We start from the raw sequence: 45,047 nt of genomic DNA on the forward strand, positions 1-45,047 counted from the left end.
ACGCTGCGGCCGCAGGTCACGGTGCGCGACGGCGACGATCTGCAGCTGGCGCAACAGCTGCATGAGAAGGCGCATCACCTGTGCTTTATCGCCAACTCGGTGAATTTCCCGGTGACCTGCGAACCGCAGGCCGCGTACGCAACCCGCTGAATTTTCACTTAGCTTTGCCATTTTCGTTATTTTGAACGCCGCTACGGCTCGCGGATACTGAGAGAAAATCTCTCACCGCGAGCCGCAGCATGTCCCATGCCCACTATTTGCACCCCGAACAGCGCGAACGAATCAGGCAGCTTTATCGGCGCCGCTATTGGCGAATGGAATTGCCCACCTGGGGGATCATGGCGGCGGTGTACGGCGGCTGGTTCGGCGTGGCGCTGGGGTGGCAAACGCTGGGCCCGTGGCTTAGTGCGCCGCTGTTGATTCTCCTGACCACCTGGTACCTGTCGTTGCAACACGAGCTGATCCACGGCCATCCGACGCGCTGGCCGCGCGTCAATCAGCTGTTCGGCCTGTTGCCGCTGGCGGTGTGGTATCCCTATGGGCTGTATCGCGATTCGCATCTGCGCCACCACCGCAACGACCACCTGACCGATCCGCACGAAGATCCCGAAAGCTATTACTTCAGCGCCGCGCAGTGGCGGCGCTATCCCCGCCTGTTGCCGCTGCTGACCGCCGTGCGCAATACGCTGATCGGCCGGGTGCTCCTCGGCCCGGCGTTGGATATCGCCGCGACCCTGGCCGGGGCGGTGAAAGCGCTTGCCGCCGGGGAGTGGCGTACCTGGGTGATGTGGGGAGTGCACCTGTCGCTGTTGGCGATGTTGCTGAACTGGCTGCAGGCGCAGGGTATCGGTGCGGCGTTTTACCTGCTGGCCATCAGCTACCCGGCGCTGGCGCTGACCAAGGTAAGATCGTTTTTTGAGCATCGCGCCGTGGACGCACCGCAGGCACGTTCTATTATTAATGAGGCGGGCTGGCCGTGGCGGTTGCTGTTTCTCAATCTGAACTACCATTTAGTGCATCACGATCTGCCCGGCCTGCCTTGGTATGGTTTGCGCGAAGTCTATCTGGCGGAGCATGAGGCATATCAGCGGCGCAGCCAGGGATTTGTCGCGCAGGGCTACGGCGAGTGGCTGCGCGATTACGCCCTGACGCCGATCGACGTTGGCGTGCATCCGTTGCGCGCCGATGAACCGCAGGGAGAAGGCGATGCCCTGCCGACGGAAAAATTTATTGCGCGCTGGAAGCGCGTTTCTCAGGATTTTCCAACCTAACCGGCCCATGAGCCGGAAAACGTATAACCAGAGGAAAAGTATGGCAATCACGTTATCACGCGGACGTTCCTTTGCCGTCGCGCTGGCCCTGCTGGCCACCGGCGGTCTGGCGCAGGCGGCCGACTCGGTGCGCGTCGGCTCCAAGATCGATACCGAAGGTTCGCTGCTCGGCAACCTCATCGTGCAGGTGCTGGAAGCCAACGGCATCAAGACCACCAACAAGCTGCAGCTCGGCACCACCAAGGTGCTGCGCGGCGCCATCACCTCCGGCGAGATCGACATCTACCCGGAATACACCGGCAACGGCGCGTTTTTCTTCGCCGATGAGAAAGATCCGGCGTGGAAGAACGCCCAGGCCGGCTTCGAGAAGGTGAAGCAGCTCGACTACGACAAAAACAAAATCGTCTGGCTGGATGCGGCGCCGGCCAACAACACCTGGACCATCGCCATTCGTCAGGACGTGGCGCAGGCCAACCATCTGAAGACGTTGTCGGATCTCGGCAAGTGGATCAACGGCGGCGGCAAGTTCAAGCTGGCGGCCTCGGCGGAGTTTATCGAGCGGCCGGATGCGCTGCCGGCGTTCCAGAACGCCTACGGTTTCAAACTGAATCAGGATCAGCTGCTGTCCCTGGCCGGCGGTGACACGGCGGTGACCATCAAGGCGGCGGCGGAGCAGACCTCCGGCGTCAACGCGGCGATGGCCTACGGCACCGATGGCCCGGTGGCGGCGCTGGGGCTGCAGACGCTGGCGGACCCGAAAGGCGTACAGCCGATCTACGCGCCGGCGCCGATCGTGCGCGAAGCGGCGCTGAAGGCGCACGCCAATCTGCCTGAGCTGCTCAAGCCGGTGTTCGCCTCGCTGGACGGGCCGACGCTGCAAAAACTCAACGCGCAGATCGCCGTGGAAGGCCAGGACGCCAAACAGGTGGCGGCCGCTTACCTGAAAGAGAAAGGGTTTGTTAAGGGATAATGCCGAGGTGCCCCCTCTGCCGTCGGGAGAGGGGGTAAACCGAGGGAGCCGGAGCGTTTCTTTGACTATCGCCGTAAAACATCGCGTCTTGTTGACGCTGTTCATGCTGTTGCTGCTGGCCGCGTTTGGCCTGCCGTTCCTCAGTTATGCCCCCAATCGCCTGTTGTCGGGCAAAAGCCTCTCCTTGTTCTCCCTGCTGCACGGCCCGGCGCTGTGGCTGCTGTTGCCGCTGGCGGCGTTGGCGATCCTCAGCCTTTTGCCGCCGACGCGGGGGCGGGCGCTGCTGGCGGCGCTGGCCGCCTGCGGGGTGCTGACGCTGGCCTTCTGGATCAGCGGGCAGGCTGCTGAACGTTTGGCGCAAGAGGGATCGCGCCTGGCGCGCACCTCCTGGGGCAGCGGATGCTGGCTGACGATGGCGCTGAGCTTGCTGATCGCCGCCGACGCCATGGCGCGCCTCACCGCGTCGCACCTGTGGCGCATGCTGGGCAACGCGCTGGTGCTGGTGCCGCCGGCGCTGCTGCTGTTCGGGCATCAGCTCGATCAGCTGTCGCTGCTGAAGGAGTACCACAATCGCCAGGAGGTGTTTGACGCCGCGCTGTTGCAGCACCTGACGATTCTGCTGGCGACGATGGCGCCGGCGCTGGCGATCGGCGTGCCGCTCGGGGTGCTGTGCTTTCGCTCCGAACGCTGGCAGCGGCCGATTTTCTCCGCGCTGAACATTATCCAGACCGTGCCGTCCATCGCGCTGTTCGGCCTGCTGATCGCGCCATTGGCGGGGTTGGCGACGGCGGTGCCCTGGCTGGCGGAGCACGGCGTCAGCGGCATCGGCATGGCGCCGGCGATCGTGGCGCTGGTGCTGTACGCGCTGTTGCCGCTGGTGCGCAGCGTGGTGGCGGGGCTGCAAAGCGTGCCGGCCGGGGTGATCGAATCCGCCACCGGCATGGGGCTGACGCGCGGGCAGATCTTCCTGCGCGTGCAGCTGCCGTTGGCGCTGCCGCTGTTCCTGACCGGCGTGCGCATCCTGGCGGTGCAAACCGTCGGCATGGCGGTGGTGGCGGCGCTGATCGGCGCCGGCGGCTTTGGCGCCATCGTGTTCCAGGGGCTGCTCAGCAGCGCGCTGGATCTGGTTTTGCTGGGGGTGATCCCGGTGGTCATGATGGCGGTCATCGTCGATTCGCTGTTTAAATTTTGGGTTTCAATCCTGGACGTATCGCGCCGATGATTCACTTTGAGCAAGTCAGCAAAATTTTTCAGGGCAAGCCGGCGGTCGACGATCTCACGCTGCACATCGCCGAGGGCGAATTCACCGTGTTGATCGGCACCTCGGGTTCCGGCAAGTCCACGACGTTAAAAATGATCAATCGCCTGATCGAACACGATCGGGGCAAGATTCTCTTTGCCGGCGAAGAGATCCAGTCGTTCAAACCGCAGGATCTGCGGCGGCGCATGGGCTATGCGATCCAGTCGATCGGCCTGTTCCCGCACTGGACGGTGGAGGAGAACATCGCCACCGTGCCGCAGCTGCTGAAATGGCCGCGCGCGCGCATTCGCGATCGGGTGACCGAACTGCTGGAGCTGTTGCATCTGGAGCCGGATCTGTTTCGTCGCCGCTACCCGCATCAGCTGTCCGGCGGGCAGCAGCAGCGGGTGGGGGTAGCGCGCGCGCTGGCCGCCGATCCCGAGGTGTTGCTGATGGACGAACCGTTCGGCGCGCTGGATCCGGTCACCCGTGCGGCGCTGCAGGCGGAGATCGCGCGCATCCATCAGCTTTCCGGCCGCACCATCGTGCTGGTGACGCACGATATCGATGAAGCGCTGGGCTTGGCGGATCGCCTGGTGCTGCTCGATCAGGGGCGGGTGGTGCAACAGGGCACGCCGCTGGCGCTGCTGACCGCGCCGGCCAACGACTTCGTGCGGGATTTCTTCGGGCGCAGCGATCGCGGCATCAAGCTGCTGTCGCTGGGAACGGTGGCGGAGCGGGTGCGGCCCGGCGCCGCCGAGGGCGAACCGATCGCCGCCGCCATGAGCCTGCGCGAGGCGCTGTCGGTGTTTGTGGCGCGCGGCAGCGACTGCCTGCCGGTGGTGGATGAACGGGGCGAAGCGTTGGGGGTGTTGCACTTTAACGATCTGATCGCCGGGCAGGCGCTGTCATGAGCGGGCGCGTCTGGCGCCTGTTGCGCGATCCGCTGCCCTGGACGCTGGCGCTGCTGTTGGCGCTGGTGTTCGGCATGGATCATCTGCGCGGCCTGTTCTCCGCCTGGTTCCCCGATCTGGAGCGGCCCATTTATCAGCAGGACAGCTTTATCGCGCTGGTGGGGGCACACCTGTCGCTGGTGGCGATCTCCAGCCTGATCGCGGTGGCTCTCGGCGTGGCGGCCGGCGTGGCCGTCACCCGGCGCAGCGGTCGGGAGTTTCGTTCGCTGGTGGAAACGGTGGTGGCGGTGGGGCAGACCTTCCCGCCGGTGGCGGTGCTGGCGGTAGCGGTGCCGGTGATGGGCTTCAGCGAACAGCCGGCGATCATTGCGCTGGTGCTGTACGGCCTGCTGCCGATCCTGCAGGGCACGCTGGCGGGCATCGAATCGGTGCCGCCCGCCACGCGCGAGATTGCCCGCGGCGTGGGGATGAGCGCCTGGCAAATTCTGTGGCGGGTCGAATTGCCGCTGGCGGCGCCGGTGATCGTCGCCGGGATCCGCACGTCGGTGATCATCAACATCGGCACGGCGGCCATCGCTTCCACCGTCGGCACCAAAACCCTCGGCTCGCCGATCATCATCGGTCTGAGCGGGTTTAACACCGCCTATGTGATCCAGGGCGCGGCGGTGGTGGCGTTGTTGGCTATTATCACCGATATGCTGTTCGAACGTTGGGTGCGTTATCTCACCGCCTGGCGTCAGCAGACGCTGGCGTCCACTCCGGCGGGGTAAGGGGGAAATGATGCAGGTGTCTCTACCGATGTACGGCGTTGGCCGGGAGCAGGCCGAATCTTTCTGGCAGGTATTGCGCGACAAGCTGCTGCGGCTGGGGCTGCCGGCGGCGCCGGAGCGGCTCAGCTGGCCGGACGATCTGGCGCAGCACTGGCGGCGCGACGATCTGCTGCTCAGCCAAACCTGCGGTTATCCGTTGGTCAGCACCCTGTCGCAGGTGCAGCTGATCGGCACCTACCATTACCGGGTTGAAGGGTGCGACGGGCCGAATTACCGCAGTTGGCTGGTGGTGCGTGCGGGCGATCCCGGCGAACGGCTGGCGGATTTTCGCGGCCGGACGGTGGCTTATAACAGCACCGATTCCCAGTCCGGCTACAACGGCCTGCGCGCGCTGATCGCGCCGTTGGCGCAGGACGGGAAATTCTTCGGTGCGGCGATGGCCTCCGGCGCGCATTATCAGTCGCTGAAGCTGATCCGCAGCGGGCAGGCGGATATCGCCGCCATCGATTCGATCAGCATGGAACTGCTGCGTCGCGCGCAGCCGCAGGCACTGGAGGGGCTGAAAATCATCGGCCGCACGGCGGCGGTGCCCGGCCTGCCGCTGATCACCGCGGCGGGTACGCCGCCGGAACAGGTGGAAATCCTGCGCGCCGGCGCCCGGGCGATGCTGGATGAGGCGGTCAGCGACCGCCTGCTGATCGGCGATTTCAGCCTGGTGCCGCGTTCGGCCTACCAGATTATCACCGTGCTGGAACAGCAGGCCACCGCGCAGGGCGTGACGGCGCTCTAGCCGCCGTTACAACAGGCCGCCGCCGTCGATGTCGATCACGCTGCCGGTCACGAAGCCGTTCTCCATCGCCAGCAGGTAACCCGCCGCGACGTCGGCCGCCTGGCCGACCCTGCCGACAGGCAGGCTGCCGCCAACCCGTTCGAACAGCGCCTGACGCTGCGCGGCGCTCATGCCGTCGTAGGCTTCGGTGGCGGTGATGCCGGGGCTGACCACGTTCACCCGCCGCGGCGCCAGCTCCTTCGCCAGCTGCTTGCCGGCCGCTTCCAGCGCGGCGTTGATGGCGGTTTTGACCAGCTGACCGCCGAGGTATTTACGCGACAGCTGGCCGGAAGTCAGGGTGATGGAGCCCTGTGGCGCCAGCGTCGGCAGCGCCGCCTGCACCGCGCGCAAACTGCCCCAAAATTTGACGTTGAAGTCGGCCTGCGCCCGTTCCAGGGTGGTCTCCGCCAGCGGCTTGGCCTCCACCAGCGGCCCGGCGGTGATCACCAAATGGTCGAAAGCGCCGACGGCGGCAAACAGCGCGTGCAGCGACGCTTCATCGGTCAGATCGGCCTGCATCAGGCGCAGCGCGTCGTTCTTCTCCCTGGCGTGGGGCAGGCGGCGCGAAGCCAGCACCACTTCAGCGCCGCGCGCCGCCGCCGCGTAGGCCACCGCGGCGCCAATGCCGCTGGTGCCGCCCAGGATCACCAGTTTCTGTCGTTTCAGAGGGGAATCGGGAATCGTCATGTTAAGGCCTCTTTTAGGGTAAGTTTCAACGGGATCTATCTTTCCTGATTGAAAATGAGGAAAAAACCCCGCCTAATAGCAAAAACTTGTAAATTAATATTAATAATCGATGGCGCTAAAGGAGGGGAGCTGATGACCTCATTTGTCGATCTCGAGGTGTTTGTCCGCACGGTGGACGGCGGCAGTTTTTCCGCCGCGGCGCGCGCGCTGGATATAACGCCGGCGGCGGCCAGCATCGCGGTGAAAAGGCTGGAACAGCAGCTGGGCGCGCGGCTGCTGGTGCGTTCCACCCGCAGCCTGCGGTTGACGGAGGAGGGCGCCCGCTATCTCGACAGCGCGCGCCTGGCGCTGGGCGCGTTGGCTGAAGGGGAGCAGGCGATCCGCGAAAAGCATCAGGGGCTGTCTGGGGTGCTGCAGATTTCAGCGCCGTCGGATTTCGGCCGTAATCTGCTGTTAGGCTGGCTGGACGAGTTCCGGCAAGAGCATCCGCATATTCAGCTGCAGCTCCTGATCAACGATCGGCAGGCCGATCTGTTCCGCGAACCGGTGGACGTGGCGTTGCGTTTCGGGCCGCTGGCCGACTCTTCGCTGGTGGCGCTGCCTATTTTGCCGCAGCACCGGCGGTTGATCTGCGCCAGCCCGGATTATCTGCGGCGGCATGGCGTGCCGCAAACGCCGGCCGATCTGGCCCGGCACAGCATTCTGGTGTATCAGCCCAGCGGCAAACGGCAGGTGGAATGGCGGCTATGGCGCGGTGAGGAACTGGTCGAGGTGCCGCTGAACGGCAGCTATTTTACCGATGACGGTGAGATCGCGCGGCGCTGGGCGCTGGCCGGCCACGGGGTGGTGCGCAAGTCGGCGATCGACGTGGTGGCGGATATTCGCGCCGGGCGGCTGGTGCAACTGCTGCCGGAATGGCGCAGCGACGCGGTGCCGATCAATCTGGTCTGCCCGCATCGCTCGCAGGTGTCGGAACGCGTCAGGCAGCTGCAGCGCTTTTTACAGCAGCGCTGCCAGCGTTGGATGGACGATCACTTGGCCTGAAGGGTTTCGGTTTGCGCCGGCGTGGCGGCGGCATCCCCGGCAGGCGCGCTTTCTTCGTGCGGGGTAGTAGAACGGGTGTAGATGTTCAGCCCGGCGAGAAATACGCCGCCCAAAGAACCGAAGGCGCACAGGGCGATGACGATGACGAACGCTTTTTTCAGCATAGGAATAATTTCGCAGGTTGCTTGGAACAGCGGGAATTATAGCCCCTTCACCGGGTGAAACAAGAATCGTTTTTAACGGCGGCCCACAGACCGACTTTTGCGATCGCTACCGTTCGCTGTCGATGGCCTGCACGCGGGCCGGGCGGGCGAACAGGTATTTCCCCAGCGTCACCAGCACCACCGCCGCCACGATGATCGCCAGCGCCAGCCACTCGCGCGGCGCCAGCGATTCGCCGGCAAAGCCGATGCCGAGCAGCACCGCCACCACCGGGTTGACGTAGGCGTAGCTGGTGGCGACCGCCGGGCGCACGTTCTTCAACAAAAACATATAGGCGCTGATCGCCAGCATCGAACCGAAGACGATCAGGTACCCCAGCGCCAGAAAGCCGCTGGTGCTCGGCATCTGAGTCAGGTGTTCGCCGCTCAGCTGGCTGGCGACCAATAACACCACGCCGGCGACCAGCATCTCCGCCGCGCCGGCCATCGGCCCGGCCGGCAGCGAGATGCGCGATCCCAATACCGAGCCGAAGGCCCAGCTGGCCGACGCCAGCAAAATGAGCAGCGCGCCGGTCGGGTTGCCCACCAGGTTGTTGCCGGTGTTGAGCAGCACGATGCCCACCAGCCCGAGCGCGATGCCGGCCCATTCCAGTTTGGTGTTGCGCATGCCCCACAGCAGGCTGAAGCAGAGGGTGAACAGCGGCACCGTCGCCACCATCACCGCGGCGATGCCGGACGGTACGTGTTGGTGCTCCGCTACCGTCACCAGGCCGTTGCCCACCGCCAGCAGCAGAATGCCGATGACGCCGGCGGCCAGCCACTGCTTCGGCGTCGGCAGCGCGTGGCCGCGCCAGGCCAGGAAGCTGAACAGCACGATGCCGGCGGTCAGAAAGCGAATGCCGGCCATCATCAGCGGCGGCCACTGCGCGACGCCGAGGCGAATGACGAAATAGGTGGAACCCCAAACGATATATAACGTGAACAACGCCCCGATCAACGGCAGGACGCTACGGCTTGGTTGGCTAAGCATAGGATTGTATTTTGCAGGGATGATTATTATTAGAACGCTCAGTAAACCCGATCGGGCAACCGATAAGCAATGGCCTTCGGCATTATTTTTCCCGGCCGCTGCCCGCCGTTCAGCTGTCCCGTCGTTTCCACTGCAGCCAGCTGACGGCCGGCAGATAAATCGACCAGCCGACGGCCAGCAGCAGCAGCATGAACTCCGGCGGCACGCCGGGCAGCAAGGCGTCTAGCTTCCAGGATACGGCGTAGGCGAAGGGGCCGACGGCGGCGCCCAGCACCGCCAGCGGCCAGGGGGCCGCTCTGACCACGTCCAGCAACCAATACCACCAGCAGCCGAAACCGATCCAAAGCGCGATGGCCCAGAGCGGCAGGCCGTGTTGCCCGCTGTAGTGCAGCACGCCGCTGTAGCTCCAAAGCCCATCCATGCCGATGCCGCCCAAGGCGGCCAGGGCCGCGCCTTTACGGCGGGCGGCGGGGGTAAAAATCAGCGCCAGCGCCGCGCCGGCCAGCAGTATGCCGTTGAGCCGATCGCGAGTCAGCAGCGCCAGCAGCCAGCAGACGCCCAGTCCCAGCGTCGCCAGCCAGAATCCGGCATGCGGCTTCTTCATCGTTCAACTCCCGTGGGGTTACTCTGCCGCTAGCGCGCCAGGCGCCGACGGATTTCTCAGGGCGGGCGCGAGGCCCGCTGTTTGCCTGAATGTTCGTTAATTCAACCTTAGAAGGGAAGGTGCGGGGTGCACAAGCAGAATAATCTGTACCGGTTGAAAACGTGGGCAAAAACCGGTGTTACAGGAGCGAAATGCGGTAGGCGCAGCGGCGCGAGCCGGCCAGAATGTGTTCGGCGCGCTCTACCTGCGCCTGCAGCACTTCGGTGAAGATACTCAACTCCGCCCGGCAGAAGCCCTGGCAGACGGTGGCGGCGGCGCAGATCGGGCAGTGATTTTCCACCAGCAGATAGGTACCGTCCTCTTCCTGGCGCCATTCGGCCATATAGCCTTCGCGGCAGCGGATCTCGGTCAGGCGCGCCACGCGCTCCTGCAGATCGGCGGCGCCGATCATCGCCTGCTTGTAGTTGATGCGGTTTTCCTGCTCGCGGGTCTCGATCAGCACATCGAGCGCCTGTTCGCCCAGCTTGTCGCGCACGGTGCGCAGCAGCTGCACCGTCAGATCCGCATGGGTGTCGGGAAAGCGCGCGTTGCCAGCCGAGGTCAAATGCCACAGCTGCACCGGGCGGCCCACGCCGCGCGTTTCCGCCACCGCTTCGACCAGTCCCTCTTTCGCCAGCTTGACGAACTGCTGGCGGGCCGCCTCACCGGTGGTACCGAGCACCTTTCCTGCGTCAGAAGCTTGCTGCGGGCCGCGGGTTTTCAATAGCGTCAGCAAGCGGTCACTGACCGATTGTGCGGTGCTGCCGCTATTTTCCAAGTTTATTCTTGACATATTTCTCCGCCTCGCCCTAACTTATTCCAAGATATCTCTTGTTAAATTTAACGCAATCTCATGACCAACTCAATGCCATTCCTCTGAAAACAGGACGACAACCGTGATAACCCATGACGATAGCCGCTGGAGCGACCTCTTCTCCGGCAAAAATGCGGCCAGTGCGATCGCGCTTTCGCTCGGCGTAGCGCTGCATGCCATCAATATTCTGGTCGCCACCACCATTCTGCCCTCGGTGGTGCAGGATATCGGCGGGCTGGATCTCTACGCCTGGAACACCACGCTGTTCGTGGTGGCGTCGATCCTCGGCTCCGCGCTGTCGGCCCGCTTGCTCAGCGGCTACGGCGCGCGCAGCGCCTATCTGGTGGCTTCGCTGTTCTTCATCGCCGGGGCGGCGCTGTGTGCGCTGGCGCCGAGCATGCCGGTGATGCTGATCGGCCGCACGGTGCAAGGCTTCGGCGGCGGGCTGATCTTTGCGCTCTCCTACGCGATGATCAACCTGGTGTTCGAGCAGCGATTGTGGCCGCGCGCCATGGCGCTCATCTCGGCGATGTGGGGCATCGCCACCCTGGTGGGGCCAGCGGTGGGCGGCATTTTCGCCGAGCTGCACGCCTGGCGTTGGGCCTTCGGCATTCTGCTGCCGATCATGGCGCTGTACGCCGCGTTTACCTTCCTGATCCTGCCCAAGGGCAAAGCGCAGCAGGCGGCCGCGCCGTTACCGGCCGCCCAGCTGCTGCTGTTGACCGTGGCGGTGCTGGTGGTGTCCGCCGGCAGCCTGGCGCACAGCGCCTGGATCAACCTGGCGGGCATCGCGCTCTCGCTGCTGCTGATGGCCTGGCTGCTGAAGCGTGAAGCGCACTCGAGGGCCCGTCTGTTACCGCACGGCGCACTGCGGCGCGGATCATCGTTGGCGGCGCTCTACATCACGACCGCGTTGCTGGTGATCGGCATGACCAGCGAGATCTTCGTGCCGTATTTCCTGCAGCTGCTGCACGGCCAGTCGCCGCTGATCTCCGGCTATATCGCCGCTGCCATGGCCGCCGGCTGGACGCTGTCCGAGATCCTCAGCTCCGGCTGGCGCGGGGCGGGTATTCGCCGGGCGATCGTCAGCGGGCCGCTGTTTGTGCTGGTGGGGCTGCTGGCGCTGGCGATCCTGATGCCGGTGCCGTCCGGTGGCCACTGGCAGGCGCTGGCGCCGATCGTCATTGCGCTGTTGCTGGTGGGATTCGGCATCGGTTTCGGCTGGCCGCACCTGCTGACGCGCATTTTGCAGGTGGCGCCTGAGGCGGACAAAGACATCGCCGGCGCTTCCATTACCACGGTGCAGCTGTTCGCCACCGCGTTCGGGGCGGCGCTGGCCGGGATGACGGCCAATCTGGCGGGGCTGAACGATCCGGGCGGGGCGGTGGGCGCGGCGTCGGCGGCGCGTTGGCTGTTCCTGGCGTTCGCGCTGGCGCCGCTGCTGGCGGTGTTCAGCGCCTGGCGCTGCGCGGCGATCGCGCCGCCGGGCGCCGAGACGGGCAATTTTGTACAAACCCCGCCCTCGCGTGAGTGCTAGAATGGCGCTCATTCAGCGGAGGTAGGCAAGATGAAGGTGGAAGGCGCAGCGCGCAAAGCATCCCGGGAACAGGCCCATTTCATGCACGTCGACGATCTCGGCGGGCTGGAAGTGCTGCAGGCCACCTACCGCCGCCAAACCTTCTCGCGCCACAGCCATGAAGGCTTCTGCGTGGGCGTCATCGACGACGGCGCCCAGCGTTTCTACCGCACCGGTGGCGAACACGTGGCGCCGCTGGGCAGCATCATTCTGGTCAACGCCGACGACATCCACACCGGCAGCTCCGCCACCGAAGAGGGATGGTCGTATCAGGCGATGTACCCGACGCCGGAGCTGCTGGCGTTTTTGTCGCGCGATCTGAAAACCGGCGCCGGCGCGACGCCTTATTTCCCCAACCCGGTGGTGCACGACGTCGGCCTGGCCGGCCAGCTGCGGATGGCGTTCAGCCTGCTGCGCAGCGATGAGAACCGGCTGATGAAAGAGACCATGGTGTTCTCGGCGCTGACCTGGCTGATGCTGCGGCACGGCAAAAGCCGCATCGATCCCACGCCGCAGAGCCGGGCGCAAAGCCAGGTGGCGCGGGTGAAAGCCTTTCTCGACGATTTCCCTGAGGCGGACATTTCGCTGCTGGAGCTGGCGGAGCGAGTGGCGCTCAGCCCTTATTACCTGCTGCGGCAGTTTCAGCAGGCCACCGGTCTGCCGCCGCACGCCTATCAAATTCAGGCGCGGCTGCGTAAAGCGCGCGGCATGCTGAAGGCCGGCAGCAGCGTGCTGGACAGCGCGCTGAGCTGCGGTTTTCACGATCAAAGCCATTTCCACCGCCATTTTCGCAAGTCGATGGGCATCACGCCGGGCGACTACGTCAAATCGCTGAAATAGTCGGGCAATCGGGTGCAATACCCGTGTGCGCCTGCGCCGTAAGCTGGCTTCTTCAACCGAAGGAGAAGCCCATGACTGATTCAATCCCCCTCATCACGCCGCCGTCTGCCCGCCTGCGCCCCGCGCTGCAGGGTGGGGTGGCGATCTTGCCGCTGTGCCTGGCGGTGGTACCGTGGGGCGTACTGGCGGGCTCGATGGCCCTGCAAAGCGGCCTGACGCCGGCGCAAGGGCTGGGCATGTCGGCTATCGTGTTCGCCGGGGCGGCGCAGCTGGTGGCGATGGGCATGATCAAGGGCGGCGCCGGGCTGCTGGCGATCCTGCTGTCGACCTTTTTCGTCACCGCCCAGCATTTTCTCTATGCGCTGCGGCTGCGGGAGCGCATTGCGCCGCTGCCGTTACGCTGGCGGCTGGCCCTGGGATTCTTGCTCACCGATGAACTGTTTGCGCTGACCGGCGAACAGGCGCCGGCGCGTTTCGACCGCTGGTATGCGCTGGGCGCCGGGCTGACCTTTTACCTGTGCTGGTTTCTCTCCACGCTGCTCGGCATCGTAGCCGCCGGCAGCGCCGGGGATCTGGACGGTTATGGGCTGGATTTTTCCATCGCCGCCACCTTTATCGCCATCGTGGTGCCGCTGGTGCGCAGCCTGCCGGTGTTGGCCTGCGTGCTGGCCGCGCTGCTGCTTTCCATTGTGTTGCACTATTTCCAGACGCCGGGCGCACTGGTGATCGCCACCGTGGCGGCGATGCTGGTCGGGCTGCTGTGCAGCGGGGGGCGCCGATGATCTGGCTGACGATAGTCTTGATGGGGCTGGTGGTGTTCTTCAACCGCTACTGCTTTTTGGCGCCGGGATTGCCACTGCGGTTATCGCCGCGCGTTAAAACGCTGCTGAGCTTTTCCGTGCCGGCGGTGCTGACGGCAATTTGCGGGCCGATTATCGCCTTCAGCGGCGACCAGCTGCGCGCCGCGCCGGATAACCCTTACCTGTGGGGGGCGGTGTTTGCCGTGATATTGGCGTTCTTTCTGCGCAACATGCTGGCGGTGGTGTTGCTGAGCCTGCTGATATTTATCGCGCTGCACGGCATTTTTTAAAATTCGCTTGCCATATCTCTAATTTGAGATTATTTCTCTTATATGGGATTTTTCGGCGGAGTGTGAGCGATGGATAACGGTTTGGAGACGGCCGACCTGAAGTTGGCGCAGCGGTTGGCGGATTTGCGCCAGCAGCAGGGGTGGTCGCTGGAGGCGCTGGCGCAACGCACCGGCCTTAGCCGGGCGACGCTCTCGCGGGTGGAGCGCACCGAAACCAGCCCGACGGCGTCGCTGCTGAACCGGCTGTGCGCCGCCTACGGGTTGACCATGTCGCGCCTGCTGAGCGAAATCGAAGACGAACCGCCGGAGCTGCTGCGGCCGCCGCAACAGCCGGTATGGGTCGATCGCGCCAGCGGTTTTCACCGTCGCTCCGTTTCCCCGCCTGCCGCGCTGTATAAGGCCGAATTTATCGAAGCCCGGCTCGATGCCGGCGCGCAGATCGATTACGACCTGCCGTCGATTCCGGCGCTGGAGCATCACCTCTGGCTGCTGTCCGGGCAGCTGGAGCTGACGCTGGAAGGGCGTGTTTTCCGGCTGTCGCCCGGCGATTGTCTGCGCTACCGCCTGTTCGGCGCTTCCCGTTTCCATGTCCCCGGCGATGAGCCGGCCCATTACACGCTCGTTATCTGCAGGCCATAGCCATGATTGAATTACAACAGTGGGACGCCGACGCGGCGCACAACGCCATGGCCGACCTGGCCGAAATGCTGCACGCCAGCGTGGCGCACGGCGCCAGCATCGGTTTTGTCATGCCTTTTACGCTGGAACAGGCGCGGGCGTTTTGGCAGGGGCTGCTGCCGGCCCTGGCGCGGGGCGAGCGCGCGATGCTGGTGGCGCTCGCGAACGGGCGGCCGGTCGGCACCGTGCAGCTGCTGTTGGCGATGCCGGACAATGGCCGCCACCGGGCGGAAGTGGTCAAGCTGATGGTGCACCCGCAGGCGCGGCGGCAGGGCGTCGCGCGGCTGTTGATGCAGGAAGTGCAGGCGCTGGCGGCGCGTCATCGCCGCAGCCTGTTGGTGCTGGATACCCTGAGAGGCAGTGCGGCGCAGGGGTTGTACCGCCAATTGGGGTTCGAAGCGGCAGGTGACATCCCGCAATACGCCCGCGCCAGCGACGGCGGGGCGCTGGAGGCCACCTGCTATATGTACAAACTGCTGTGAGGCTTAGCGCCCGCGCCAGGCTTTGATCGCCTGTTGGCGCACCTGCAGCTTCTGCTGCGGCGTCAGCTTGTTGTAATCGCGGGCCAGCCCGCTTTCCCAATCGCCGTACAGCGGGTTGGGCAGCACGATAAATTCGGTGCCGAACTTGCCCTGGTTCTCGCTGACGAACGCCCGGCGCTGCGCATTGTCCTTGTGATAAGTCGCGGCGCCGAAGTCGTTCAGGTTGTCGCCCGCGTACACCACGATGTCATAGCCGGCTTGTTTGATGGCGTCGAAGCGCGCCTGCTTATTGGAGGTGTCGGTGCTGAGCAGCACGGTCTTTTCCGACATGCCGGTGAAACCGAGCTTCTGCATGTTGGCCACTGTGGCGGCGTACTCGCTCTGCTTGCGGTTCGATACGTAGAACATCGTCCCCTGATGGGTGTTAACGTAACGGGCAAACGACACCGCGCCCGGCACCGCGCCGGCCTGTTCGGCCTGCGTCCATTGGGCCCAGGTGGCGCCGTCGTACGGCTGGCCCTGCTGCGCCTGCCAGCCGGAGTAGGCGCTGTTGTCCAGCATGGTTTCATCCAGATCGACCACCACCGCCTTTTTACGGCCCGGCGCGGCCTTGGCCTGATCGAAGGCGCGCTGCGCGCTGTTGAACGCCTGATGCGCCAACGCCTGGTATTCGCCGGACTGTTGGAACCAGTTCACCGCCAGCACCGACTGATCCGCCAGCCGTTGCTGGGCCTGGGCGTCGGTGTGCGGCGGCTGCGCGCAACCGGCCAACGTCAGCAGCGCGACGCCGACCGCCGCGCCGAGGGTGAGTTTCCTTGCCTGTTTTCCTGCCATCGTTATCTCTCTCGGTTTTATTCTTGTGGGCTGTCCAGCAGCATATCCATCTCGAACTGGCGCAGGGGATCCTGCCGCCAGCCAAGATGCGTAAAGAAGGGGGCCGCCACCTCGGGCACAAAGACGTTGGCGGTCAGCGGCAAAGGGGCGAACCGCGTTTGCAGGGCGGCCAGCAAGGCGCGCGCATGCCCCTGGCCGCGGTGCTGCGGCGGCACGTAGATCAGGCGCAGCCAGCAGTGCTCGGCGCCGGGCATCACCACGGCGTAGGCTTGACGATTGAGCGTATAGGCCTGCGGTTTGCCCGGCAGCTTGAACAGCGATTCGGGGGCGATCAGCCAGGGCAGGTCGGTGGCGCCTTCCGCCGTCAGGCGATGGCTGACGGTCAGCGGATCGACTGCCTGCAGCGCCGCCGTGCCTGGCGGCGCTTCCGCCGGCGCCTGATGGCCGCTCAGGGTGCGCACGATGCGCAGCCCGGCGCGATGATACAGCGCCAGCGCGGCTTCGTTGCCTTCGATCACTTCCAGCGACAGCCGTCGGTCGCCGCGCTGGCGGGCATCCGCCACCAGCCGCTGCATCAGCGCCTTGCCCAGCCCCTGGCCGCGCATCTCCGGGCGCACGGAAAAGGCCGCAATCCGGCTGTGCCGGCCGCGGCGGGCGATCAGCGCCACCGCCACCGGTTCATGGCGGTGGGTGACGATCAGGCTGTCGTTCAGGCTGAGATCCTCAGCGCCGAAGCGGGCGGCGAAGGTCGGTCCGTCGAGCACGAAGCGCACGATGTAGTTTTCAAAACAGTGGTTGAGGATGTTTGCCAGTTCGTTGCTGCTGTAGCGCAGGGCGTTGTGGTAGTCGAAGCGTCCGTCGTTATGCATGGCTGATTCCGCTCGGGGGGAAAGCTATACATGTAGACCCGTTTGTTTTGCAAGGCAAGCGGGGGCATTCGTTGGCGGGAAAATAAAAACAAAAAAGCCGGACGCAGCCGCCCGGCGAAATAAAACTCTGGGTATCAAGTGACGCTAAAGTTTGCAGTGGTGGTTATTCATTCATCACATCAGAACTGGTAGGTCAGGGCGACGGCAATCACGTTGTCGTCTTTCAGACCCAGCTTGTTATTGCTGTCGAGCTGGTTGATTTTATAATCGACATAGGTCGACATGTTCTTGTTGAAATAGTAGTACGCGCCGACATCGATATATTTCACCAGGTCGGCATCGCCGATGCCTTCAATATCTTTGCCTTTCTGCTGAACGTAACCCAGCGATGGGCGCAGACCGAAATCGAACTGATATTGCGCAACCAATTCCAAGCCTTCCGCTTTATTGGCGAAGCCGCTGACGGAGGTGGAACGGTTATTGATGGTGGCGGTGCCGGAAATAGGCGCGATGTTGCGGCTTTCCGAGTAGGTGGCAGCCAGGTAGACATCGTTGTTGTCGTATTTCATACCGGCGGCCCAGATATCGGCCTTGTCGCCTTTGCCGAAGGTGCCCGCTTTCTGGCTGGCGGTACGGTTGGAAGAGGCATAGGCGGCACCCACGCTCAGGCCGTCGATAATTTCATAGCTGGAGGAAAGGCCCCAACCGTCGCCGTTCGCCTTGCTGGCGGAGCGGCCGTCGTTTTCGTTCTTGCCCTGGTACTGCACGGCGAATTTCAGGCCGTCAACCAGACCGAAGAAGTTGTTATTACGATAGGTGGCAACGCCGTTGGTGCGGCCGTTCATGAAGTTGTCGGTCTTGACGTAAGCATCGTCGCCGAATTCAGGCAGCATATCCGTCCAGGCGCCGACGTCGTAAATAATGCCGTAGTTGCGACCGTAATCGAAAGAGCCGAAGTCTTTATATTTCAGACCGGCGAAGCCCAGACGCGTTTTAGTGTCTTTAGTGCCGTCGGATTCAGAATGGTTGGCGGCGATCTGATATTCCCACTGGCCGTAACCGGTCAGCATGTCATTAATCTGAGTCGCGCCTTTAAAGCCGATACGGACGTAGGTTTTATCACCGTCGTTGCCGGCATCATCGGAGAAATAATGCAGGGCTTTCACACGACCGTAAAAATCGAGTTTGTTGCCGTCTTTATTGTAGATTTCTGCTGCCTGTGCCGCTTGCGCAAGTAAAAGTGCCGGAATAATAACGGCCAGAAGATTACGTTTCATGAGTTACCCTGCTTTATTCGATTGAAAGACGCTTATCATCAGTTGCATTGCTGTTTTACTGTGCCGCCTGATTGTTTGCGGCGGAGAATTTTTACCGTAGTAATGTGATCTATTTATGACAAAAAATTCATTTTCATGTCGAACGATTAAAAAAGTCGCGCAAAGGGTGAATTTTTTCTTCAGCCGATGGTCGGCGGCTGGTCTACAGTTACCGATACCTTGTTCCGCTGCGGGAGGAATCATGCACGATACTTATACTTTGTTCGGTACGCAGGGCTGCGGCTCGACGATCGTGGCCGCCGCGTTGGCGTTGACCGCTTTCCCCTGGGGCTATGAGGAAGTGGACTACACGCAGGACGGCCCGGAGCGCGATCGCCTGCTGGCGCTGAACCCGTTGGGTCAGGTGCCCACCTTAGTGTTGCCCAATGACGAAGTGATGACGGAGAGTGCGGCGATTATTCTGCTGCTGCACGATCGCGCACCGCATGCCGAGCTGGCGCCGCCCGGCGGTTCGCCGCTGTTGCCGCGTTTTCTGCGCTGGCTGCTGTTCATCAACGCGGAGATTTACCCCACCTTCACCTATGCCGACCATCCGCAGCACTGGCAGCCGCAGGCGGCGGGGGCGGAACAGCTGAAAAACGCGGTAATGGCTTATCGCGAGCGTTTATTGCAGCAGCTGAACGCCGCCGCCGGCGCAGCGGGCCCGTGGTTTCTCGGCAAGAGCTTCAGCGCGTTGGATCTGTACGTGGCGGTGATGTGCCACTGGCGGCCGGGTCGCGCGTGGTTCCGGCAACACTGTCCGCGGCTGTACGCCATCGCTGAACGGGTGGAACAGCGGCCGGAGCTGAATGCGCTGCTGAGCGCGCAGTTCGACGGCGTTGCCCCGCTGGAATCGTGAATCCTCCCCGCCGCCCGGCGGGGAACCCTCCCGTTTTTCTGAACCGAGACTGCCGAAAATCCCGATTTTCACTCGCTGCGGCGGCGGGTAGCGTAAGGCTATCCGCAACTGACAGGAGAGTGTGATGCCATCAGAATCCCAGGCCGGGCAACAGGCGTTCGGCGATATTGCCCCCAAGCTGGCGCAGCTCAGCGACCGAGTGTTGTTTGACGATATTTGGCAGCGGCCGGCGCTGAGCCCGCGCGAGCGCAGCCTGATTACCGTCGCCGCGCTGGTGGCGCTCAACCGCGTGGAACAGCTGCCGTTTCACCTGCAGCTGGCGCAGCGCAACGGCGTGACGCGTCAGCAGCTGGCCGAGCTCATCACCCATCTGGCGTTCTACGCCGGCTGGCCCGCGGCGGCGTCGGCCGTGGCGCGCCTGCGCGAGCTGGAACAGGAGGCCAATCATGCCGTTTAGCCGTATCGCCCTGCTTCAGGGCAAGTCCGCCGACTATCTGCAAACCCTGTCCGACAGCCTGCATCAGGCGCTGGTGGAGGCCTTTGAGGTGCCGCCGACGGATAAATTTCAGGTGATCGATCAATACCGCCCCGGTGAGCTTATCTACGATCGCGACTATCTCGGCGGGCCGCGCAGCGCGGATTTCGTGCTGTTTTATATCACCGCCGGGCGGCCGCGCGACACCGACACCAAGCGGCGTTTCTACGGGCGGCTGGCGGCGTTGCTGGCGGAAAACCTGCGGCTGCGCCCCGAGGATGTGATGGTGGTGATCACCACCACCCAGTTGGACGAGTGGTCGTTCAGCGCCGGGCGCGCCTCGATGATCGATCCGCAGACGTAACTCGGGCTGACGCCGCGGGCGGTCTGTGGGACAATAGCGCCATCATTTCGTTTAGATAAGAGTTGAATGGCGCTCTCCTCCGCAGTTAAAGATCAGATTGGCCAGTGGTACAAAGCCCTGCAGCAGCAAATACCGGATTTTATTTCCCGCGCGCCCCAGCGCCAGATGATCGCCGAGGTGGCGAAGACGCTGGCCGGTGACTACCCGCGCCATCTGGCGATCGAGGCGCCGACCGGCGTCGGTAAAACGCTGTCTTACCTGATCCCGGGCATCGCCGTCGGGCGGGCGGAGAGCAAACCGCTGGTGGTCAGCACCGCCAACGTGGCGCTGCAGGACCAGATCTACAGCAAAGATTTGCCGCTGCTGAAGAAGATTATCCCCGATCTGAAATTTACCGGCGCCTTTGGCCGTGGGCGCTACGTGTGCCCGCGCAACCTGGCGGCGATGAGCACCGACGTCAGTCAACAGGGCGATCTGACGCTGTTCCTCGACGACGAGCTGGCGCCGTCCAGCGGCGAAGAGCAGGCGCTGTGCCAGAAGCTGACCAAGGCGCTGGCTCGCTTCGAGTGGGATGGGCTGCGCGATCACTATCAACAAAGCATCGACGATCCGCTGTGGGCCAAGCTGAGCACCGACAAGGCCAACTGCCTGGGGCGCAACTGCCACTACATTCGCGAATGCCCGTTCTATATTGCCCGCAAAGAGATCGAGAGCGCCGACGTGGTGGTGGCTAATCACGCTCTGGTGATGGCGGCACTGGAGACGGAGTCGGTGCTGCCGAACCCGAAAGAGCTGCTGCTGGTGTTGGACGAAGGCCACCATTTGCCTGAGGTGGCGCGCGACGCGTTGGAGATCGATGGGGAAATTACCGCGCTGTCGACCAACCTGCAGCTGGACATGATCGTGCGGCAGGTCGAGCAGTGCATGACGCAGTACCGGCCGAAGAATCCGCCGGGGCTGGCCAACAGCGAGCGGCTGAAGAACCATTGTGAGGAGCTGCGCGAGCTGGTGCAGATCTTCGAGCATCAGGTCAGCGCCTACCTGCCCGGCGACAGCGTGGCAGCCGAGCACCGTTTTGAAATGGGCGAGCTGCCGGCGGAGATGGTGGAGAGTTGCGCGCGGCTGTTCAAACTGACCGATGCGCTGCGCGGGCTGGCGGAGTTCGTGCTTAACGATCTCACCGAGCAGACCGGCAAGCATGACATCGTGCGCCTGCACCGGTCGATCATTCAGATGAGCCGCACGCTGGGCTATCTGGAAGCGATGAGCAAGCTGTGGCGGCTGGCGGCGCTCGACAAGTCGTCCAACGCGCCGATCTCCAAATGGGTCACGCGCGAGCTGCGCGATAACGTTACCCATCTCTACCTGCACTGCGTCGGCATCCGCGTCAGCGACCAGCTGGAGAAGCTGCTGTGGCGCAAGGTGCCGCACGTGGTGGTCACCTCGGCCACGCTGCGTTCGCTGAACAGCTTCGCGCGTTTGCAGGAGATGAGCGGGTTGAGCGAGAAGGCCGGCGATCGCTTCGAAACGCTCTCTTCGCCGTTCAATCATGTCGAACAGGGCAAGATTGTCATTCCGCAAATGCGCTATGAACCGGCGCTCGCCAACGAGGCGGAGCACCTCGAGGAGATGGCGCGATGTTTCCGCGCCGAGCAGGCGAGCGGCAAACACAAAGGCATGCTGATCCTGTTCAGCAGCCACCGGGCGATGCAGACTTTCCTCAGCTACGTGACCGATCTGCGGCTGATGCTGCTGGTGCAGGGCGACCAGCCGCGCTACCGGCTGGTGGAAGAACACCGCAAGCGGGTGGAGAAGGGCGTCGCCAGCGTGCTGGTGGGGCTGCAATCGTTCGCCGAAGGGTTGGATCTGAAAGGCGAGCTGCTGACCCAGGTACACATTCACAAAATTGCGTTCCCGCCGATCGACAGCCCGGTGATCATTACCGAAGGCGAGTGGCTGAAATCGCTGAAGCGCTATCCTTTCGAAGTGCAGAGCCTGCCGAGCGCCTCGTTCAACCTGATCCAGCAGGTCGGCCGCCTGATCCGCAGCAACCAATGCTACGGCGAGATCGTGATCTACGATCGCCGGCTGTTGACCAAAAACTACGGTTCGCGGCTGTTGGCGTCGCTGCCGGTGTTCCCGATCGAACAGCGCGCGGTGCCGGAGGCCGACAAGGCGCATCTGGCGGCGCTGAAATCCGCCGCCGACGCGGCCAAAAAAGAGAAGAAGCGCGGCAACCCGTTTGCCCGCAAGCGGCGGCGTTAATCAGAGCAGCGGCGGCAGGCGGCGTTTGACCGGCGTGGTTTTCACGATCGAGGTGTTGCTCTGCGCATGCTCGGCCAGCCGATCGAGGGTGTGGTCGAGCTGTTCCATCGAGTGCGCCACCAGCCGCACGATAAAGCAGTCTTCGCCGGTCACCTTATCGCACTCGACCACTTCCGGGATCGCCTGAATCAGCTGTTCAACCTTCTTCAGCATGCCCGGCAGCGGCTTGATACGCACCAGTGACTCGAAGGCGTAGCCCACCGCCTGCAGATTGACGTTCAGGGTATAGCCCTGGATCACGCCGCTTTCCTCCAGCCGCCGCAGCCTTTCCGACGTGCTCGGCGATGACAGCCCCACCTGCGCGCTCAGCGTCTTCAACGACGCGCGTGCGTCCTGCGCCAAAAGAGTCAGGATCTGGCGATCGATATCATCCATAACGCCTCCGTTAGGTATTTTCTTTATTATAGCTACGAGAAAAAGGCAGTTAAGCATATCTGCCTTTTTTATGCTATGGAAAGCCGTCCCGCGAAGCCGCAAGCTATGCCTCTGGGCAAGTTTGGAGGAACGCAGAATGAATGCAGAGATAAAACGCGGCTCGCTGGAGATGACGGCGGCGATGCTGATTTCCGGCTCCATCGGCTGGTTTGTGCTGATGTCCGGCCAGCCGGTGGTCAACGTGGTGTTTTGGCGCTGCGCGGTGGGGGCGCTGGTGCTGCTGGCGGTGTGCGGCGCGCTGGGGCAGCTGCGGCGCGATGCGCTGACGCGCGCCACGCTGCTGCTGGCGATCGCCGGCGGCGTCGCGCTGGTGATCAACTGGCTGCTGCTGTTTGCCGCCTATTCCTATGCCTCTATCTCCATCGCCACGGCGGTGTACAACACCCAGCCGTTTATACTGGTGGGGCTGGGGGCGCTGTTTCTGGGGGAGCGGCTGACCGCCCGCAAGCTGCTGTGGCTGGGGCTGGCGTTCGGCGGCATGATGCTGGTGGTGCTGGCGCAGCCGCGGCAGGCGGGGGAACAGAGTCATTATTTGGCGGGCATCGCGCTGGCGCTCGGGGCGGCGTTTTTCTACGCCCTGATGGCGCTGGCGGCCAAGCGGCTGAAGGGCACGCCGCCGCATCTTATTGCGCTGATCCAGGTGGCGGTGGGGGCGGTGATGCTGTTGCCGCTGGTGGATTTCCACGTTTCGGCCAGCGTTGGGCAGTGGGGAATGCTGGCGACGCTCGGCGTGCTGCACACCGGCCTGATGTATGTGTTGATGTACGGCGCCCTGCAGAAGCTGCCGACCAACCTGATCGGCTCACTGTCGTTCATCTACCCGGTCGCCGCCATGCTGGTGGATCGCCTGGCGTTTGGCCACCGCCTGTCGGCGTGGCAGCTGCTGGGCGCGGCGATCATTCTGCTGGCGGCGGCGGGCATGAACCTGCTGGGCGAGCGGCGAGCGCGGCTGCTGCCGGCCTCGGACGGCCGGCGCGCCGGCTGAGCCTCAGGCCGGGTGTTTCAACCGGCGCCATAAGGTGGTTCGGCTGATCCCGAGCAACCGGGCGGCGGCGGCGTGGTCGCCCCCACATCGCGCCAGCGCTTCGTGGGCGGAGACGGGCGCTGGCGGCGTCTCGGGCGGCGTGCCCGTCGCCAGCTCCGGCAGCAGCCAGCGCAGCGTCTCGCCGCTCGGCGCGGCGCCGGTGCTCAGCATCAGCGCCACCCGCTCCATCATGTTGCGCAGTTCGCGCAGGTTGCCGGGCCAGGCGTAATGATTCAGCGCGGCGTAACAGCCGGCCATGGCGGCGCGCAGCGGCTCCGTCAGCGGCACGTCGAGCGCCGCCAGTGACCGTTTCAGAAAGTGTTCCGCCAGCATCGCGATATCGTCGCCGCGCGCCCGCAGCGGCGGCAGCTGCAGCCGCAGGGCGCTCAGGCGGTAGAACAGATCGGCGCGAAAGTCGCCCCGTTGAATCGCCTGCTCCAGGTGGTTGTGGGTGGCGCTGATGACGCGAAAGTCGACCGCCACCGGCTGCTGCCCGCCGACTCGGGTGACGGCCTTCTCTTCCAGCGCGCGCAGCAGCCGGGTTTGCAGGTGCAGCGGCATTTCGCCGATCTCATCCAGAAACAGGGTGCCACCGTTGGCGGTTTCCAGCAGCCCGCGTCGGCCGCCGCGCCGTGAGCCGGTAAAGGCGCCTTCCTCATAGCCGAACAGCTCCGCCTCCAGCAGCGATTCGGCGATGGCGCCGCAGTTGATGGCGACGAACGGCGGCGTCGCGCCCCTGGCCGGTGCGCCGCGCCGGGAAAAGTATTCCCGGTGGATCGCCTGCGCCGCCAGCTCCTTGCCGGTGCCGGTTTCTCCTTCAATTAATACCGCCGCCGGCGAGCGGGCGTACAGCATGATGGTGCGCCGCGTTTGCTCCATCTGCGGGGACTCGCCCTGCAAATCGTCCAGCCCGTAGCGCGGTTGCAGGGTATTGCGCGCGGCGTAATCGCCGCCGCGTTTGCTGCCGCCCCGCATCAGGCGCGTCACGTCCAGCGCATCGCTGAAGGCGGCGCGCAGGGTGGCGGCGGAATAGAGAAAAATGGCGGTGAGCCCGGCCTCTTCCGCCAGATCGCTGATGAGGCCGGCGCCGACCACCGCCTGAATGCCGGCGGCTTTCAGCTCGGCGATCTGGCCGCGGGCGTCTTCTTCGGTGACGTAGCTGCGCTGCTCCAGCGGCAGATCGAAGGTTTGCTGGAACTCCAGCAGCGCGGGCAGAGGGGTCTTATAGGTGATGACGCCGATCCGATCGGCGGTTCTGCGCGCCTTGCTCAGCGCCTGCAGCAGATCGAAACCGCCGGGCTTGACCAGGATGACCGGCACCGACAGCCGGCTTTTCAGGTAGGCGCCGTTGGAGCCGGCGGCGATGATGGCGTCGCAAGGCTCGGTTGCCAGGCGGGCGCGGATGTGCTGCACCGCCTCCTCAAAGCCGAGGCGGATCGGGATGATGGTTGCCAGATGGTCGAACTCGAGGCTGATGTCCCGGAACAGATCGAACAGGCGGGTGATGGAGACGGTCCAGATCACCGGTTTGTCCGGCGTGACGTGATCGCTCATGGTGGGTTACCAAATGGAAGTGGCTGCATTAGGTGTAGCCCGGTTTCAGTGATGTTTCAAATTTACTGTGTGAAACAACGATTGAAACGTTAACTGAAACGTTTTTTACTCCTTTGCCAGGCTAATGGCGCTGAAGATGTTGTAACTCACTTATTTTTATCGCGTTTAATTTTTCCCCTCACTGAAGTACAACCTGGCCCGCCCCTTGCTCTGTCTGTTTCATCTGGCTAATCGGAGAAAACGTCATGACGCTGCGCTCACCCGGGCTCGCCTTTCGTCAGGCCCTGAGTAAAGAAAAACCCCTGCAAATCGCCGGCGCGATCAACGCTAACCATGCGCTGCTGGCCCAGCGGGCCGGATTCCAGGCCATCTACCTTTCCGGCGGCGGCGTGGCGGCCGGTTCGCTGGGGCTGCCGGATCTGGGCATTTCGACCCTGGACGATGTGCTGACCGACATTCGCCGCATCACCGACGTTTGCCCGCTGCCGCTGCTGGTGGATGTGGACAGTGGTTTCGGCGCTTCGGCGTTCAACGTTGCCCGCACGGTGCGCTCGGTGAGCAAGGCCGGGGCGGCGGCGCTGCATATCGAAGATCAGGTCGGCGCCAAGCGCTGCGGCCATCGGCCCAATAAGGCCATCGTCTCCACCGAAGAGATGGTGGATCGCATCAAGGCGGCGGTGGATGCGCGCAGCGATCCGGACTTCGTGATCATGGCGCGCACCGACGCGCTGGCAGTGGAGGGGCTGGAGGCGGCCATCGAGCGCGCTCAGGCTTACGTGGCGGCCGGGGCCGACATGCTGTTCCCGGAAGCGATCACCGAACTGGGCATGTACCGCCGCTTCGCTGAAGCGACGCAGGTGCCGATCCTGGCCAATATCACCGAGTTCGGCGCGACGCCGCTGTTTACCACCGACGAGTTGCGCAGCACCCAGGTGGATATGGCGCTGTATCCGCTGTCGGCCTTCCGGGCGATGAACCGCGCGGCGGAGCGGGTATACCGCGCCCTGCGCGAGGAGGGCACGCAGAAAAGCGTCATCGACACCATGCAGACCCGCAACGAGCTGTACGAAAGCATCAACTACTATTTGTTCGAAGAGAAACTCGACGCTCTGTTCGCTCGCCAGCGCGACGAATAAGCGCCATTCACGCAGAAGCCAAACGAGGACAGTATGAGCCAAGCGATCCCCCCGCAAAGCCCGACTGGCGATAAGCCGAAAAAATCCGTGGCGTTATCCGGCGTGCCCGCCGGGAATACCGCACTGTGCTCCGTAGGGCGCAGCGGCAACGATCTGCACTACCGCGGTTACGACATTCTCGATCTCGCGCGCCACTGCGAGTTTGAAGAGGTTGCCCACCTGCTGATCCACGGCAAATTGCCCAACCGCGATGAGCTGCAGGCCTACAGACACCGTCTCAAAGCGCTGCGCGGCCTGCCCGCCAGCGTGCGCACGGTGCTTGAGGCGTTGCCTGCGGCGTCTCACCCGATGGACGTAATGCGCACCGGCGTCTCGGCCCTTGGCTGCACGCTGCCGGAAAAAGAGCAGCACGGCGCGGCCGGCGCGCGCGACATCGCCGACCGGCTGCTGGCGTCGCTGGGATCGATGCTGCTGTATTGGTATCACTACAGCCACAACGGCGAGCGCATTCAGCCGGAGACCGACGACGATTCCATCGGCGGCCACTTCCTGCACCTGCTGCACGGCGAAGCGCCTTCCGCCAGTTGGGAACAGGCGATGCACGCTTCCTTGATCCTGTACGCCGAGCATGAGTTCAACGCCTCGACCTTCGCCGGCCGGGTGATCGCCGGCACCGGATCCGACGTCTATTCGGCGATCGTCGGCGCCATTGGCGCGCTGCGCGGGCCGAAACACGGCGGCGCCAACGAGGTGTCGCTGGAGATCCAGCAACGCTATGAAACGCCGGACGAAGCGGAAGCCGACATTCGCCGCCGCATCGACAACAAAGAGGTGGTGATCGGCTTCGGGCACCCGGTGTACACCGTCTCCGATCCGCGCCATCAGGTGATCAAAGAGATCGCGCTGCGCCTGTCGCAGGAAGCGGGGGCGATGAAGCTGTATGACATCGCCGATCGGCTGGAAAGCGTGATGCGCGACACCAAAAAGATGTTCCCCAACCTCGACTGGTTCTCGGCGGTGTCTTATCACCAGCTGGGGGTGCCCACCGAAATGTTCACGCCGCTGTTTGTCATGGCGCGGGTGAGCGGCTGGTCGGCGCACATCATCGAGCAACGGCAGGACAACAAAATCATTCGCCCGTCCGCCAACTATACCGGGCCGGAAGCGCGGGCGTTCGTACCGCTGGATCAGCGCTGAGCGCCGATCGTTATTCACTATGGAGCCTTTGGGAATCATGATGCTTGAGTCTGCCAATACCCGCCGTCCGCCGTTCGATCGCGAAATGGTCGATATCGTCGATTATGTGATGAAAGAGGCCGTCGATACCCCGGCGGCGTACCGCACCGCCCACTATTGCCTGCTCGATACCCTCGGCTGCGGGCTGGAGGCGCTGAGCTATCCGGCCTGCAAGAAACTGATGGGGCCGGTGGTGCCGGGCGCCGAGGTGCTGAACGGCAGCCGGGTGCCGGGCACCCGCTTCCAGCTGGATCCGGTGCAGGCGGCGTTCAATATCGGCGCCATGATCCGCTGGCTCGACTTCAACGACACCTGGCTGGCGGCGGAGTGGGGCCACCCGTCGGACAACCTGGGCGGGATCCTGGCGGTGGCCGACTGGCTCTCGCGCCAGGCGGTGGCGGCGGGCAAGGTGCCGCTGACCATGCGGCAGGTGTTGATCGCCATGATCAAGGCGCATGAGATCCAGGGCTGTCTGGCGCTGGAAAACGCCTTCAACCGGGTGGGGTTGGATCACGTGCTGCTGGTGAAGGTGGCGTCCACCGCGGTGGTGGCGCAGCTGCTCGGCCTGAGCCGGGCGGAGATCCTGAATGCGGTGTCGCTGGCGTGGGTGGACGGGCAGTCGCTGCGTACCTATCGCCACGCGCCGAACGCCGGCACCCGCAAATCCTGGGCGGCGGGGGATGCGACCGCCCGCGCGGTGCGGCTGGCGCTGATGGCCGCCACCGGCGAGATGGGCTACCCCTCGGCGCTGACGGCGCCGACCTGGGGGTTCTACGACGTCTCTTTCAACGGCAAGCCTTTCCGCTTCCAGCGGCCGTACGGCGCGTACGTGATGGAGAACGTGCTGTTTAAAATTTCGTTCCCGGCGGAGTTCCATGCCCAGACCGCCGTGGAGGCGGCCATGACGCTGCACCGCTTGATGCAGGCCGCCGGTAAAACCGCCGCCGACATCGCCAGGGTGAGCATCCGCACTCACGAGGCTTGCCTGCGTATTATCGACAAGCAGGGGCCATTGGATAACCCGGCGGATCGCGATCACTGCATTCAGTATATGGTGGCGATCCCGCTGCTGTTCGGCCGGCTGACGGCGGCGGACTACGAGGATCGGGTGGCCGAGGATCCGCGCATCGACGCGTTGCGCGGCAAGATCCACTGCCATGAAGATCCCGTCTTCACCCGCGATTATCACGATCCGGAAAAACGCTCGATCGCCAATGCGCTGACGGTGGAGTTCGCCGACGGCAGCCGCCTGGATGAGGTGGCGGTGGAGTACCCTATCGGCCATGCACGGCGGCGCGAAGAGGGCATCCCACTGCTGATCGAGAAGTTCAAAACCAACCTGGCGCGCCAGTTCCCGGCGCTGCAGCAGCAGCGCATTCTCGAGGTGTCGCTGGACCGGCAGCGGCTGGCGCAGATGCCGGTCAACGAGTATCTCGATCTGTGGGTGATCTGACGCGAGGCGGCGCTGACAAGCCACGTCGGCGTCGCTATGATGGACGCTCCATTCCCGTCCCTCTTCTTATCAGGTGATTCATGATTGATGCCGCAACGCTGTTGTTGTTTTCCGGTGCCTGCGTGGCGCTGGCGCTGACCCCCGGCCCGGATATGCTGTTGATCGCTTCGCGCAGCGTCAGCCAGGGGCGGCGCGCCGGTTTCGCTTCGCTGGCGGGCATTCAGCTCGGCACGTATTGCCACGCGTTGGCGGCGGCGCTGGGGTTGTCGCAACTGTTCGTCGCCGTGCCGCTGGCCTACGACGCGGTAAGAATGCTGGGCGCCGCCTATCTGCTCTATCTAGCGTGGAAAACGCTGCGATCCGGCAGCAGTTTGCAGGCTTCCGCCGGGTTGCAGGCGGTGCCGACGGCGCGTATCTTCCGCCAGGGGCTGTTCACCAACATCCTCAACCCGAAAATGGCGCTGTTCGTGCTGGCGCTGTTCCCGCAGTTTATCGATCCGCGTTCAGGCTCGGTGGTGGTGCAGATGTTGGCGCTGGCGACGGTGCTGAATCTGGTGGGGTTGCTGATTAACGGTGGGGTGATCCTGGCGGTCAGCGGCATGAAAAGCCGCTTCGCCGGCCGCCGCTTCAGCGCCCGCTGGCCGAACTACCTGCTGAGCGGGGTATTCGCCGGGCTGGCCTGCAAGCTCATTTTCGACAGCCGCCGCTAACCCTCGCGCAGCTGCGCTTCAAATGCCGCGCTGGCCGGTTCGTCCGGCAGCGCGCTGTACATCACCAGCCGCAGGTGATTCTCTTCGTCGACGATGAAAGAGGCGTGGTCAAAGGTGACCGGACCGATCTCCGGGAGGGTGAAGCTGCGCCGCCCCTGGCAGCGCCCGTGGATATCGTGCTGCCGCCAGAGCCGGCGGAACGGCGGCGACACTCGCTCCAGCGCCTGTACACGTTGGCGCATTACCTCATCCTCCGGCGCGCGGGCATAGTCGCGGCGGAAGCTGGCCAGGATTTGCGGCGCCTGCGCCTCCCACTCCAACAGGCGCGCATTAAGTTGCGGATCGGCAAACAGCATCCACAACATGTTGCGCTCTTCCGCCGGGCGTTCGCCGATGGCGAACAGTCGCTGCGCCGCAGGGTTCCAGGCGATGATATCCCAACTCAGGTTCATGACGTAGGCCGGCCGCAGCACAAGGTCGTCCAGCAGCCGCCGTACCAGCGGCGAGACCTGGCACCACTGATGGCCGACCGGCACCGGCGGCCGCTGATGCGCCAATAAAAACAGGTGGTAGCGGCCGGCGGCGTCGAGCTGCAGCACCCGCGCCAGGTTCTCCAAAAATGCCACCGACGCATTGATTTCCCTGCCTTGTTCCAGCCAGGTGTACCAGGTGAGGCCGACGCCGGCCAGCGCCGCGACCTCCTCGCGTCGCAATCCCGGCGTGCGGCGGCGGCTGCCGCTCGGCAAACCGACCGCCTGCGGCGACAGCTGTTCTCGCTTTTGACGTAGAAAATCCGCCAGTTCGTGGCGGGTGCGCTCGAGGGTACGTGGGGGCATGGCGGCCGTCCTGTTGCTGTTAGTAATAGTATAAATGGCTATATAGTAACAGTTTAAACCCTGTTCCATACTGCGGCCATCATAATCGCTGGAGGTGGTATGGAACATTCATTATCTCGTGAACGGCGGGCATTGCCCGGCCTGCCGGTACTGCTGTTGGGCGGTTTCGTCACGGTGTTCGATCTGTTTGTGGTCAACGTGGCGGCGCCGGTGATCCAGCGGCAGTTCGCCGCCGATTTTGCCGGTGTCGGTTTGATCGTCGCCGGCTATGAACTGGCGTTCGGGGTGCTGCTGATCGCCGGCGGGCGCCTGGGGGATCGCTTCGGGCGCCGGCGTCTGTTCAGCCTCGGCATGTTGGGATTTACACTGAGCTCTCTGCTGTGCGGGCTGGCGGGATCGCTCAACCTGCTGATCGCGGCGCGTATCCTGCAGGGGGCGGCGGCGGCGCTGCTGTTCCCGCAGATCTACGCCTTGATGCGGGTGCTGTACGCGCCGCAACAGCGGCGGCGCGCCTTCGCCTGGCTGGGCATGACGCTGGGATTGGCGGCGATCTTCGGCCAGATCCTCGGCGGATTTATCATCGAGGCCAACCTGTTCGGCAGCGGCTGGCGCATGATCTTTTTGATCAATTTGCCGATCGGCGCGCTGGCACTGTGGGCGGCGCGGCGCATTCCCGAATCGCGGGTGGCGCAGGCGCAGCGGCTGGACGGCGTAGGCCTGTGGCTGGCGGCGATCGGCCTGTCGCTGTTGCTGCTGCCGCTGCTGGAGGGGCCGGCGCGCGGCTGGCCGTGGTGGATAGCGCCGATGCTGGCGTTGGCGATGGTGACGCTGTGGAGCTTCCTGCGTTGGGAGCGCCGTCTGGCGCGGCGCGGCGGCGATGCGGTGCTCGATCCGGCGCTGTTACGCCAGGCAGGCTTCGCGCCGGGCATGGCGGTGGTGCTGGCGATTTATGCCACCGCCTCCTCGTTTTTCTTGTGCTTCGCGCTGCTGCTGCAGGCGGGGGCGGGGCTGACGCCTTTTCAGGCGGGCAGCCTGTTCGCCCCGGCCAGCGCGGCCTTTATGCTGGCGTCGATGCTAGCGCCCTGGCTGGCGCTGCGTTGGGGCAACGGCGTACTGAGCGTGGGCGTGGCGATTTACGCCGCCGGGTTGGCGCTGTTGATGGCTCAGGCGCTGTGGGGCGCGGCGCTGGCGCATCCGCTGCGGCTGCTGCCGGGGTTGGTGGTGCTGGGATTCGGCCAGGCGCTGAGCATGACGCCGCTGCTGAATCTGGTGCTCGGTTTGGCGCAGGAGCGGCAGGCGGGCATGGCGGCGGGCCTGGTTGCCACCGTGCAGCAGGTGGGAGGCGCGCTGGGCATCGTGGTCAGCGGCGTCGGCTTCGTGCCGCTGCTGGCGAGCGGCGGCGCGGCGGAACGCTATGCGCAGGCCTTTGCCGGCGCCATGGTATTTAATCTGTTGGCGATGGGCATTGCCCTGATCTTGTTAAACCGGATCACTCGAAATAGTCAGAAAGCGGATCTTAAGTAGGCCGCCGGCGGGTGCTTTACTGTGGTCATCATGAGAGAGCGTAAGGAGCCACACTGATGTTTCAACCCGCCGCATTTTGCGAAGACGATCTGGATGCCCAACTGGCGCTGGTGCGCGCCCACCCGTTGGGGCTATTGGTCAGCCACGGTGAGCAGGGATTGACGGCCGATCCGCTGCCGTTTCTGGCCGATGTCGAACAGGGGCAGATCCGGCTGCGGGCGCATCTGTCGCGCGCCAACGAGCACTGGCGGCGGCTGCAGCACGCGGCGGAATGCCTGGTGATTTTTCAGGGTTTGGAAGGTTATGTGTCGCCCGGCTGGTACCCGAGCAAGCGCCAGACCGGCAAAGTGGTGCCGACCTGGAATTACAGCATGGTGCAACTGTATGGCGTGCCGACGGTAATGGACGACCCGGCCTGGCTGCGCCGCCAGCTGATCGACCTGACGGCGCAACAGGAAGGGCGCCGCCCGGCGCCCTGGCGGCTCGACGACGCGCCGGCCAACTACATCGCCGCGCAGCTAAAAGGCATTGTCGGTATCGAGATCGCCGTCACCCGGCGCGAAGGCAAATGGAAGATGAGCCAAAACCGCAGCGCCGACGATGCCGATGGGGTGATCGCCGGGCTGCGCGAAGGGGATGAAACGCAGCGGCGGCTGGCGGCGGAGGTTGAGCGGCGGCGCGGATAGGGTATGCTAACCGAAGAGTGAGCAAGGGGAACCTTCGGATGGATTACACCAAAATTATCAAAGAAATAGGCCGCGGCAAAAATCATGCGCGCGACCTGGACCGGCAGACCGCTTTTGAGCTGTATCAGGCGATGCTGGCCGGGGCGGTCCCCGAGCTGGAGCTGGGCGGCATTCTGATCGCGCTGCGCATCAAGGGTGAGGCCGAAGAGGAGATGCTGGGCTTCTACCAGGCGATGCAGCAGCAGGTGTTGCTGCTGCAGGCGCCGCAGGGGCGGCCATTGCCGGTGGTGCTGCCGAGCTACAACGGCGCGCGCAAGCAGGCCAACCTGACGCCGCTGCTGGCGCTGCTGCTTGCGAAAGTGGGCCTGCCGGTGGTGGTGCATGGCGTGCTGGACGACAGTACCCGCGTGACCAGCGCCGAGATTTTTCGCGCCCTGGGGCTGCCGTGGTCGGAACAGGCCGCTCACGCCCAGCAGCGTCTCGATAACGGCGAGGCGGTATTCATGCCGGTTTCCACGCTGTCGGCGCCGCTGGCGCGGCAGCTCGGGTTGCGTTGGCGCATGGGGGTGCGCAACAGCGCCCATACGCTGGCCAAGCTGGCGACGCCGTTCGGCGAACAGGATGCGCTGCGCCTCGCCAGCGTCTCACACCCGGAGTATGTCGGCCGGGTGGCGTCGTTTTTCCGCCAGATCGGCGCCCGCGGGCTGTTGATGCACGGCACCGAAGGCGAGGCCTACGCCAACCCGCTGCGCTGCCCGCAGATTCATTATATTGCCGGCGGCGAACAGCGCGTGTTGCTGGAGCGCACCTTGCAGGATGAAACGCCGACGTTGCCGGCGGCGAAAGACGCGGAAACCACCGCGCGCTGGACCGAGCGCTGCCTGGCGGGCGAGGTGGCGATCCCGCAGGCCATTCAGCAGCAGATCGCCTGTTGCCTGGTGGCCGCCGGCGAGAGCGAGACGCTGGAACAGGGGCTGCAGCGCCTGCATCAGGCCTGAGCGCGACTATACTGGGATATTTCCTCATCGGCTGAGAAGGACGGTTATGCAACAGGCTCTCGATTACTTCAATCAATTGAACCAGGATTACCTCGATGTACACCGCGCCAAAGAAGAGCTGTTCTGGCAAAACTACATGGGCACCGGCGGTGAAGACGTGTCGGCGCGCTTTTCCGCCGCGGAAAGCGCCTATAAGCGCTTTATCGCCGAACCGCGCCGGCTGGCCGAGATCCGCAATCTGCTGGCCGGATTGGAAACGCTGCCGCAGGAGGCGCAGCGCGATGCGCTGATCCACGGCCTACAAGGCTGGCTGCGTTTCTTCGACTGTAACGCCATTGAAGATCCGCAGGCGCAGGCGTTGTTGGATCAGATCATCCACGCCGAATCCGATCTCTACTCGCGCCGCAAGGGCTATCAGGTCACGCACCTGAACGTCGACGGCCAGCGGGTGGCGGCCTCGCTCGGCGAGCTGTTGACCAACCAGGCGACCAACCCGAACGAAGACTACCGCCGCAGCTCGCAGCAGGCGCTGCGCGACCTGGAGCAATGGCTGCTGCATAACGGCCTGCCGGAGCTGATTGGCCTGCGCAACCGCTTTGCGCGCCAGATGGGCTATCGCAACTATTTCGACTACAAGGTGAACAAAACCGAGCGCATGACGCCGGAGCAGCTGTTCGCCATTCTGGATCGTTTCGAGCGGGAAACCCGCGAGGCCAACGCGCGCAGCCTGCAGCAGCTGGCGGCCGACAAGGGCAGCCAGGCGCTGGAGCCGTGGAACGTGCGCTTCGCCAGCGCCGGCGACGTCACCCGCCAACTGGATCCTTACTTCCCGTTTTCGCGTTCGCTGGAACGCTGGGTCGACAGCTTCAAACGCCTGCACATCGGCTTTGGCGGCGCCGAGATGAACCTCGATCTGCTGGTGCGCAAAGGCAAGTATGAGAACGGCTTTATGCACGGCCCGGTGCCGCCGTTTGTGCGCCAAGGGGAATGGGTGCCGGCGCGCATCAACTTCACCAGCCTGGCGCAGCCGGGGCAGGTAGGCAGCGGCGCTTACGGGCTCAACACCCTGTTCCATGAAGGCGGCCACGCGGCGCATTTCGCTAACATTCGCCAGAATGCGCCGTGCTTCTCGCAGGAGTTCCCGCCGACCTCAATGGCCTATGCCGAAACCCAGTCGATGTTCTGCGACAGCCTGCTGGACGACGCCGACTGGTTGAAACGCTATGCGAAAAACGCCGCCGGCGAAGCGGTACCCGATGCGCTGATCGAAGCCGGCATCGCGGCGCGCCAGCCGATGCGCGCGTTTAACGAACGCCATATCCTGCTGGTGCCGTACTTCGAGTGGGCGCTGTATCAGTGGGATGATGAGCAGCGCACGCCGGAAGCCATCACCGCGCTGGCGCGCGAGGTCGAGCAAAAGATCCTCGGCATCAGCGGCAGCCCGCGCCCGACGCTGGCGATCCCGCATCTGCTGTCGCTGGAGTCTGCCTGCTCTTACCAGGGCTATCTGCTGGCGATGATGGCGGTGGAACAAACCCGCCAGTTCTTCCTGCAGCGCGACGGTTACCTGACGGACAACCCGGCCATCGGCCCGGATCTGGCGCAACACTATTGGCTGCCGGGCAACAGCGTCAGCCATGACGACACGCTGCGCAGCCTGACCGGCGAAGGGTTCAACCCGGACTCTCTGGCGCAGGCCTGTAACCAGACAGTGGCGCAGGCGTGGCGCGAGGCGCAGCAGACCATGGCCGCCGCCGCCGCGCGCCCGCAGCCGCCGGCGGATTTCGATTTGGAGGCGCACATTCGGGTGGTGGACGGCGAGACGGTATTGGCGGATAACGCCGACGGTGACGAACGGATGTGCCGCGACTTCGCCGCGGCGATAGAGGCGCGTTTGGTTTAAGGCTGACAATAAAATCCACGCGGCAGCGTGGATTTTATTTAATGGTTAAAACCGGGCGTTATTTTATTCGAAATAGACGTCGGGATTATCGGCCAGGGACACGAAGCTCTTGGTGTTTCTATCCAGCGTACGAATTTCGCCGCTTTCGATGTCGTACACCCAGCCGTGCAGGCGCAGCCCGCTGTTGCGCAGACCCACCGCAACAGAAGGGTGGGTTTTGATATTATTTAGCTGGGCGATAACGTTCTCTTCCACCATAGCGTTAACTTTGTCTGTTTCGCTATTCCAGGTTTTCTTCTCGACCACCGCTTTGGCCGCATCCGCGTAGTGCAGCCAGTGGGCAACAGCAGGCATGGGATCGAGGCATTGGCAGGACGCGATAGCCTTCATGGCGCCACAGTTCGAGTGGCCACAAATCACGATATCAGTCACGCCCAGCGCCACCACCGCGTATTCGATAGTCGCAGAAACCCCACCCGGCTCCGGGCCAAAGGAAGGGACGATGTTACCGGCGTTGCGGATAACGAACAGTTGCCCAGGCTCTTGCTGCGTCACCAGCTCGGGCACCAGGCGGCTGTCAGAACAGGAGATAAACAGCGCTTTAGGATTTTGGCTGGAGGCCAGGCTGCGAAAGAGTTCCTTACGCTGCGGGAAAATCTCTTTCTGGAAACTGAGGAAACCTTCAATAATATGTTGCATACAACGCTCTCTGCATCTGTAGTCTGCGTAACATGATAATCATCCTCTCCCGTTAGTCCAGCAATGGGGTGGTAAAAAAATGTGTGCTCATCCCCCCTGCAAACCCCATTAAATACGGGGTTTCTACCCGTTTTCGGCAGCATTGTCCGGTTCGTTTACGCGTGGGGTGCTGAAGAAGCGGACAGTAAGAAACTCGCTGTCGTACCCATTCAGCGCTAATGCACTTGAACATAAAAAAAGCCCGCCGGGGTTATAGCCGGCGGGCTTTTTGACGTCTGGGGCGGTGATTATTTGTAGATAACCGCGGTGGCGTGCATCAGGTTGTTACCGCTGGTGGAGGTGATGGTGAAGGCCTTGGCGCCTGCCGCATCGGCTTTGGCGGCCAGCTGCGACTTCAGGCTGCTCAGGTCGGTCGCACCGCTGGCGACGATCACGCCGGCTTTTTCGAATTGGGCGGCATCCTGGGCGCTGACGTGCTCAGCGGCGAAAGTAGTGAAAGAAACGGTGGCCAGGGCGATAGCAGCAGCAAAAGTTTTGATGGTTTTCATGTTCGTCATTCCTGTCAAAGTGAATTAGGGAGAAAGGGGGTTGCCTTTCGATGGGAAGATTATTGCGCAGTGACAGGCGGGATGAAATCGGAGAGTGTTGATGGTTTTGTTCAGATTTTTTGATTGTTTATTCCCCCGTTCATCTTCTGCCTAAACGGGGGGAGACGATCAGCGCGTCGGGCGCGCCAGATCGAAACGGTGCTGTTCGGAAATGCCATAGTAGGCGGTCGGGCCGCCGGCGCGCAGGATAGGTTCGGCGGCGGCGGTCTGGTAGACGCCGTGTTCGTCCAGCAGCGCCGGATCGAGGTGCACCGCCACCACCTCGCCCAATACCAGCCAGGTTTCCACCTGTTCACCGGCGGCGGTTTGCAGCTGAATGCACTGGGTCAGGCGGCATTCGAAGTTCACCGGGCTTTCGGCCACGCGCTCGGCTTTGACCCGGCGCCCGGGCAGCGGCGTGACGCCGGCGAAGGCGAATTCATCCTCGCCGCGCGGCAGGTTGATGGCGCTGTTGTTCATCGCTTCCGCCAGCGGGCGCGTCGCCAGATTCCAAACGAACTCGCCGGTTTCCACGATATTCGCCACGCTGTCTTTCCAGCCAGTGCTGGCGAAACCGATGATGGGCGGGCGATAGTTGAAGCAGTTGAAAAAGCTGTAGGGCGCCAGATTGCGCAAGCCGGCGGCGCTGCGGGAAGAGATCCAGCCGATGGGGCGCGGGCCGACGATGGCGTTCAGCGGATCGTGCGGCAGGCCGTGGCCGGCGGCGGGTTCATAATAATAACGAGATTCACGGCTCATGGGGGACCCTGTGGCAATCGATGAAGCTTTCATTGTGCCGGGTTTCCCGCCGCTGCGCCATTGCGGGCCGGATGTGTTATCTTACGCGTCGGAAATACCTTCAAGAGAGCCCGTCACGGTGGATAAAAAGAAAACCTTCCCGCAGCAGAAAAGCGGCCTGCATCCGCGCAACCGTCATCGTTCGCGCTACGACTTCCCGGCGCTGATCGCCAGCTGCCCGGCGCTGGCGCCGTTCGTGAAGCCGAACGCCTGGGGCGATGTCTCGGTGGACTTCGCCGATCCGGCGGCGGTGAAAATGCTCAACCGTGCGTTGCTGCAACACTTTTACGGCATTGAACACTGGGATATTCCGGCGGACTACCTGTGCCCGCCGATCCCCGGCCGCGCCGATTATCTGCACCACCTGGCGGATCTGCTGGCGACCAGCAACGGCGGCGAGATCCCGCGCGGCAAGGGTGTGGCGATCCTCGACGTCGGCGTCGGCGCCAACTGCATCTACCCGATCGTCGGCCTGCGCGAATACGGCTGGCGTTTCACCGGGTCTGAAATCGATCCGGTGTCGCTCAACTCGGCCAAGATGATCGTCGAGATGAACCCGACGCTGCGTAACAGTGTGCGTCTGCGGCTGCAAAAACAGCCTGAGCTGATTTTTAGCGGCATCATCGGCGCGGCCGAGAAATTCGACGCCACCCTGTGCAACCCGCCGTTCCATGCGTCCGAGCAGGAAGCGCGCGCCAGCACCCGCCGCAAGCTGCACAAATTGGGCAAAGGGGAAGTGGCCGCCAAGCCGGTGCAAAACTTCGGCGGCAAGAACAACGAGCTGTGGTGCGAAGGCGGCGAAGAGGCCTTCGTGCGCAAGATGGTGGAAGAGAGCGTCGGCAAGGCCAACCACTGCCTGTGGTTTACCTCACTCATCTCGAAAAACACCACGCTGCCGGCCATCTACCATGCGTTGAACGTGGCGGACGCGGCCGAGGTACGCACCATCGAGATGGCGCAAGGGCAGAAGATCAGCCGCTTCGTCGCCTGGACCTTCCACGACGCCGAGCAACAGGCCGCCTGGGCAGCCGAACGCTGGCGCTAACCCTTCCGGCGCCGGTTATCCTGCCGGCGCCGACAAAAATCCGCATTTTACCTTTCAATTTTCATCACTTACGTTATTCTCAATACGGGTTTAGTAATAAAAATCTTAGGATGTTAGTTTATTTAAATTCTAATAATTACTTTACTGAATAAATAAATTTAATCCGGTTAATAGCAATAACCAGAAGGAAGGCGCTGCCCGTTCCTTCCGCGATGGCACGTCTGCGTGTGGGCGCGGCATGTGGCCAGGCAAAAATAAGAAAAGCGCCATCTTCTGCCACAAGGACTACACCTTATGCTGTTACGATTCAGTCAGTTAACTACCCACAAAGGCGCCGAGCTGAGCGCGATAGAACACGCCGTTCCGATGATCGTATTCTCACCCGACGGCACGGTATTGCGCGCCAACGATCTTTTCCTCAGTACGCTGGGATTTCAACGCGATGACGTGATAGGTCAGCATCACCGTATTTTCTGCGATCCGAACTATGTCGCCAGCCCGTTATATCGCAAGCATTGGGAGACGCTGAATAAAGGCCAACCCATCACGGACACCATAAAGCGCATCGCGAAAAACGGCGAGGCGGTGTGGCTGCAGGGCACCTATGCGCCGGTGCTGAATAAACAGGGTAAGGTAGTGGAAATCGTCAAGATCGCCAGCGAAGTGACCGAGCGAGTGACCCAGGCGCAGGAACACCGCAGCCTGCTGGCGGCGCTGAATCGCTCGATGGCGATGATCGCTTTCACGCCGCAGGGCACCATTGTCAGCGCCAACGACAATATGCTGGCGCTGATGGGCTATCGGCTGGAAGAGGCGTGCGGGCAGTCGCATGCGGTGCTGTGCCCGCCGGAGTTCGCCGCTTCCGACGATTATCGGCGGCATTGGCAGCGCCTGGCGCGCGGCGAGTTCATTACCGGGCGTTTTGAGCGCCTCAACCGGCGCGGCGAACGGGTATGGCTGGAGGCCAGCTACAACCCGATCCTCGACAACGAAGGCCAGGTGGTGAAAGTGGTGAAGATTGCCCAGGACATCACCCGGCTGATGCAACAGCAGCAGCACGAAGAAGAGATGGTGCGTAACGCGCATCATCTGTCGCTCGATACCGATCGGCAGGCGGCGCAGGGCGCGATCATCGTGCAGCAGGCGGTGAAAGGCATGCAGCAGGTCGAAGCGGCGGCGCGCGAAACCTCGGACGTGGTCACCGAGCTCGGTAAGTGTTCTCAGCAGATCGGCACCATCGTCGAAGCCATTCGTAAAATCGCCTCCCAAACCAACCTGCTGGCGATTAACGCCTCGATCGAAGCCGCCCATGCCGGTGAGCACGGGCGCGGTTTTGCGGTGGTCGCCAACGAAGTGCGCACGCTGGCGGAACAGTCGCGTAAGGCGGCGACCGAGATTGAGCGCATGACCAAGTCTATCCAGCAAGGCGTGGCGGCGGCGATTGCCGGCATGGCAACCTGCGTAGAGCAGGCCGGCGGCGGCGTGGCGCTGACCCACGATGCCGGGGAAGTGATCAACCAGGTCAACATCGGCATGCACGACGTCGTGAAACTGATGCAGGCGTTTACGTCGGTGAAGCAGGGCGACGCGCTGCACTGAGTTTTCACCACGCCGCCCGCCGAAAACGGGGGCGGCATTTTTATCTTCCCGCCGATTCACACGCCGTTGAGCCGCGGTTCAATTTTACCGGCCTATGCTATCCTTAAATGTGAACGAACGTTCGTTCATTAATATTTATTCGATGGCGCTAGGCGCCCCCTTCACCGTTTCGGGAGTTGCCGATGGGAAACCGAGAAAAGATTGTCGAGGCCGCGCTGCACAGCTTTACCCATAAGGGATTTCACCAGACCAGCATGCGGGATATCGCGCAGGCGGCGGGCGTCAGCGTCGGCAACCTCTATAACCACTTTACCGGCAAGGAGGCGTTGATCGGCGAGATTGCGCTGCTGGAAAACGGCGTATTCACCGAGTTTGCCGCCGGATTGTGGGCCGACAGAAAGCGGCCGAAGCAGGCTCTGTCGGCCTTTTTTACCGCCTATCACGCTTTTGTCGCTGAGCCGGCCAATGTGCAGTTGTCGGCGGAGATCGTGGCGGAGGTGGCGCGCAACCCGGCGTTGGCCGAGCCGTTCGGCGCTAACCAGCGGCAGCTGATTGAGGCGCTGGCGACGGTTATCGCCGAGGCTCAGCAAACCGGTGAGATTGCACCGGCGATAGCGCCGTTACCGCTTGCGCAGCTGGTGTTGGACGTGATCGAAAGTCAGGCCTGGCGGCAGGCGATCTTTGCGTCGTCCGCGCCGGAGGAGACCACGCCGGTGCGGCTGTTGGAACAGCTGCTCTACCGGCATCCCTAGTCGAGGTGGATATGCTGCACATTGAGCCGTACCACGATGCTGACCGCCTGCAAACGGCGGCGCTGATCTACGCTGCGTTCTGCGACAAGTTCCAGCGCGCGCGCCGTCTGAGCCCCCGCCTTCAGTGGCGTCTGTTCTATCGGCTGTGGCGTTGGAAGCAAGGCGGCAGCCGGGAGCGCAGCTTCGTGGTGAAGCAGGATGAACAGGTGGTGGCGGCCTTTGCCCTCAATGCGGCCGCTGGCGAGAACAACGCCGGGCGGCGTCCGCATGCCTTGCCGATTTGGCGGCTGTGCCGCCGCTATGGTTGGCTGAACGTTTGGCGCATGTATCTGCAAATGGCGGTGTTGCGGCACACCCCGGCGGCCGATGAACTGTATCTCTCTTACCTGGCGGTGGCCGAGAATCAGCGCGGCAAAGGGGTGGGCAAGCGGCTGCTGCAGTGGATGAACGACTACGCTGCCGGGCAGGGTTCGGGGCGGCGCCTGAGCCTGCACGTCAGCCGGCGCAACGTGGATGCGCTGCGCCTGTATCGGCGCTGCGGTTTTCAGGTGCGGCGAGAAGAGCATTACGCTGCGTTGGGATGGCTGTTCGGTCAGGCCGACTGGGTGTTGATGGAGAGACGCTGCGGGGAGGCGACGTGCGCAAAATAGGACTGTGCAGTGTGGTGCTGTTTCTGCTGGCGCTCGGGTGGGTCATTTTCGTCAACGACTTTCGCTTCGTCACCGAATCGATCACGGTGATCGCCGGCGGCAACCGGCTGACCGGCACGCTGGTGTTGCCGCAGCATGCGCCGGTCAAGCCCGGCGTTGTGGTGTTCGTGCACGGCGATGGGCCGGCTAACGCCAGCCGCGACGAAGGCTATTTCGGCATTTGGGAGGCGATGGCGCAGCAGGGCTACGCGGTTTTATCCTTCGATAAGCCGGGCGTTGGCGGCTCGGGCGGCAACTGGCTGCATCAGACCATGGCGGATCGTGCGCGGGAAACCGCCGATATCATCGACTGGGCCCGGCGAGACGGGCGCTTCGATGCGCGCTGCGTGGGGCTATGGGGCACCAGCCAGGCGGGGTGGGTGATGCCGGAGGTGGCGCGTTTACGCCCCGATATCGCCTTCACGCTGGCGCTGGCGCCGGCGATCAACTGGCTGCGGCAGGGGCGTTACAACACCCGCGCGGCGATGGCGGCGGCGGGGGAAGATGAAGCGAAAATCCAGGCGCGCGAAGCGCACTGGCGCCATATCCAGACGCTGCTCGAGCAACCGGACGGCTACGCGCAGTACCGCCGCGAGTATGGCTCCGCCGCATTGAGCGCCGACCGCTGGCGCTTTATCCGCGCCAACATGGCCAGCGACGCGACGGCGGGATTGCGGAATTTCAACACGCCGGTGCACCTGATCCTGGGCGGGCGCGACGTCAACGTGGACGCGGACGAAACCGAGCGCGTGTATCGGCAAACGATCCCGGCCTCGCTGCTGACGGTGACGCGCATCGACGAAGCCGACCACGTGATGATCAAACCGCTGTTCGCCCGCCATCCGTGGCTGATCAACGTGGTAGGCCTGTTTGCGCCGCGCTCGGTGCAATACGACGCCTACCGACAGGACGTGGCGGCCTTCCTGGCCGCTCAGCCCTGCGGGCGCGGGCGCTAACTGCCGGGAGCCGCGGGCGGTGCCTGTTCTTCGTGCGGCTGCGGCGCGCGGGAGATCTGCATCGCCTGCTGAGGCATGCTGATGCCGGCCCGATCGAAATGGATTTTCACCAGCCGATCGAGGGCGTATTGCACCACCCACTGTTTCAGCGCCTGCGTACGCACCGTCACGCGGGTGGTGAACGAGCGGTCGCCCAGCGCCACCACGCCGTTGAAGGCCGGCTCGCCAATCAGGAAATGCTTCACCTGCTCATCCTGCTTCAGCGCCGCGACGGCCTGATGCAGCACCTCATTGACCCGATCGATATCCTCGTCGCGGCTGACGGTGTAGTTGGCGCGATACACCCCGAACTCACGCGCATAGTTGGCCAGCGTAGTGATCGAGGAGTACGGCACGATGTGGTAGACGCCGTAGTCGTCGCGCAGGCCAATCGAGCGAATGGTCATGCGCTCCACGGTGCCGGTGATGCCGCTGACGGTGACGTATTCGCCGGTGTTCATGCCGTTTTCGAACTGGATGAATACGCCGGTAATCACGTCTTTCACCAGCGTCTGGGCGCCGAAGCTGATAGCCAGCCCCAGCGCGCCGGCGCCCGCCAGCAGCGGCGCGATATTCAGCCCCACCTGCGACAGCACGATCATCACGGTAATGGTGCTGATAACGATAGCCAGCACGTTGCGAAACAGCGTCAGCAGCGTGCGTTCGCGCGCGCTCGGCCGCACGCCGTTGCTGAGCTCCAACGCCAGGCGGTGCTCGATGATGCTGGCCATCAGCGTCCAACTGAAGACGGCGATCAGCAGGATCAGCAGGATATGCACCAGCCCGCCGAGCGTCCGCTGGCCATTTTCGCTGCCTGCCCACTGGTACAGATTAATCAGGTGCCAAGCGTCAAGCAGGAACAGCGTCACCGCCAGCACCACCATCACCCGCAGTATCTTCAACCCGTTGGGAATATAGGAGTTGATGCGCCGCTCAAGCATCGGATAGCGCAGATTGACGTCGGTCGGCAGCGAAATACGGCGGAAAATCCAGCGGGTCAGCATGCCGGACAGCAGAGCGCCGACGCCGACCACCAGCAGGCTTTTCACCGTGGCGCTCATCATAAAGCGCAGGCTGTTGCCGATGTCGAACTGGGACAGCACGAACAACACCAGAAAATAGGCGATCGCCAGCAGATGCCAGATATGCCCCAGGCCGCGCAGGATCACGCTGAAAAACGCCATCGACCGTTCGGCCAGCAGGTTGATCTGTTGCTGTATCGGTTTGCGGTTGTGCAGGATCAGCCAGATGGCATACAGCGTCAGCGCCAGCATGACCACCAGGTTGACGGCGGCGGCTGCCGGGTAGCTGATCTGCACCGCCACCACCGGCACCACCACCATCAGGCCGTAGCCGATCAGCCCGCTGAGCCAGGCGAGACGCGTGTTCCAGTAGCGCGCGCTCGGGTCGCTGAAGGGGAAGGGGCGCAGGTAGTCGAAGTTGGGGGCAAAAATCAGCCGCAGCACCGCCTTGAAGAACTCAATCACCGCGAAGGCGCTGAGAAACAGGGTCTGCAGCCGCAGAATGGTGGCGCTGTCGGCGTGGACGTGGCGGGCGAACAGGTTGCCCGCCGCCAGCGCCAGCAGCAGCACCAGCAGATCGACGGCGAAAGCGCCGAGAATGGCGGCGGGGCGTTTATACCACGGGCCACGCTGCAGCCGGGCGTTGTGCCCCCAACTGCCCATGCGCTTGTACAGCGGCGCGATCAGCCGCCGGATCAGGTGGAACAGCGCAAAGGTGACCGCCACCGTCAGCAGAAAGTAGCCCAGCGCGCGGAAAAAGCCGGCGGGATTGAAAACGCGCTTCGGGCCGGAATCGATCAGCTTTTGCAGCGCGCCGAGCTTCTGGTTAAAGGTGCCGATGCCTTCCTGCGCCAGCGAGTTCAGGCTGTCGCTCAGGGTCGCCGGCGTTGATTCCACCGGCGTTGCCGGGGCGGTGGCGGGGGCGTCGCCGGCGGCCTGTTTCAGGTGGTTGATGAGTTCCGCGCGCGCTTTGTCGTCCTGCAGCAGATCGGCCAGCGCGGCGTAGGCGGCTTTCTGCTGCTCGCTCTTGTCGGCGGGCGTGGGCGGCGCGTTTTGCGCCAGGGCCGGTGGTGCGAAGACGTTCAGGGTCAGCAACAGCAGCAGGAAAAGCAGGTGTTCTCGCAGATGAGAACCTCGTCGGGAGTCTGCGTTTGGCGGCATTGTTCCTCTCTTTGGCGTTCTGTGATCGGCGGATGTAAAAGCAATACGATGAAAAACAATCAATATAGTAGGAAAGATGGCGCGCTGGGGCGTGGGAGAGCGTGCGGAATGAAAGCGGCGGGCG

47 protein-coding genes (1 of these 47 only partly in view) are annotated in these 45,047 nt (G+C 63.5%); 32 read left to right on the forward strand and 15 right to left on the reverse strand.

Annotated elements, in window-relative coordinates; genetic code table 11:
• From EKL15_RS09985 to EKL15_RS10015, 7 genes are all read left to right on the forward strand, one after another.
• Positions 1-150 carry the 3' end of an OsmC family protein gene (locus EKL15_RS09985; RefSeq protein WP_203089393.1) on the forward strand. Its footprint begins 327 nt before the window's first position, so the window shows 150 of its 477 coding nt (coding positions 328-477); the start codon falls outside the window, past its left edge; the stop codon is at positions 148-150.
• An 89-nt stretch (positions 151-239) separates the two neighbouring features.
• Positions 240-1,271, forward strand: coding sequence for a fatty acid desaturase (locus tag EKL15_RS09990; protein ID WP_203089395.1), 1,032 nt, complete (start codon positions 240-242; stop codon positions 1,269-1,271).
• Positions 1,272-1,311: 40 nt separating this feature from the next.
• Positions 1,312-2,241 (forward strand): ABC transporter substrate-binding protein, encoded by a 930-nt coding sequence (locus tag EKL15_RS09995; RefSeq protein ID WP_197794222.1) that lies wholly within the window; start codon positions 1,312-1,314, stop codon positions 2,239-2,241.
• Positions 2,242-2,302: 61 nt separating this feature from the next.
• Positions 2,303-3,463: an ABC transporter permease gene (locus EKL15_RS10000; protein WP_046686654.1), complete on the forward strand. Its 1,161-nt coding sequence runs from the start codon at positions 2,303-2,305 to the stop codon at positions 3,461-3,463.
• Entirely contained in the window at positions 3,460-4,395 is a 936-nt protein-coding gene (locus EKL15_RS10005) for an ABC transporter ATP-binding protein (protein WP_033637623.1), read from the forward strand. The genes EKL15_RS10000 and EKL15_RS10005 overlap by 4 nt, the downstream gene beginning before the upstream one ends.
• Complete coding sequence (locus tag EKL15_RS10010; protein WP_060421173.1) at positions 4,392-5,165, forward strand: ABC transporter permease; 774 nt, start codon at positions 4,392-4,394, stop codon at positions 5,163-5,165. Before EKL15_RS10005 ends, EKL15_RS10010 begins: the two co-directional genes overlap by 4 nt.
• A 28-nt stretch (positions 5,166-5,193) precedes the next feature.
• A complete protein-coding gene (locus tag EKL15_RS10015; RefSeq protein ID WP_100396110.1) occupies positions 5,194-5,955 on the forward strand; it encodes a phosphate/phosphite/phosphonate ABC transporter substrate-binding protein in 762 nt (253 codons plus the stop codon).
• 6 nt (positions 5,956-5,961) lie between these two features.
• Here EKL15_RS10015 and EKL15_RS10020 read toward each other — a convergent pair whose 3' ends face one another.
• Entirely contained in the window at positions 5,962-6,681 is a 720-nt protein-coding gene (locus tag EKL15_RS10020) for an SDR family oxidoreductase (RefSeq protein ID WP_141970102.1), read from the reverse strand.
• Between the two features lie 132 nt (positions 6,682-6,813).
• Here EKL15_RS10020 and EKL15_RS10025 point away from each other — a divergent pair, with 132 nt between their 5' ends.
• Positions 6,814-7,725, forward strand: a complete 912-nt coding sequence (locus tag EKL15_RS10025; protein WP_070914024.1) for a LysR family transcriptional regulator — start codon at positions 6,814-6,816, stop codon at positions 7,723-7,725.
• On the opposite strand, the gene EKL15_RS10030 is transcribed toward EKL15_RS10025, so the two are convergent.
• From EKL15_RS10030 to EKL15_RS10045, 4 genes are all read right to left on the reverse strand, one after another.
• Positions 7,713-7,889: a hypothetical protein gene (locus EKL15_RS10030; RefSeq protein WP_016928550.1), complete on the reverse strand. Its 177-nt coding sequence runs from the start codon at positions 7,887-7,889 to the stop codon at positions 7,713-7,715. The genes EKL15_RS10025 and EKL15_RS10030 overlap by 13 nt on opposite strands.
• A 106-nt stretch (positions 7,890-7,995) precedes the next feature.
• On the reverse strand, positions 7,996-8,916 hold the full coding sequence (gene yedA / locus EKL15_RS10035; RefSeq protein ID WP_070914023.1) for a drug/metabolite exporter YedA: 921 nt from the start codon (positions 8,914-8,916) through the stop codon (positions 7,996-7,998).
• Positions 8,917-9,025: 109 nt separating this feature from the next.
• Complete coding sequence (locus EKL15_RS10040; RefSeq protein ID WP_049200960.1) at positions 9,026-9,520, reverse strand: DUF2878 domain-containing protein; 495 nt, start codon at positions 9,518-9,520, stop codon at positions 9,026-9,028.
• Between the two features lie 178 nt (positions 9,521-9,698).
• Positions 9,699-10,352 carry a metalloregulator ArsR/SmtB family transcription factor gene (locus tag EKL15_RS10045; RefSeq protein WP_060421189.1) on the reverse strand — a complete coding sequence of 218 codons (654 nt, stop codon included), beginning with the start codon at positions 10,350-10,352 and terminating at the stop codon, positions 9,699-9,701.
• 103 nt (positions 10,353-10,455) lie between these two features.
• On the opposite strand from EKL15_RS10045, the gene EKL15_RS10050 reads away from it, so the two are divergent.
• The 6 genes from EKL15_RS10050 to EKL15_RS10075 all read left to right on the forward strand — a co-directional run bounded on the left by EKL15_RS10050 (position 10,456) and on the right by EKL15_RS10075 (position 15,039).
• Complete coding sequence (locus EKL15_RS10050) at positions 10,456-11,910, forward strand: MFS transporter (protein ID WP_060440421.1); 1,455 nt, start codon at positions 10,456-10,458, stop codon at positions 11,908-11,910.
• A gap of 30 nt (positions 11,911-11,940) precedes the next feature.
• The gene (locus EKL15_RS10055; protein WP_049200955.1) at positions 11,941-12,789 is read left to right on the forward strand and encodes an AraC family transcriptional regulator; all 849 of its coding nucleotides are present in this window, start codon (positions 11,941-11,943) and stop codon (positions 12,787-12,789) included.
• 71 nt (positions 12,790-12,860) lie between these two features.
• A complete protein-coding gene (locus tag EKL15_RS10060) occupies positions 12,861-13,571 on the forward strand; it encodes an AzlC family ABC transporter permease (RefSeq protein WP_100396108.1) in 711 nt (236 codons plus the stop codon).
• Positions 13,568-13,879: an AzlD domain-containing protein gene (locus EKL15_RS10065; RefSeq protein WP_203089397.1), complete on the forward strand. Its 312-nt coding sequence runs from the start codon at positions 13,568-13,570 to the stop codon at positions 13,877-13,879. Before EKL15_RS10060 ends, EKL15_RS10065 begins: the two co-directional genes overlap by 4 nt.
• A gap of 69 nt (positions 13,880-13,948) precedes the next feature.
• On the forward strand, positions 13,949-14,518 hold the full coding sequence (locus EKL15_RS10070) for a helix-turn-helix domain-containing protein (RefSeq protein WP_100396107.1): 570 nt from the start codon (positions 13,949-13,951) through the stop codon (positions 14,516-14,518).
• A gap of 2 nt (positions 14,519-14,520) precedes the next feature.
• A complete protein-coding gene (locus tag EKL15_RS10075; protein ID WP_100396106.1) occupies positions 14,521-15,039 on the forward strand; it encodes a GNAT family N-acetyltransferase in 519 nt (172 codons plus the stop codon).
• Positions 15,040-15,042: 3 nt separating this feature from the next.
• On the opposite strand, the gene EKL15_RS10080 is transcribed toward EKL15_RS10075, so the two are convergent.
• The 3 genes from EKL15_RS10080 to ompC all read right to left on the reverse strand — a co-directional run bounded on the left by EKL15_RS10080 (position 15,043) and on the right by ompC (position 18,019).
• Positions 15,043-15,873 carry a 5'-nucleotidase, lipoprotein e(P4) family gene (locus EKL15_RS10080; RefSeq protein ID WP_100396105.1) on the reverse strand — a complete coding sequence of 277 codons (831 nt, stop codon included), beginning with the start codon at positions 15,871-15,873 and terminating at the stop codon, positions 15,043-15,045.
• A 17-nt stretch (positions 15,874-15,890) separates the two neighbouring features.
• A complete protein-coding gene (locus tag EKL15_RS10085; RefSeq protein WP_100396104.1) occupies positions 15,891-16,742 on the reverse strand; it encodes a GNAT family N-acetyltransferase in 852 nt (283 codons plus the stop codon).
• A gap of 179 nt (positions 16,743-16,921) precedes the next feature.
• A complete protein-coding gene (gene ompC / locus EKL15_RS10090; protein WP_038880563.1) occupies positions 16,922-18,019 on the reverse strand; it encodes a porin OmpC in 1,098 nt (365 codons plus the stop codon).
• A 241-nt stretch (positions 18,020-18,260) separates the two neighbouring features.
• Here ompC and EKL15_RS10095 point away from each other — a divergent pair, with 241 nt between their 5' ends.
• From EKL15_RS10095 to dinG, 4 genes are all read left to right on the forward strand, one after another.
• Positions 18,261-18,917 (forward strand): glutathione S-transferase family protein, encoded by a 657-nt coding sequence (locus EKL15_RS10095; RefSeq protein WP_100396103.1) that lies wholly within the window; start codon positions 18,261-18,263, stop codon positions 18,915-18,917.
• 124 nt (positions 18,918-19,041) lie between these two features.
• On the forward strand, positions 19,042-19,374 hold the full coding sequence (locus tag EKL15_RS10100; RefSeq protein WP_049200944.1) for a carboxymuconolactone decarboxylase family protein: 333 nt from the start codon (positions 19,042-19,044) through the stop codon (positions 19,372-19,374).
• The gene (locus EKL15_RS10105; RefSeq protein WP_084826590.1) at positions 19,364-19,756 is read left to right on the forward strand and encodes a tautomerase family protein; all 393 of its coding nucleotides are present in this window, start codon (positions 19,364-19,366) and stop codon (positions 19,754-19,756) included. Before EKL15_RS10100 ends, EKL15_RS10105 begins: the two co-directional genes overlap by 11 nt.
• A gap of 66 nt (positions 19,757-19,822) precedes the next feature.
• Entirely contained in the window at positions 19,823-22,021 is a 2,199-nt protein-coding gene (gene dinG, locus EKL15_RS10110) for an ATP-dependent DNA helicase DinG (RefSeq protein ID WP_033637643.1), read from the forward strand.
• Here the strand turns inward: dinG and EKL15_RS10115 are convergent, their stop codons facing one another.
• On the reverse strand, positions 22,022-22,456 hold the full coding sequence (locus tag EKL15_RS10115) for an Lrp/AsnC family transcriptional regulator (RefSeq protein ID WP_038880548.1): 435 nt from the start codon (positions 22,454-22,456) through the stop codon (positions 22,022-22,024).
• 136 nt (positions 22,457-22,592) lie between these two features.
• On the opposite strand from EKL15_RS10115, the gene EKL15_RS10120 reads away from it, so the two are divergent.
• Entirely contained in the window at positions 22,593-23,501 is a 909-nt protein-coding gene (locus tag EKL15_RS10120) for a DMT family transporter (protein ID WP_060421219.1), read from the forward strand.
• A gap of 3 nt (positions 23,502-23,504) precedes the next feature.
• Here the strand turns inward: EKL15_RS10120 and prpR are convergent, their stop codons facing one another.
• Positions 23,505-25,094 carry a propionate catabolism operon regulatory protein PrpR gene (prpR, locus tag EKL15_RS10125; protein WP_203089398.1) on the reverse strand — a complete coding sequence of 530 codons (1,590 nt, stop codon included), beginning with the start codon at positions 25,092-25,094 and terminating at the stop codon, positions 23,505-23,507.
• Positions 25,095-25,339: 245 nt separating this feature from the next.
• Here prpR and prpB point away from each other — a divergent pair, with 245 nt between their 5' ends.
• The 4 genes from prpB (at position 25,340) to EKL15_RS10145 (ending at position 29,629) form a co-directional block, all read left to right on the forward strand.
• Positions 25,340-26,230, forward strand: coding sequence for a methylisocitrate lyase (prpB, locus tag EKL15_RS10130; RefSeq protein ID WP_100396101.1), 891 nt, complete (start codon positions 25,340-25,342; stop codon positions 26,228-26,230).
• A 33-nt stretch (positions 26,231-26,263) separates the two neighbouring features.
• Positions 26,264-27,427, forward strand: a complete 1,164-nt coding sequence (gene prpC, locus EKL15_RS10135; RefSeq protein ID WP_100396100.1) for a 2-methylcitrate synthase — start codon at positions 26,264-26,266, stop codon at positions 27,425-27,427.
• 40 nt (positions 27,428-27,467) lie between these two features.
• Positions 27,468-28,919: a bifunctional 2-methylcitrate dehydratase/aconitate hydratase gene (locus EKL15_RS10140; protein WP_147839637.1), complete on the forward strand. Its 1,452-nt coding sequence runs from the start codon at positions 27,468-27,470 to the stop codon at positions 28,917-28,919.
• A gap of 80 nt (positions 28,920-28,999) precedes the next feature.
• Positions 29,000-29,629 (forward strand): LysE family translocator, encoded by a 630-nt coding sequence (locus EKL15_RS10145; protein WP_048321374.1) that lies wholly within the window; start codon positions 29,000-29,002, stop codon positions 29,627-29,629.
• Here the strand turns inward: EKL15_RS10145 and EKL15_RS10150 are convergent.
• The gene (locus EKL15_RS10150) at positions 29,626-30,465 is read right to left on the reverse strand and encodes a helix-turn-helix transcriptional regulator (protein WP_203089399.1); all 840 of its coding nucleotides are present in this window, start codon (positions 30,463-30,465) and stop codon (positions 29,626-29,628) included. The two genes, EKL15_RS10145 and EKL15_RS10150, sit on opposite strands and share 4 nt — an antisense overlap.
• A gap of 99 nt (positions 30,466-30,564) precedes the next feature.
• On the opposite strand from EKL15_RS10150, the gene EKL15_RS10155 reads away from it, so the two are divergent.
• Genes EKL15_RS10155 through EKL15_RS10170 form a run of 4 tightly spaced genes read left to right on the forward strand, consistent with a single transcriptional unit; the run spans position 30,565 to position 35,576 of the window.
• Complete coding sequence (locus tag EKL15_RS10155; RefSeq protein ID WP_203089401.1) at positions 30,565-31,989, forward strand: MFS transporter; 1,425 nt, start codon at positions 30,565-30,567, stop codon at positions 31,987-31,989.
• Between the two features lie 56 nt (positions 31,990-32,045).
• Positions 32,046-32,675, forward strand: coding sequence for an FMN-binding negative transcriptional regulator (locus EKL15_RS10160; RefSeq protein WP_203089403.1), 630 nt, complete (start codon positions 32,046-32,048; stop codon positions 32,673-32,675).
• Between the two features lie 38 nt (positions 32,676-32,713).
• On the forward strand, positions 32,714-33,673 hold the full coding sequence (gene ybiB / locus EKL15_RS10165) for a DNA-binding protein YbiB (RefSeq protein ID WP_060440408.1): 960 nt from the start codon (positions 32,714-32,716) through the stop codon (positions 33,671-33,673).
• Between the two features lie 46 nt (positions 33,674-33,719).
• Positions 33,720-35,576, forward strand: a complete 1,857-nt coding sequence (locus EKL15_RS10170; RefSeq protein ID WP_060421238.1) for a M3 family metallopeptidase — start codon at positions 33,720-33,722, stop codon at positions 35,574-35,576.
• A 63-nt stretch (positions 35,577-35,639) separates the two neighbouring features.
• On the opposite strand, the gene EKL15_RS10175 is transcribed toward EKL15_RS10170, so the two are convergent.
• The 3 genes from EKL15_RS10175 to EKL15_RS10185 all read right to left on the reverse strand — a co-directional run bounded on the left by EKL15_RS10175 (position 35,640) and on the right by EKL15_RS10185 (position 37,621).
• Complete coding sequence (locus EKL15_RS10175) at positions 35,640-36,275, reverse strand: carbonic anhydrase (RefSeq protein WP_004939270.1); 636 nt, start codon at positions 36,273-36,275, stop codon at positions 35,640-35,642.
• Between the two features lie 287 nt (positions 36,276-36,562).
• The gene (locus EKL15_RS10180; protein WP_015377148.1) at positions 36,563-36,823 is read right to left on the reverse strand and encodes a YdgH/BhsA/McbA-like domain containing protein; all 261 of its coding nucleotides are present in this window, start codon (positions 36,821-36,823) and stop codon (positions 36,563-36,565) included.
• A 168-nt stretch (positions 36,824-36,991) separates the two neighbouring features.
• Entirely contained in the window at positions 36,992-37,621 is a 630-nt protein-coding gene (locus EKL15_RS10185; protein ID WP_049200915.1) for a flavin reductase family protein, read from the reverse strand.
• A gap of 118 nt (positions 37,622-37,739) precedes the next feature.
• Between EKL15_RS10185 and rlmF the strand changes: the two genes are divergently transcribed.
• The 5 genes from rlmF (at position 37,740) to EKL15_RS10210 (ending at position 42,701) form a co-directional block, all read left to right on the forward strand.
• Positions 37,740-38,705: a 23S rRNA (adenine(1618)-N(6))-methyltransferase RlmF gene (gene rlmF, locus EKL15_RS10190; protein WP_198509088.1), complete on the forward strand. Its 966-nt coding sequence runs from the start codon at positions 37,740-37,742 to the stop codon at positions 38,703-38,705.
• A 294-nt stretch (positions 38,706-38,999) separates the two neighbouring features.
• The gene (locus EKL15_RS10195; protein ID WP_100396096.1) at positions 39,000-40,304 is read left to right on the forward strand and encodes a PAS domain-containing methyl-accepting chemotaxis protein; all 1,305 of its coding nucleotides are present in this window, start codon (positions 39,000-39,002) and stop codon (positions 40,302-40,304) included.
• A gap of 182 nt (positions 40,305-40,486) precedes the next feature.
• Positions 40,487-41,056 (forward strand): TetR/AcrR family transcriptional regulator, encoded by a 570-nt coding sequence (locus EKL15_RS10200; protein WP_100396095.1) that lies wholly within the window; start codon positions 40,487-40,489, stop codon positions 41,054-41,056.
• Between the two features lie 11 nt (positions 41,057-41,067).
• A complete protein-coding gene (locus EKL15_RS10205) occupies positions 41,068-41,706 on the forward strand; it encodes a GNAT family N-acetyltransferase (protein WP_100396094.1) in 639 nt (212 codons plus the stop codon).
• Entirely contained in the window at positions 41,694-42,701 is a 1,008-nt protein-coding gene (locus tag EKL15_RS10210; protein WP_203089409.1) for an alpha/beta fold hydrolase, read from the forward strand. The genes EKL15_RS10205 and EKL15_RS10210 overlap by 13 nt, the downstream gene beginning before the upstream one ends.
• On the opposite strand, the gene ybiO is transcribed toward EKL15_RS10210, so the two are convergent.
• Positions 42,698-44,923 carry a mechanosensitive channel protein gene (gene ybiO / locus EKL15_RS10215; RefSeq protein WP_100396092.1) on the reverse strand — a complete coding sequence of 742 codons (2,226 nt, stop codon included), beginning with the start codon at positions 44,921-44,923 and terminating at the stop codon, positions 42,698-42,700. The genes EKL15_RS10210 and ybiO overlap by 4 nt on opposite strands.
• Positions 44,924-45,047: the final 124 nt, after the last annotated feature.

This window comes from Serratia sp. 4542 (assembly GCF_016805595.1).
Taxonomy (GTDB): Bacteria; Pseudomonadota; Gammaproteobacteria; order Enterobacterales; family Enterobacteriaceae; genus Serratia; species Serratia nevei.

Bases quoted from the DNA above. Each gene is read 5' to 3' on its own strand.
- EKL15_RS09995 (WP_197794222.1), top strand. From the start codon at position 1,312: ATGGCAATCACGTTATCACGCGGACGTTCCTTTGCCGTCGCGCTGGCC.
- EKL15_RS10055 (WP_049200955.1), top strand. From the start codon at position 11,941: ATGAAGGTGGAAGGCGCAGCGCGCAAAGCATCCCGGGAACAGGCCCAT.
- EKL15_RS10115 (WP_038880548.1), bottom strand. From the start codon at position 22,456: ATGGATGATATCGATCGCCAGATCCTGACTCTTTTGGCGCAGGACGCA.
- EKL15_RS10200 (WP_100396095.1), top strand. From the start codon at position 40,487: ATGGGAAACCGAGAAAAGATTGTCGAGGCCGCGCTGCACAGCTTTACC.
- EKL15_RS10195 (WP_100396096.1), top strand. From the start codon at position 39,000: ATGCTGTTACGATTCAGTCAGTTAACTACCCACAAAGGCGCCGAGCTG.
- EKL15_RS10150 (WP_203089399.1), bottom strand. From the start codon at position 30,465: ATGCCCCCACGTACCCTCGAGCGCACCCGCCACGAACTGGCGGATTTT.
- EKL15_RS10170 (WP_060421238.1), top strand. From the start codon at position 33,720: ATGCAACAGGCTCTCGATTACTTCAATCAATTGAACCAGGATTACCTC.
- EKL15_RS10085 (WP_100396104.1), bottom strand. From the start codon at position 16,742: ATGCATAACGACGGACGCTTCGACTACCACAACGCCCTGCGCTACAGC.
- EKL15_RS10065 (WP_203089397.1), top strand. From the start codon at position 13,568: ATGATCTGGCTGACGATAGTCTTGATGGGGCTGGTGGTGTTCTTCAAC.
- EKL15_RS10010 (WP_060421173.1), top strand. From the start codon at position 4,392: ATGAGCGGGCGCGTCTGGCGCCTGTTGCGCGATCCGCTGCCCTGGACG.
- EKL15_RS10075 (WP_100396106.1), top strand. From the start codon at position 14,521: ATGATTGAATTACAACAGTGGGACGCCGACGCGGCGCACAACGCCATG.
- EKL15_RS10020 (WP_141970102.1), bottom strand. From the start codon at position 6,681: ATGACGATTCCCGATTCCCCTCTGAAACGACAGAAACTGGTGATCCTG.
- EKL15_RS10030 (WP_016928550.1), bottom strand. From the start codon at position 7,889: ATGCTGAAAAAAGCGTTCGTCATCGTCATCGCCCTGTGCGCCTTCGGT.
- EKL15_RS10140 (WP_147839637.1), top strand. From the start codon at position 27,468: ATGCTTGAGTCTGCCAATACCCGCCGTCCGCCGTTCGATCGCGAAATG.
- EKL15_RS10105 (WP_084826590.1), top strand. From the start codon at position 19,364: ATGCCGTTTAGCCGTATCGCCCTGCTTCAGGGCAAGTCCGCCGACTAT.
- EKL15_RS10015 (WP_100396110.1), top strand. From the start codon at position 5,194: ATGTACGGCGTTGGCCGGGAGCAGGCCGAATCTTTCTGGCAGGTATTG.
- EKL15_RS10045 (WP_060421189.1), bottom strand. From the start codon at position 10,352: ATGTCAAGAATAAACTTGGAAAATAGCGGCAGCACCGCACAATCGGTC.
- EKL15_RS10205 (WP_100396094.1), top strand. From the start codon at position 41,068: ATGCTGCACATTGAGCCGTACCACGATGCTGACCGCCTGCAAACGGCG.
- prpR (WP_203089398.1), bottom strand. From the start codon at position 25,094: ATGAGCGATCACGTCACGCCGGACAAACCGGTGATCTGGACCGTCTCC.
- dinG (WP_033637643.1), top strand. From the start codon at position 19,823: ATGGCGCTCTCCTCCGCAGTTAAAGATCAGATTGGCCAGTGGTACAAA.
- EKL15_RS10100 (WP_049200944.1), top strand. From the start codon at position 19,042: ATGCCATCAGAATCCCAGGCCGGGCAACAGGCGTTCGGCGATATTGCC.
- EKL15_RS10040 (WP_049200960.1), bottom strand. From the start codon at position 9,520: ATGAAGAAGCCGCATGCCGGATTCTGGCTGGCGACGCTGGGACTGGGC.
- EKL15_RS10155 (WP_203089401.1), top strand. From the start codon at position 30,565: ATGGAACATTCATTATCTCGTGAACGGCGGGCATTGCCCGGCCTGCCG.
- EKL15_RS10160 (WP_203089403.1), top strand. From the start codon at position 32,046: ATGTTTCAACCCGCCGCATTTTGCGAAGACGATCTGGATGCCCAACTG.
- EKL15_RS10120 (WP_060421219.1), top strand. From the start codon at position 22,593: ATGAATGCAGAGATAAAACGCGGCTCGCTGGAGATGACGGCGGCGATG.
- yedA (WP_070914023.1), bottom strand. From the start codon at position 8,916: ATGCTTAGCCAACCAAGCCGTAGCGTCCTGCCGTTGATCGGGGCGTTG.
- ybiO (WP_100396092.1), bottom strand. From the start codon at position 44,923: ATGCCGCCAAACGCAGACTCCCGACGAGGTTCTCATCTGCGAGAACAC.
- ompC (WP_038880563.1), bottom strand. From the start codon at position 18,019: ATGAAACGTAATCTTCTGGCCGTTATTATTCCGGCACTTTTACTTGCG.
- EKL15_RS10180 (WP_015377148.1), bottom strand. From the start codon at position 36,823: ATGAAAACCATCAAAACTTTTGCTGCTGCTATCGCCCTGGCCACCGTT.
- ybiB (WP_060440408.1), top strand. From the start codon at position 32,714: ATGGATTACACCAAAATTATCAAAGAAATAGGCCGCGGCAAAAATCAT.
- EKL15_RS10025 (WP_070914024.1), top strand. From the start codon at position 6,814: ATGACCTCATTTGTCGATCTCGAGGTGTTTGTCCGCACGGTGGACGGC.
- EKL15_RS09990 (WP_203089395.1), top strand. From the start codon at position 240: ATGTCCCATGCCCACTATTTGCACCCCGAACAGCGCGAACGAATCAGG.
- prpB (WP_100396101.1), top strand. From the start codon at position 25,340: ATGACGCTGCGCTCACCCGGGCTCGCCTTTCGTCAGGCCCTGAGTAAA.
- EKL15_RS10005 (WP_033637623.1), top strand. From the start codon at position 3,460: ATGATTCACTTTGAGCAAGTCAGCAAAATTTTTCAGGGCAAGCCGGCG.
- EKL15_RS10080 (WP_100396105.1), bottom strand. From the start codon at position 15,873: ATGGCAGGAAAACAGGCAAGGAAACTCACCCTCGGCGCGGCGGTCGGC.
- EKL15_RS10145 (WP_048321374.1), top strand. From the start codon at position 29,000: ATGATTGATGCCGCAACGCTGTTGTTGTTTTCCGGTGCCTGCGTGGCG.
- prpC (WP_100396100.1), top strand. From the start codon at position 26,264: ATGAGCCAAGCGATCCCCCCGCAAAGCCCGACTGGCGATAAGCCGAAA.
- EKL15_RS10185 (WP_049200915.1), bottom strand. From the start codon at position 37,621: ATGAGCCGTGAATCTCGTTATTATTATGAACCCGCCGCCGGCCACGGC.
- EKL15_RS10060 (WP_100396108.1), top strand. From the start codon at position 12,861: ATGACTGATTCAATCCCCCTCATCACGCCGCCGTCTGCCCGCCTGCGC.
- EKL15_RS10175 (WP_004939270.1), bottom strand. From the start codon at position 36,275: ATGCAACATATTATTGAAGGTTTCCTCAGTTTCCAGAAAGAGATTTTC.
- EKL15_RS10095 (WP_100396103.1), top strand. From the start codon at position 18,261: ATGCACGATACTTATACTTTGTTCGGTACGCAGGGCTGCGGCTCGACG.
- EKL15_RS10070 (WP_100396107.1), top strand. From the start codon at position 13,949: ATGGATAACGGTTTGGAGACGGCCGACCTGAAGTTGGCGCAGCGGTTG.